The sequence below is a fragment of the Mycobacterium montefiorense genome (genome assembly GCF_025823255.1).
Taxonomy (GTDB): Bacteria; Actinomycetota; Actinomycetes; order Mycobacteriales; family Mycobacteriaceae; genus Mycobacterium; species Mycobacterium montefiorense.
This window is the reverse complement of sequence record NZ_JACKVL010000008.1, coordinates 1-56467: the sequence shown is the minus strand read 5'-3', so window position 1 is coordinate 56467 and position 56467 is coordinate 1. Positions and strand designations below refer to the sequence as shown.

At 64.5% G+C, this 56467-nt stretch carries 55 protein-coding genes, 1 tRNA gene and 3 pseudogenes (1 of these 59 cut by a window edge); 18 read left to right on the top strand and 41 right to left on the bottom strand.

The annotated features are described in order from the left end of the window. The 19 genes and pseudogenes from H7K34_RS06650 to argS form a co-directional block, all read right to left on the bottom strand. On the bottom strand, nt 1–833 hold the 5' portion of the coding sequence (locus H7K34_RS06650) for a F0F1 ATP synthase subunit gamma (protein WP_264061048.1). 88 nt of this gene lie to the left of the window's left edge; only the first 833 of its 921 coding nucleotides appear in the window; the start codon lies at nt 831–833; the stop codon falls past the left edge of the window. A 6-nt stretch (nt 834–839) separates the two neighbouring features. Beyond that, nucleotides 840–2513 (bottom strand): F0F1 ATP synthase subunit alpha, encoded by a 1674-nt coding sequence (atpA, locus tag H7K34_RS06645; RefSeq protein WP_108925177.1) that lies wholly within the window; start codon nt 2511–2513, stop codon nt 840–842. A 44-nt stretch (nt 2514–2557) separates the two neighbouring features. After that, on the bottom strand, nt 2558–3898 hold the full coding sequence (locus H7K34_RS06640; protein ID WP_264061046.1) for a F0F1 ATP synthase subunit B/delta: 1341 nt from the start codon (nt 3896–3898) through the stop codon (nt 2558–2560). A gap of 6 nt (nt 3899–3904) precedes the next feature. Further along, nucleotides 3905–4414 (bottom strand): F0F1 ATP synthase subunit B, encoded by a 510-nt coding sequence (locus H7K34_RS06635; protein ID WP_264061045.1) that lies wholly within the window; start codon nt 4412–4414, stop codon nt 3905–3907. A gap of 9 nt (nt 4415–4423) precedes the next feature. Further along, complete coding sequence (locus H7K34_RS06630) at nt 4424–4669, bottom strand: F0F1 ATP synthase subunit C (protein WP_090609504.1); 246 nt, start codon at nt 4667–4669, stop codon at nt 4424–4426. Between the two features lie 83 nt (nt 4670–4752). After that, nucleotides 4753–5511: a F0F1 ATP synthase subunit A gene (atpB, locus tag H7K34_RS06625; protein WP_108925183.1), complete on the bottom strand. Its 759-nt coding sequence runs from the start codon at nt 5509–5511 to the stop codon at nt 4753–4755. Beyond that, entirely contained in the window at nt 5504–5968 is a 465-nt protein-coding gene (locus tag H7K34_RS06620; protein WP_264061043.1) for an ATP synthase subunit I, read from the bottom strand. The genes atpB and H7K34_RS06620 overlap by 8 nt, the downstream gene beginning before the upstream one ends. Before the next feature lie 224 nt (nt 5969–6192). Continuing rightward, the gene (locus H7K34_RS06615; protein WP_264061040.1) at nt 6193–7401 is read right to left on the bottom strand and encodes a glycosyltransferase family 4 protein; all 1209 of its coding nucleotides are present in this window, start codon (nt 7399–7401) and stop codon (nt 6193–6195) included. 42 nt (nt 7402–7443) lie between these two features. Next, the gene (locus H7K34_RS06610; RefSeq protein WP_264061039.1) at nt 7444–8097 is read right to left on the bottom strand and encodes an L-threonylcarbamoyladenylate synthase; all 654 of its coding nucleotides are present in this window, start codon (nt 8095–8097) and stop codon (nt 7444–7446) included. Beyond that, a complete protein-coding gene (gene prmC, locus H7K34_RS06605) occupies nt 8094–8939 on the bottom strand; it encodes a peptide chain release factor N(5)-glutamine methyltransferase (RefSeq protein ID WP_264061038.1) in 846 nt (281 codons plus the stop codon). The genes H7K34_RS06610 and prmC overlap by 4 nt, the downstream gene beginning before the upstream one ends. Next, entirely contained in the window at nt 8936–10009 is a 1074-nt protein-coding gene (prfA, locus tag H7K34_RS06600; RefSeq protein ID WP_264061037.1) for a peptide chain release factor 1, read from the bottom strand. The genes prmC and prfA overlap by 4 nt, the downstream gene beginning before the upstream one ends. A 99-nt stretch (nt 10010–10108) precedes the next feature. After that, nucleotides 10109–10351, bottom strand: a complete 243-nt coding sequence (gene rpmE / locus H7K34_RS06595) for a 50S ribosomal protein L31 (RefSeq protein WP_108925296.1) — start codon at nt 10349–10351, stop codon at nt 10109–10111. A 184-nt stretch (nt 10352–10535) separates the two neighbouring features. Beyond that, nucleotides 10536–11544, bottom strand: a pseudogene (locus tag H7K34_RS06590) (AMP-binding enzyme). A gap of 11 nt (nt 11545–11555) precedes the next feature. After that, nucleotides 11556–13442, bottom strand: coding sequence for a transcription termination factor Rho (gene rho, locus H7K34_RS06585; protein WP_264061036.1), 1887 nt, complete (start codon nt 13440–13442; stop codon nt 11556–11558). Between the two features lie 267 nt (nt 13443–13709). Continuing rightward, a complete protein-coding gene (gene thrB, locus H7K34_RS06580) occupies nt 13710–14645 on the bottom strand; it encodes a homoserine kinase (protein ID WP_264061240.1) in 936 nt (311 codons plus the stop codon). 25 nt (nt 14646–14670) lie between these two features. Beyond that, entirely contained in the window at nt 14671–15753 is a 1083-nt protein-coding gene (gene thrC / locus H7K34_RS06575; RefSeq protein WP_264061035.1) for a threonine synthase, read from the bottom strand. Then, entirely contained in the window at nt 15750–17075 is a 1326-nt protein-coding gene (locus H7K34_RS06570) for a homoserine dehydrogenase (RefSeq protein ID WP_264061034.1), read from the bottom strand. The genes thrC and H7K34_RS06570 overlap by 4 nt, the downstream gene beginning before the upstream one ends. A 3-nt stretch (nt 17076–17078) precedes the next feature. Further along, nucleotides 17079–18473 (bottom strand): diaminopimelate decarboxylase, encoded by a 1395-nt coding sequence (gene lysA, locus H7K34_RS06565; protein WP_264061033.1) that lies wholly within the window; start codon nt 18471–18473, stop codon nt 17079–17081. Next, nucleotides 18470–20122, bottom strand: a complete 1653-nt coding sequence (argS, locus tag H7K34_RS06560) for an arginine--tRNA ligase (protein WP_264061032.1) — start codon at nt 20120–20122, stop codon at nt 18470–18472. Before argS ends, lysA begins: the two co-directional genes overlap by 4 nt. 114 nt (nt 20123–20236) lie before the next feature. Between argS and H7K34_RS06555 the strand changes: the two genes are divergently transcribed. Next, nucleotides 20237–20312, top strand: a tRNA-Arg gene (locus tag H7K34_RS06555). A 193-nt stretch (nt 20313–20505) separates the two neighbouring features. On the opposite strand, the gene H7K34_RS06550 is transcribed toward H7K34_RS06555, so the two are convergent. Further along, nucleotides 20506–20856 (bottom strand): hypothetical protein, encoded by a 351-nt coding sequence (locus tag H7K34_RS06550; RefSeq protein WP_264061031.1) that lies wholly within the window; start codon nt 20854–20856, stop codon nt 20506–20508. Here H7K34_RS06550 and H7K34_RS06545 point away from each other — a divergent pair. Then, nucleotides 20847–21530 (top strand): helix-turn-helix domain-containing protein, encoded by a 684-nt coding sequence (locus tag H7K34_RS06545; RefSeq protein WP_372510704.1) that lies wholly within the window; start codon nt 20847–20849, stop codon nt 21528–21530. The genes H7K34_RS06550 and H7K34_RS06545 overlap by 10 nt on opposite strands. 24 nt (nt 21531–21554) lie before the next feature. Here the strand turns inward: H7K34_RS06545 and H7K34_RS06540 are convergent, their stop codons facing one another. Then, nucleotides 21555–22148, bottom strand: a complete 594-nt coding sequence (locus H7K34_RS06540) for a TetR/AcrR family transcriptional regulator (RefSeq protein WP_264061029.1) — start codon at nt 22146–22148, stop codon at nt 21555–21557. A gap of 107 nt (nt 22149–22255) precedes the next feature. Here H7K34_RS06540 and H7K34_RS06535 point away from each other — a divergent pair, with 107 nt between their 5' ends. Beyond that, nucleotides 22256–22909: a transmembrane-type terpene cyclase gene (locus tag H7K34_RS06535; protein ID WP_264061028.1), complete on the top strand. Its 654-nt coding sequence runs from the start codon at nt 22256–22258 to the stop codon at nt 22907–22909. 16 nt (nt 22910–22925) lie between these two features. Here the strand turns inward: H7K34_RS06535 and H7K34_RS06530 are convergent, their stop codons facing one another. The 3 genes from H7K34_RS06530 to H7K34_RS06520 form a co-directional block, all read right to left on the bottom strand. Then, nucleotides 22926–23432 carry a hypothetical protein gene (locus H7K34_RS06530; RefSeq protein WP_264061027.1) on the bottom strand — a complete coding sequence of 169 codons (507 nt, stop codon included), beginning with the start codon at nt 23430–23432 and terminating at the stop codon, nt 22926–22928. 157 nt (nt 23433–23589) lie between these two features. Next, nucleotides 23590–24117, bottom strand: coding sequence for a DUF4232 domain-containing protein (locus tag H7K34_RS06525; RefSeq protein WP_264061026.1), 528 nt, complete (start codon nt 24115–24117; stop codon nt 23590–23592). 53 nt (nt 24118–24170) lie between these two features. After that, the gene (locus H7K34_RS06520) at nt 24171–24737 is read right to left on the bottom strand and encodes a carboxymuconolactone decarboxylase family protein (RefSeq protein WP_264061025.1); all 567 of its coding nucleotides are present in this window, start codon (nt 24735–24737) and stop codon (nt 24171–24173) included. 45 nt (nt 24738–24782) lie between these two features. Between H7K34_RS06520 and H7K34_RS06515 the strand changes: the two genes are divergently transcribed. Then, nucleotides 24783–25571: an SDR family NAD(P)-dependent oxidoreductase gene (locus tag H7K34_RS06515; protein WP_264061024.1), complete on the top strand. Its 789-nt coding sequence runs from the start codon at nt 24783–24785 to the stop codon at nt 25569–25571. 64 nt (nt 25572–25635) lie between these two features. Here the strand turns inward: H7K34_RS06515 and H7K34_RS06510 are convergent, their stop codons facing one another. Next, nucleotides 25636–26448: an SDR family NAD(P)-dependent oxidoreductase gene (locus tag H7K34_RS06510; protein ID WP_264061023.1), complete on the bottom strand. Its 813-nt coding sequence runs from the start codon at nt 26446–26448 to the stop codon at nt 25636–25638. A gap of 93 nt (nt 26449–26541) precedes the next feature. On the opposite strand from H7K34_RS06510, the gene H7K34_RS06505 reads away from it, so the two are divergent. The 3 genes from H7K34_RS06505 (at nt 26542) to H7K34_RS06495 (ending at nt 28547) form a co-directional block, all read left to right on the top strand. Then, the gene (locus tag H7K34_RS06505; protein ID WP_264061022.1) at nt 26542–27531 is read left to right on the top strand and encodes an NAD-dependent epimerase/dehydratase family protein; all 990 of its coding nucleotides are present in this window, start codon (nt 26542–26544) and stop codon (nt 27529–27531) included. Nucleotides 27532–27542: 11 nt separating this feature from the next. Continuing rightward, a complete protein-coding gene (locus H7K34_RS06500; RefSeq protein ID WP_264061021.1) occupies nt 27543–28118 on the top strand; it encodes a TetR/AcrR family transcriptional regulator in 576 nt (191 codons plus the stop codon). 108 nt (nt 28119–28226) lie between these two features. Beyond that, nucleotides 28227–28547 carry a DUF732 domain-containing protein gene (locus H7K34_RS06495; protein WP_264061020.1) on the top strand — a complete coding sequence of 107 codons (321 nt, stop codon included), beginning with the start codon at nt 28227–28229 and terminating at the stop codon, nt 28545–28547. Between the two features lie 7 nt (nt 28548–28554). On the opposite strand, the gene H7K34_RS06490 is transcribed toward H7K34_RS06495, so the two are convergent. Genes H7K34_RS06490 through H7K34_RS06480 form a run of 3 tightly spaced genes read right to left on the bottom strand, consistent with a single transcriptional unit; the run spans nt 28555 to nt 31605 of the window. Next, nucleotides 28555–29229 (bottom strand): helix-turn-helix domain-containing protein, encoded by a 675-nt coding sequence (locus H7K34_RS06490; RefSeq protein ID WP_264061019.1) that lies wholly within the window; start codon nt 29227–29229, stop codon nt 28555–28557. Nucleotides 29230–29281: 52 nt separating this feature from the next. Continuing rightward, nucleotides 29282–30055, bottom strand: coding sequence for a methyltransferase domain-containing protein (locus H7K34_RS06485; RefSeq protein ID WP_264061018.1), 774 nt, complete (start codon nt 30053–30055; stop codon nt 29282–29284). Then, a complete protein-coding gene (locus H7K34_RS06480) occupies nt 30052–31605 on the bottom strand; it encodes a GMC family oxidoreductase (protein WP_264061017.1) in 1554 nt (517 codons plus the stop codon). The genes H7K34_RS06485 and H7K34_RS06480 overlap by 4 nt, the downstream gene beginning before the upstream one ends. 259 nt (nt 31606–31864) lie before the next feature. Between H7K34_RS06480 and H7K34_RS06475 the strand changes: the two genes are divergently transcribed. Then, complete coding sequence (locus tag H7K34_RS06475; protein WP_264061016.1) at nt 31865–32314, top strand: hypothetical protein; 450 nt, start codon at nt 31865–31867, stop codon at nt 32312–32314. 35 nt (nt 32315–32349) lie between these two features. Here H7K34_RS06475 and H7K34_RS06470 read toward each other — a convergent pair whose 3' ends face one another. Continuing rightward, nucleotides 32350–32991, bottom strand: a complete 642-nt coding sequence (locus H7K34_RS06470; protein WP_264061239.1) for a DUF1345 domain-containing protein — start codon at nt 32989–32991, stop codon at nt 32350–32352. 407 nt (nt 32992–33398) lie between these two features. Here H7K34_RS06470 and H7K34_RS06465 point away from each other — a divergent pair, with 407 nt between their 5' ends. Then, entirely contained in the window at nt 33399–33671 is a 273-nt protein-coding gene (locus tag H7K34_RS06465) for a DUF732 domain-containing protein (protein ID WP_264061015.1), read from the top strand. Here H7K34_RS06465 and H7K34_RS06460 read toward each other — a convergent pair. Continuing rightward, nucleotides 33668–34180, bottom strand: a complete 513-nt coding sequence (locus tag H7K34_RS06460) for an Rv2253 family sensor-like surface protein (RefSeq protein WP_264061014.1) — start codon at nt 34178–34180, stop codon at nt 33668–33670. The genes H7K34_RS06465 and H7K34_RS06460 overlap by 4 nt on opposite strands. Before the next feature lie 77 nt (nt 34181–34257). Further along, the gene (locus H7K34_RS06455; protein ID WP_264061013.1) at nt 34258–34818 is read right to left on the bottom strand and encodes an NUDIX domain-containing protein; all 561 of its coding nucleotides are present in this window, start codon (nt 34816–34818) and stop codon (nt 34258–34260) included. A gap of 41 nt (nt 34819–34859) precedes the next feature. On the opposite strand from H7K34_RS06455, the gene H7K34_RS06450 reads away from it, so the two are divergent. After that, complete coding sequence (locus tag H7K34_RS06450; protein WP_264061012.1) at nt 34860–35231, top strand: nuclear transport factor 2 family protein; 372 nt, start codon at nt 34860–34862, stop codon at nt 35229–35231. A 34-nt stretch (nt 35232–35265) separates the two neighbouring features. On the opposite strand, the gene H7K34_RS06445 is transcribed toward H7K34_RS06450, so the two are convergent. After that, a complete protein-coding gene (locus H7K34_RS06445) occupies nt 35266–35730 on the bottom strand; it encodes an SRPBCC family protein (RefSeq protein WP_264061011.1) in 465 nt (154 codons plus the stop codon). Between the two features lie 186 nt (nt 35731–35916). Between H7K34_RS06445 and H7K34_RS06440 the strand changes: the two genes are divergently transcribed. Next, on the top strand, nt 35917–37650 hold the full coding sequence (locus H7K34_RS06440; protein ID WP_264061010.1) for an NAD-binding protein: 1734 nt from the start codon (nt 35917–35919) through the stop codon (nt 37648–37650). On the opposite strand, the gene H7K34_RS06435 is transcribed toward H7K34_RS06440, so the two are convergent. Continuing rightward, nucleotides 37647–38525 (bottom strand): LLM class flavin-dependent oxidoreductase, encoded by an 879-nt coding sequence (locus H7K34_RS06435; RefSeq protein WP_264061009.1) that lies wholly within the window; start codon nt 38523–38525, stop codon nt 37647–37649. The two genes, H7K34_RS06440 and H7K34_RS06435, sit on opposite strands and share 4 nt — an antisense overlap. Before the next feature lie 39 nt (nt 38526–38564). Between H7K34_RS06435 and H7K34_RS06430 the strand changes: the two genes are divergently transcribed. Together H7K34_RS06430 and H7K34_RS06425 are read left to right on the top strand one after the other, a co-directional pair. After that, on the top strand, nt 38565–38978 hold the full coding sequence (locus H7K34_RS06430; RefSeq protein ID WP_264061008.1) for a VOC family protein: 414 nt from the start codon (nt 38565–38567) through the stop codon (nt 38976–38978). Between the two features lie 13 nt (nt 38979–38991). Then, complete coding sequence (locus tag H7K34_RS06425; protein ID WP_108925239.1) at nt 38992–39381, top strand: VOC family protein; 390 nt, start codon at nt 38992–38994, stop codon at nt 39379–39381. A gap of 10 nt (nt 39382–39391) precedes the next feature. Here the strand turns inward: H7K34_RS06425 and H7K34_RS06420 are convergent, their stop codons facing one another. The 3 genes and pseudogenes from H7K34_RS06420 to cysD form a co-directional block, all read right to left on the bottom strand. Then, the gene (locus tag H7K34_RS06420) at nt 39392–39874 is read right to left on the bottom strand and encodes an Rrf2 family transcriptional regulator (protein ID WP_264061006.1); all 483 of its coding nucleotides are present in this window, start codon (nt 39872–39874) and stop codon (nt 39392–39394) included. A gap of 43 nt (nt 39875–39917) precedes the next feature. After that, a pseudogene (gene cysC / locus H7K34_RS06415) lies at nt 39918–41770 on the bottom strand (adenylyl-sulfate kinase). After that, nucleotides 41770–42749, bottom strand: a pseudogene (gene cysD, locus H7K34_RS06410) (sulfate adenylyltransferase subunit CysD). The pseudogenes cysC and cysD overlap by 1 nt, the downstream one beginning before the upstream one ends. A 189-nt stretch (nt 42750–42938) precedes the next feature. Between cysD and H7K34_RS06405 the strand changes: the two are divergent. Continuing rightward, nucleotides 42939–43328 carry a PaaI family thioesterase gene (locus H7K34_RS06405; RefSeq protein WP_264061238.1) on the top strand — a complete coding sequence of 130 codons (390 nt, stop codon included), beginning with the start codon at nt 42939–42941 and terminating at the stop codon, nt 43326–43328. Here H7K34_RS06405 and H7K34_RS06400 read toward each other — a convergent pair. Beyond that, on the bottom strand, nt 43325–43816 hold the full coding sequence (locus H7K34_RS06400) for a beta-class carbonic anhydrase (protein WP_264061005.1): 492 nt from the start codon (nt 43814–43816) through the stop codon (nt 43325–43327). The genes H7K34_RS06405 and H7K34_RS06400 overlap by 4 nt on opposite strands. A 168-nt stretch (nt 43817–43984) precedes the next feature. Between H7K34_RS06400 and H7K34_RS06395 the strand changes: the two genes are divergently transcribed. Genes H7K34_RS06395 through H7K34_RS06380 form a run of 4 tightly spaced genes read left to right on the top strand, consistent with a single transcriptional unit; the run spans nt 43985 to nt 49434 of the window. After that, complete coding sequence (locus tag H7K34_RS06395) at nt 43985–44962, top strand: ABC transporter permease (RefSeq protein WP_264061004.1); 978 nt, start codon at nt 43985–43987, stop codon at nt 44960–44962. After that, nucleotides 44959–45903: an ABC transporter permease gene (locus tag H7K34_RS06390; RefSeq protein ID WP_264061003.1), complete on the top strand. Its 945-nt coding sequence runs from the start codon at nt 44959–44961 to the stop codon at nt 45901–45903. The genes H7K34_RS06395 and H7K34_RS06390 overlap by 4 nt, the downstream gene beginning before the upstream one ends. After that, nucleotides 45900–47735 (top strand): dipeptide ABC transporter ATP-binding protein, encoded by a 1836-nt coding sequence (locus H7K34_RS06385; protein WP_264061002.1) that lies wholly within the window; start codon nt 45900–45902, stop codon nt 47733–47735. Before H7K34_RS06390 ends, H7K34_RS06385 begins: the two co-directional genes overlap by 4 nt. Nucleotides 47736–47760: 25 nt before the next feature. Then, nucleotides 47761–49434 (top strand): ABC transporter family substrate-binding protein, encoded by a 1674-nt coding sequence (locus tag H7K34_RS06380; RefSeq protein ID WP_264061001.1) that lies wholly within the window; start codon nt 47761–47763, stop codon nt 49432–49434. On the opposite strand, the gene H7K34_RS06375 is transcribed toward H7K34_RS06380, so the two are convergent. From H7K34_RS06375 to H7K34_RS06360, 4 genes are all read right to left on the bottom strand, one after another. After that, nucleotides 49421–50671 (bottom strand): alpha/beta hydrolase, encoded by a 1251-nt coding sequence (locus H7K34_RS06375; RefSeq protein ID WP_264061000.1) that lies wholly within the window; start codon nt 50669–50671, stop codon nt 49421–49423. The genes H7K34_RS06380 and H7K34_RS06375 overlap by 14 nt on opposite strands. Before the next feature lie 74 nt (nt 50672–50745). Continuing rightward, entirely contained in the window at nt 50746–52326 is a 1581-nt protein-coding gene (locus H7K34_RS06370; RefSeq protein WP_264060999.1) for a GMC family oxidoreductase, read from the bottom strand. A 47-nt stretch (nt 52327–52373) separates the two neighbouring features. Then, on the bottom strand, nt 52374–54995 hold the full coding sequence (locus tag H7K34_RS06365; protein WP_264060998.1) for an AAA family ATPase: 2622 nt from the start codon (nt 54993–54995) through the stop codon (nt 52374–52376). Continuing rightward, a complete protein-coding gene (locus H7K34_RS06360; protein WP_264060996.1) occupies nt 54992–56134 on the bottom strand; it encodes a metallophosphoesterase family protein in 1143 nt (380 codons plus the stop codon). The genes H7K34_RS06365 and H7K34_RS06360 overlap by 4 nt, the downstream gene beginning before the upstream one ends. Nucleotides 56135–56467 lie beyond the last annotated feature (333 nt).

Here is a 56467-nt window from a genome sequence, read left to right as displayed (position 1 = left end):
ATCAACGTCAGGGCTTTGATGAGATCGTCGGCGTTATCGGTGGCCGATTTCATCGCCCGCTGACGCGACGCCAGCTCCGATGCGGCGGACTCGAGCATCGACGCATAAACCCGCGTGGTCAGATAGCGCGGGAGTAATGCCTCGAACAGTGTTGTCGCGTCCGGCTCGAACGAATACAGGGTGCGTGGTCCGGTGTCTTCCTCGACATACTCCACGACCAAGGGAGCCATCCGATGAGCCACCGCCGTCTGCGACATCATCGACTTGAACTCCGAGTACACGATGTGCAGCTCGTCGACGCCCGCAATGTCGTCGGCCTTTTGATCGTCATCATCCCCGGCGCCCTTCATGAACGCGTCCACCAAGGTCGAACCGATCTCCGCGGCGTTGTCATAACTGGGTTGCTCGGAGAAGCCCGTCCACGACGCCGCGATGTCCCAGTTCCGGAAGGTGTAGTAGCCCTGCGCCTTTCGGCCCACCGTGTAGAGGACCGGCTCTTTTCCCTCTTCTCGAAGCTGGGTGAAAAGCTGCTCGGAGCGACGGAAGATGCCGGAGTTGTATGCGCCGCACAAACCGCGATCGGAGGACACCACCAGGACGCCGGCGCGTTTGGGTTCTGGACGCTCGACGAGCAACGGATGGTCTAGAGCGGCTTCGCCGGCCCGGGTGGTGAGCATCCGGGTGATCTCGAAGGCATAGGGCCGGGCGGATTCGAGTCGATTCTGCGCCTTGGGCAGACGCGACGTCGCGATCAACTCCTGGGCCTTGGTGATCTTCTTGATCGAGCCCGCGGAGCGGATCCGCCCGCGTAGTTCGCGAAGTGTGGCAGCCATCGTTAGCTACTTCTTGTCCTTCTTGGACTCGTTCTTGGCGTCTTTCTCCTGGGGCTCAGCCTTTTTGACCTTCACCGATTCTTTGCCGTCGTCTTCCTTGGCCTCGGCATGCTCGTCGGGCACCACCGACCCACCGCCCGTAGCCGCGAAGCCCTTCTTGAAGTGATTGATGACCTCGGTGAGCGCGTCGGCGTTTTCCTCGCTGAGCTTCTGGCTCTTGCGGATCTCTTCGAGGATCTTTTCTTCGGAGCCCCGGATGTGGTCCAGCAGTTCGGTTTCGAACCGCTTGACATCCTCGACCGGCACCGAGTCCACGTGCCCGCCGGTGCCCAGGAACATGGAAACCACTTGCTCTTCAACGGGCATCGGCTGGTTTTGCGGCTGCTTGAGCAGCTCGACCAACCGCGCGCCACGCTCTAGCTGTGCTTTCGAGGTGGCGTCCAAATCAGAAGCAAAAGCCGCGAAGGACTCCAATTCGCGGTACTGCGACAGGTCCAAACGAAGACTTCCTGCCACCTCTTTCATTGCCTTGATCTGCGCCGCACCACCGACCCGGGACACCGAGACACCAACGTTGATGGCCGGCCGCACACCCTGATTGAACAGGTCAGTCTCTAAGAAGCACTGCCCGTCGGTGATCGAGATGACGTTGGTCGGGATGTAAGCCGAGATGTCATTGGCTTTGGTCTCGATGATCGGCAAACCCGTCAGCGAACCGGCACCGAGCTCGTCGGAGAGTTTCCCGCAGCGCTCCAACAACCGCGAGTGCAGGTAGAACACGTCGCCGGGGTAGGCCTCGCGCCCGGGCGGCCGGCGCAGCAGCAGCGAGATGGCGCGGTACGCCTCGGCTTGCTTGGTCAAGTCGTCGAAAACGATCAGCACGTGTTTGCCCTGGTACATCCAGTGCTGGGCGATTGCCGAACCAGCGTACGGCGCAAGCCATTTGAAGCCTGCGGCATCTGACGCGGGCGCCGCGACAATAGTGGTGTAATCCATCGCGCCGCCCTCTTCCAGCGTGCGGCGCACGGACGCGATCGTGGTGCCCTTCTGCCCGATGGCCACGTAGACGCAGCGCACCTGCTTCTTTTCGTCGCCCGTCTCCCAGTTCTGGCGCTGGTTGAGGATGGTGTCGACGCAGACCGTGGTCTTGCCGGTCTTGCGGTCGCCGATGATCAGCTGACGCTGGCCACGCCCGATCGGTGTCATCGCGTCGATGGCCTTGATACCGGTCTGCAGCGGTTCACTCACGCTCTGCCGCTGCACCACCGAGGGCGCCTGGAGTTCCAGCGCGCGCCGCGTCTCGGCATCGATGTCGCCGCCGCCGTCGATCGGCTGGCCGAGGGGGTTGACCACCCGCCCCAGGAAAGCGTCACCGACGGGGACCGAGAGAACTTCGCTGGTGCGCTTGACCTGCTGGCCTTCTTCGATCTTTTCGAAGTCACCGAGGATCACCGCGCCGACGCTGTGCTCGTCGAGGTTGAGGGCTACACCGAGGACACCACCCGGGAACTCAAGCAGTTCCTGGGTCATCACCGACGGCAGACCCTCGACGTGCGCGATGCCGTCCCCGGCATCGATGACCGTGCCAACCTCCTCGCGGGAGGTGTCGGAGGTGAAGGAATCTACGTACTCTTCGATCGCACTCTGGATGTCATCAGCGGAGATTGTCAACTCGGCCATAGCTTTTCGTCTTCCTACTTCGGTTATTGCTGACTAGTTCGTGTTCAGTCGGGCAGTTGAGCCTCGGCCGCGGTCAGACGCGACGAGAGCGTACCGTCGATCACTTCGTCGCCCACGGAAATGAGGAGCCCACCCAGCAGCGCGGCGTCGATCTGCAGCTGCACAGCCACCGGATGTCCATAAATGCGGCTGAGCACCTCGGTGAGGCGAGTGCGCTGCGCATCGCTGAGCTCGGCCGCCGCATTCACCTGCGCTACGACTTCGTTGCGCCGTGCCACCGCCGCTTCGGCCAAGAACATCACGGCGTCGTCGGCCGACTGTCCTCTCAACAGCTCGATAGTCTGGGACAGCAATGAGTTCGTGATCCTGTTGCTACTGCCGCTTGCACTATTGAGCACGTTGCGCAGCAACCCGACTCGGCCTTCGGCCGGCACCCCGTACTCACCCAACAGGACGCTCAGGCGTGGTTGCGCCTCAAGGATCCGGGCGAACCGGAACAATTGGTCTTCGACCTCGTCGACCCGATCCTCGCGCGCGGCGACTTCCAACAGCGCTTGCCGAGCCACGTGTTCGACGGCGTCGCCCAGATCCGAGTTTGCAGACCATCGCTCCGAAACGGCCGTCCGCAACAACTCCAAAGTGGGATCGCCGACTTTGCCGGATAGCAGCCGCTCGAGCAATCTGACCCTGGGCCCGCCGTCTTCGGAAGGTTGGGTGAGATAGCGGGTGACGACTATTTGGCCGTTCAGCATTTTGACTACCGAAACCAGCTCGCCCGCAAGCTTTTCCAGTCCTTGATTGTCGAGATCCTTGGCTATGGCATCGAACCGGTCCGTGACCGTCTGCAGAGCCCGCCGACTGGCCGAGCGCATCTTCGCCCGCAGCGGGAACTTGACGTCAGCCGGGGCGGGCGCCATGGCATCGAGCTCTTCCAAGAAACGGTCGACAGTGGCCGCCTGCTGGTCCGCGTCGGCGACGTAGTTGCGCACCAATTCCTCTGCCTGGCGCACAGATTCGTGCCCGAGCTCCAGACGAAGCTGACGGGTCAGCTGTGCCCGCAACAGCTCACTCTGGCGAGCGCCCTGCGCTTTGATGCGCTGCGCATCGATCTCGGCCTGGGCCTGGAGCTGCTCGGCAATACGAACAGCGTCTGTTTTGGCCTCTTCGACGACCCGCTCAGCGTCCGCGTTGGCGGCTTCCACCGCCTTGCTGTGCGCAGTCGTCGACTCAGTCAGCCGCTCGGCGGCCTCCGCCGCGTCGTCCAACTGCTGGCGCACCGTCTTCTGCCGAGTAGCCATCAAATTGCGTACTGGCGGCACGACATAGCGCACTATCAGCAACACGATGGCCGCGAACCCAATTAACTGTCCGATAAACGTCGACATCGGTGACTACTTCGTCGCGGCCGAGGTAGTGACGTCGACGCCGAGGATCCGACTGGCCAGGGTGGCCGACATGGTCGCCACGTTGGCGCGCAGATCCAGTTCCACTGCGTCCCGCTCCCGCTTCAATTGCTCGGCAGCCTGTTGCAACGTCGCCAACACTTGCTGCTCGGCTTCGGCGCGCGCGTCGTCAACGACCTTGCGTCCTTCCGCCCGAGCGGTGTCGCGCAACGACGACGCCTCAACGCGGGCCTCCCTCATGGCATTCTCGTAATCCGCTTGAGCGGCTTCGAACTGCTCGTTCGCCTTCTTGGTGTCGCTGGTGGTCTTGGCGACCATCGCGTCGCGTTCACGCAACACCTTCATGACCGGCGGCACGACGAACGTGCCGATGACAGCCAGCACGATCAGAAAGATCGCCAGCACGAAGAAGAACGTGCCGTTGGGGACAAGGAAGTTATTGCCCCCCTCTGCTGCTAGCTGGCTGGATGCCAGAATGCCGCGGCTCGCATCACCCATCACAGCGAACTAGCCGACGGGGGTGGCGAAGACGAACAGCGCCATGAAGGCCAGGTTGATGAAGTAGGCCGCCTCAACCAGACCGACGGTGATGAAGAACGGCGTGAACAACCGGCCTTGCGCCTCGGGTTGCCGGGCAATACCCGCAACCAGCGCGTTACCGGCAATACCGTCACCGATACCGGCACCGATTGCGCCGCCGCCCATGATGATTCCACCGCCGATGAGAGCAGCGGCAGCGACTTGGGGGTCCAGGGCCATGCTTATCCTCCTTATAACTGGTAGCGGTCTACCAGGCTTCTGTAATGGTGTGTGGCTCGGGCCAATTCACGGTGTTCTCAGTCATGGTGATCCTCGAGCTCCATGGCTTGGCTGAAGTACAAGATGGTCAGAATCGAGAAGATGAACGCCTGGATCGCACCGACGAACAGGTCGAAGGATTTCCAGATCGCGTTGGGCGCCCACATGATGTAGGGCGGGAACAGCGCGATCAGCGCCACCAGGATCCCGCCGGCGAAAATGTTGCCGAAAAGTCGGAGCGACAACGAGATCGGCTTCGCGAGCTCCTCGACCAGGTTGATCGGCGCCAGGAACGCCACGTGACCCTTGAGCACCGCCAGCGGGTGTCCGACGATGCCGCGGCGCCAGATGCCGGCCACGTGGTAGCAGACGAATACGAACAGGGCCAGGGCGAGCACGTAATTGATGTCCGCGGCCGCCGAACTGAGCAATTCGGTAGTGCGCCCGGATTTGTCGGTGTACTGCAGCGGCAGCACCGACAGCCAGTTGGAAATCAGGATGAAGATGAAGATGGTGACCGCCAGTGGCAAGACAAACGGCGCGATCCGCATCCCGACAGCGCTCTCGATCTGGTCGCGCATCTGGACGGTGATGGCCTCCCAGAACAACTGAACGCCGCTGGGGACGCCGGTCGAGGTGATCTTCGCGCGTAGGAAGAAGGCCAGCGCCAGCACGATCAACGCAGCGATCCCGGTGGACAGAATCGTGTCGGTGTTGACGGTCATCCCGAGCCAGGTGGCATGGGTGTGCTCGCCGACCTCGATTGCGCCCTCGGCAAGGAACCTCGTCTCAGTCATCGCTGGTGTTCCCTCTTTCGGTTCCGTCCGATGCCGTGTCCGCCCAGTCGCCGGCGCGCAGCTTCTTCCATACCGGCAGCGCGGTCGACAACACCAACACCACCTGGAACAAGGCCAAGCCGAACACCACGCCTAAGCCGGCGGGCCGGAAAATGTAAGCAATGATCAAGCCGATGACGGTGATGATGGCCAGCCGCGTCGCTGAGTTCAGCGCCATCGTGGCCTTCATCGGATGGTCTTTCGCGGTTATCGATGCAACCGAGCGACGCACCAAAAGGGCGTTGAGCAAACCCAGCAGCAAGCCGACGCCGAAGAACGCTCCGACCATCACGTGACCGGAGAAAGCGGCGGCAGCTACCGCCACCGCGGTGATCGCAACGCTCGTGATCAAAAGCCGGAGCGGATTGAATGCAACAGAGGGAAACACCAACGGCGCGTCCTGCGCTGGTGTCGTCACTGCAGCACCTCAATCCGGATTGATGGAGCGGAAAGCTTCCGACCGACTGATCGGTGGCTCGCCGAGCGTATCGCACGTCACAGTGGAATCACTCAAGGGGTATCTCCCTTTGTCGGTCGTCGATCGGCACGGTCGGAAAACGATCCGACGGGCCGGTTGGCCGGCAACCCTAAGGATTCTTTTCGGGGTTCTACCAGCACCGTACCATATGCACGACGCTGCTACTACTCATCGTCGTAGTAGTCGTCACGACGGCGCAAGAGGGGGATCGCCGTCGCGACGGCGGCGATCACAATGGCGCCCAGCATGACCGCGCCGGTATCGCGCGGGTTGAAGAAGATCGTGCTGGCGGCGCCGAACGCAACGATGCCCACCCAGAGATAGATGAGCAGCACCACCCGCCGATGTGAATGCCCGATCTGCAGCAATCTGTGGTGCAAATGCATCTTGTCGGGGCTAAACGCGCTGCGGCCCGCACGGGTGCGCCGCACGATGGCCAGCAGCAAGTCGAGCATCGGAAAGAACATCACCGCCACCACCAGAAGAAACGGCGACAGCAGGGCAAACACGTCACGGGCGCCGTAGGCGTTCTGGGAGACCGGGCCGGCCGCGGTGGTGGATGCGGCCGCGAGCATCAAGCCGATCAGCATCGAGCCGGAGTCGCCCATGAAGATCTTGGCGCGATGGAAGTTGTGCGGCAGGAAGCCAAGACAGGCTCCGGCAAGCACGATCGAAATAACGGCCGGCGGATAAAACAGCACGTCGCCGCCGTGGTCGCGGAGCAGGCCGACCGAGAACATACAGATCGCCAGAGCCATGATGAGACCCAGCCCGGCCGCCAGCCCGTCAAGTCCATCGACGAAGTTCATCGCGTTGACGACCGACACTGTCAGCGCCAATGTCAGCAGGATCGACGAAGCCTGGTCCAACACAACGGTGCCGACGCCACCTAGCGGGATGTAGAGGACGCTCCACGCAACACCCATAGTGACCAGCACGCTGGCGGCGGTGATCTGGCCGGCGAATTTCGTCAGGGCGTCCAGGCCCCACCGGTCGTCGATGAGTCCGATCCCCATGATCACCGCCCCCGCCACCAAAACCGCGGGCATACCAGTGGAGTAGACGAATCCGCGGGTGAGCGCGGGAAGCTGGGAGGCCAAGAACACCGCGGAGAGAACACCGACAAACATGGCCAGCCCGCCCATGCGTGGTGTCGGCGTCAGGTGCACATCGCGTTCCCGCGGATAGGCGACCGCACCTAGGCGGGTGGCCAACACCCGCACCGGGCCGGTCGCAAAATAGGTGATGATCGCGGCGGTCAGTCCGACCAACGCGAGCTCGCGCAGCGGGACTCCGGCGCCGCGATCGGACAGGGCGTGCAGACCAGCGGCAAGACTTGCTACGTCGCTAGACACCACGCGACCGTACGCCATCTTCCGTCAGACCTGAATCCGCGCTTCGCGACCGGTTGGCCGCTAGGCGATCAACCGTCCAGGGTCAATTCCGAGCACTTCCGCGACTCGCTCCACACTGACCGGTCCGGCTCGCAGCAGACGCGGGGTGTCGCCGGTGAGGTCGATGATCGTCGAGGCGGCCTGCTGCTCGGAAGGCCCCGCGTCGAGGTAGACGCCGACGAGATCGCCGAGTTGGTCGCGGGCCTCGGCGGCGTTCACCGCAGGCGGACGACCAGAGACGTTGGCGCTGGACACGGCCATCGGCCCGACCTCGCGCAACAGCTCGATCGCGACCGGGTGCAGCGGCATCCGCAGCATGACGGTGCCACGGGCATCGCCGAGATCCCACTGCAGCGACGGCGCCTGCGCCACCACCAGACTTAGCGCGCCGGGCCAGAATGCGCGGATCAGTTCGCGGGCTCCGTCCGGCACCGTGTAAACCAGGCCCTCGATGGTGTGCCACGAGCCCACCAGCACGCCGACCGGCATATCGCGGCCGCGACCCTTCGCCGCCAGCAGTGCGGCCACGGCGGAGTTGTCGAAGGCGTCCGCGCCGAGGCCGTACACCGTGTCCGTCGGCATCACCACCAGCCGGCCGCCCTTGAGCGCCCCTACCGCCGAGGCGATTCCGGTCGAACGCTGTTCGGAATCAGCGCAATTGAATACCTCAGTCACACCGCACCGTCCCTCGAGGCAGTGACGAATCTTGGCCGGCCGGTAAGATCTTGGCGTCCCCGGACGTCGTCGAAAAGCCCGGTGCTGTCCAGCAATTCGACGGTCCGCGACGATGTGGTGTCATCGTGCTCGACGGCGAACAGGCCACGCGGGCGAAGCCAGCGCCCGGCAAGGCCGGCGATCGCGGGGATCACCGCCATCCCGTCCGGGCCCCCGAACACCGCGTGTGCGGGATCATGCTGGGCGACTTCGGGTTCCAGCGAGACACTGTCGGGCACGTAGGGCGGGTTGGCCACGATCAAGTCAACTCGTCCGTCCAGCCAGGGAAGCAGACCGGGTGTGGTGACGTCGGCGCGGACCAGTTCGACCGAGGTGCCCTCGACATTGTGGCGCGCATATTCCAGGGCTGCATCGGAGTCGTCAATGCCGATAACGCGCGCCGCCGGCCAGTGGCGGGCCAGCGTCACCGCCAATGCGCCGGATCCAGTACACAGGTCGACGATCACCGGCGCCGGGGACAAACGCTGGGCCGTGGCCCATTCCAAGATGGCCTCGGTCTCCGGGCGTGGGATGAAGACGCCGGGGCCGACGTGCAGCACCACGGGCCCGAATGGCGCCGTACCGGTGAGATGTTGCAACGGCACTCGCCGCGAGCGCGCGGCGATAACGTCGTGGTATCGCACCAAGAACTCGTCGTCTATCGACTCGATCAGGGTCAGCCGGCCGCGATCGGCGCCCGCGACGTGCGCAGCCAATTGCTCGGCATCGCAACGCGCAGAATCGATTCCGGCTTCGGCGAGCAACGCCGCAGCAGAGTCGATCGCGCGCCGCAGGACGGTCATGCCTGTTGTAACCGGGCCTGTTTGTCGGCGGCGCCCAATGCGTCGAACAACGCATCCAGGTCACCGTCGAGAACCTGGTCGAGATTGTGTGACTTGAAACCGATTCGGTGATCGGTGATCCGGTTCTCCGGAAAGTTGTAGGTGCGAATTCGTTCGCTGCGATCCACGGTGCGGATCTGGCTGGCCCGATCCGCCGACGCGTCGGCTTGCGCCTGCTCCTCGGCGACTGCCTGCAGCCGGGCAGCCAGCACCTGCATTGCCCGGATCTTGTTCTGCAGCTGTGATCGTTCGTTTTGGCAGGTGACCACAATTCCGGTGGGCAGGTGGGTGATCCGCACCGCCGAGTCGGTGGTGTTGACACCCTGGCCGCCTTTGCCGGACGACCGGTAGACATCGATGCGAAGATCAGTCTCGTCGATCTGCACCGCGCCGACTTCCTCGGGCTCGGGATAGACCAGGACGCCTGCGGCCGAAGTGTGTACGCGGCCTTGGGATTCCGTCACGGGCACCCGCTGCACGCGGTGTACCCCACCCTCGAACTTCAAGCGTGACCACACCCCGTCGACCGAGTCGCCCTTGCTGGCAATGGTAAGGGTGGCATCTTTGTAACCGCCCAGATCAGAGGTGGTTTCGTCCAGCACCGTCACGGTCCAGCCATGCCGCTCGGCGTAACGGATGTACATCCGGGCCAAATCGGCGGCGAACAATGCCGACTCCTCGCCGCCTTCACCGGATTTGACTTCGAGCACCACGTCGTCGGCGTCATGCGGGTCGCGCGGCGCCAGCATGTCGGTGAGTTGGGTGTCCAGTTCGGCCACCCGTTCTTCGAGTTCGACGACCTCTTCGGCGAACGACTCGTCGTCGGCCGCCAGTTCGCGTGCGGTTTCCAGATCACCGCGGGCCGACTCCAACCTGCGATGCGTGGCGACGATCGGGGCCAGGCGCGCGAATCGCCGGCCGGCTTTACGTGCCTCGTCGGGATTGCTGTGCAGTGCGGGGTCGGCCAGGCGCTGCTCCAGTTCGGCGTGTTCAGCGAGCAGCACGTCAATCGTCTGTACCGGCTGCGTCATCACACCTCCTCCCCCATCTCCGCGAGCTTATTTGCCGCAAACGCGGACCGACGCCCGGCCTGCGCAACGTCGAGCGCAGTTCGGGCGTCGGTAAGACAGCTATTTGTCGGTCGACTCAGCTTTGTCGGCTCCGGCCTTCCGCTTTCCGTACCGCTTCTCGAAGCGCGCCACACGGCCACCGCTGTCCAGGATCTTCTGCTTACCGGTGTAGAAGGGGTGGCACTGCGAGCAAACCTCGACGACGATGTTGCCGCCCTCTTTGGTGCTACGCGTCTGGAATGTATTCCCGCACCCGCAGTGCACCGTGGTCTCCGCGTAGGCGGGATGGATGTCAGCTTTCATGATGTCCTCTTCGATCGTTGTCGCCCTGGTAACCCGTAGGTATCCGGCCATTGGGCGGGAACTGAAGAACCTGACTCGGTTCCGGGCAGTCGACGCTCGATTATGCCAGGTCAACCACCTTCTCCCCAAACACCGAGATGCGCCCGCACATTCCCGGCGAGATAACCCGGCCAGCGTTCGCGCTTCAGGACAGTGTGTAGGCGCTGCTATGCGCATTGCGCGTCCACAGCACGCCACCCTCGGGCGCCGTTCCGCGGGCGGTCAGCTCCCGTTTGAGGACCTTGTTGGTCGCCGTGGTCGGCAGCCGATCGGTGAGCCAGACATAGCGTGGCCACGCCTTACCCGACAGGTCGGGCTGACCAGCCAAAAACCGCTCGAACTCCTCGGGCGTCAGCTCGGCGCCGTCCTGCAAGACGATCGCCGCCATCACCTGATCGCCGACGTGTTCGTCCGGGACCGCGTACACCGCGACCTGGCTGATCGGCGTCAATCGTTGCAGGATCCGCTCAATGGGCGCCGTCGTCATATTATCGCCGTCGACGCGCAGCCAATCCCCGCTGCGACCAGCGAAGTAGATCCACCCGTCGGCGTCTCGGTACGCCAGGTCTCCCGACCAGAACATCGCATTCCGAAGGCGCGCGTCGGTGGCCTCGGGGTCGTTGTAATAGCCGGCGAACAATCCCCCGCCGGTGGTGTTGACCAGCTCCCCGATCGCTTCTTCGGCATTGGCCAGCGCGCCATCGCTGCCGAACGCGGCGACCGGGCACTCCGTCTGGGTCTCCGGGTTGTAGATGGCCACGCCCGGGAAGCCCTTCCCGAGCGATCCGGGCGGACAGCCGGCAGGTCCAGCCCGTCCAGCAGCGTCTTGTGTGCTGGATCGGTGAGCAGGATCTGGCAGTCGGCTCGCAAATATCCCTGGCGAGCGGGGCGCCACGGCGGGTGTCGTTGATTCCGCACAGCACATACCCGCCGAGTGCGGCCGCCGCCATGGCGGTCAGCATCTCGGGGGTGTTGCCCAGCAGCGCTCCCACATGCAGCGGACGAGCCGGATCGGCGACGCCGATCACGGCGGCGGCACTTGCGCTCGCATCGGCGAGATGTTCTCGCCAGGTCCATACCCGCTCGCCGTACTTCAGCGCGGGATCGTCCTGCGCCACCCGTTCACGCAGTAGTCGCTGAAGCGTTTCCGCCACAGCTCGCGAGACTAGTCGTTATCCATATTTCCCGGTGTCGTGTTGGACACCTGGACGAGGAACTCGTAGTTGGTCTTCGTCTTGCGCAGCTGCGACATCAGCAAGTCGATGGCCTGGTGGGAATCCAGACCCGACAGCACGCGGCGCAGCTTGTGCACAATGCCGAACTCGTCTGGCGAGAGCAACAATTCGTCCTTACGAGTACCGGACGGGTTGACGTCGACCGCCGGGAAGACCCGGCGCTCCGAAATCTTGCGGTCCAGCTTGAGCTCGGCGTTACCGGTGCCCTTGAACTCCTCGAAGATGACCGTGTCACCGGTGGATCCGGTCTCGACCATCGCCGTGGCGATGATGGTCAGCGATCCGCCTTCTTCGATGTTGCGCGCCGCGCCCAGGAAACGCTTCGGCGGGTACAGCGCGGTGGAGTCGACACCACCGGACAGGATCCGGCCCGACGCGGGTGACGCGTTGTTGTAGGCGCGGCCCAGCCGGGTGATCGAGTCCAGCAGCACCACGACGTCTTTGCCCTGCTCGACGAGCCGCTTGGCGCGCTCGATCGCCAGCTCGGCGACGGACGTGTGGTCCGACGGCGGCCGGTCGAAGGTCGAGGCGATGACCTCGCCCTTGACCGAGCGCGTCATGTCGGTGACCTCTTCAGGGCGCTCGTCGACGAGCACGACCATCAGGTGGCATTCCGGGTTGTTCTGGGTGATCGCGTTGGCGATGTCCTGCAGGATCGTCGTCTTACCAGCCTTGGGCGGGGAGACGATCAGGGCACGCTGGCCCTTACCGATCGGCATGATCAGATCGATGACTCGTGTGGTCAGCCGGTCGGGAGTGGTTTCGAGACGCAGCCGCTGGTTGGGGTACAACGGTGTCAATTTTTGGAAGTCGGGACGCTTCTTGACGTCTTCGACCGGTCCACCGTTGACGCTGTCCAGGCGGACCAGCGGGTTGAACTTCTGCCGCTGGTTGGGCTGCTCGCCTTCCTTGGGCACCCGAACCGCGCCGGTCACCGCGTCACCGCGGCGCAAGCCGTTCTTGCGCACCATATTCATCGACACGTAGACGTCGTGCGGGCCGGCCAGGTAGCCGGAAGTGCGCACGACGGCGTAATTGTCGAGGACATCAAGGATGCCGGCTACCGGTTGGACGACGTCGTCCTCCCGCAATTCGGTGTCGGGACCGCCCTCGCCTGAGCGTTCACCGCGACGCCTGCGATCGCGATCGCGGAACCGGCGGCCCCGCCGGCCTTGACGCCCGTCGCCGTCGTCATCTTGCTGATTCGAGCCGCCACGATTCTGCTGGCCGCCCGAGCCTTGCTGGTCGCCGCTCTGGTCGCCGGTGTCTGATGAGCGCTCGTCCGTCTTGTTTTCCTTCTGGCCCGCGTCACGTTGGCCCGCGTCACGCTTGTCGGAGTCGCGCCTGTCACCCTCGCGAGTGGCGGTGCCGTTGCGGTTCTCCGAGCCCTCCTCATCGGCGGTCCGGGCGGTCGACCCTGCGCTACGGGAAGCGCCGCGTCGTTCCCGGCGCGGGCCACCCTCGGTGGCTGAATCCTTCTGTTCCCCTTGGGCAGTCGGTGCTTCGCCGTCAGTTTTCTGTTCGTTCTTTTCTTGGTCAGACTTGCCGCTGTCCTCGGATGGGGCGGCGCCGGCGGAAGTGCCGTTGGCTTGTCCCCTGACTTCCTTGATCGCGGCAATGAGTTCGTTCTTACGCATACCCGACGTCCCCTTGACGCCGGCTTGGTTGGCCAGCGCACGCAACTCGGGCAGCACCATGGTGGACAGGGAGCCGGTCGAGACTTTGGGTTTCACGTCTGGGGTGTCTGTGGTCACGGCGTTCGACAGCTGATTGCTGTCGGTGCTTTCGTCAGCCGTGAACAGGTCCGTATCAGTCACGGATTTCCTTTCTTCCCTCGCTGATCACGTCATACGAGGGGTTCGTTGCATTCAGCCAACTTGCCGAATGCGCCCAATCATCGACTCTGCGACGGTCGTCGCCTGGATGGGCGGAGTAAACGGCGAACCTCGTCAGCGAGAAGAATTGGTGTTATCCCAGCGGGAAGGCAGTATGTATGCAGATGCAGATCCTGCGATTGCTGGACGAAGCCGAGAATAACCCGCATCTGAGATTGAAGCAAGCAAACCCTCCGGTGAGCCTGTGGATTAACCGGCGATCGTGACGCCAGGACTCCAGCGAACTCCTTCGCCGGCTGTCATCTCGGCAATGGTAAATCCATGGGCAAAGCCATAGTCCAGCGCCTCCGACGGTAGCTCCGGCTTCGTAGTCATTGCGATGACAGACGGACCCGCCCCCGAAAGCGTCGCTGACACGTTAAGACGCCGCAGCAGCCGCAGATATTCCGCCGACGCCGGCATTGCGGGCGCGCGTTGCGGCTGGTGAAGCACATCTTCGGTAGCCGCCATCAGCAGATCGGGGCGTTTGGTCAGCGCGACCACCAGCAGTGCGGCGCGGCTGACGTTGAACCTGGCGTCCTCGTGACTGACCTGAGCGGGCAGCAGCACCCGGGTCTCCGCGGTCGACGAGCGGTCCTCGGGGATCGCGCAGAACAGCCGGATATCGGGATGCAGCCCCAGCGGGACAGCCGAGTAGTCGGGCGTGTCGCCGGTCCGGTCGATCCAGGAAACCACCGCACCACCCAGCACCGCGGCGGCAGCGTTGTCAGGATGACCCTCGAACTCCGAGGACAACTGGATCAGCTGCGCGGCGCTGAACGGGTCCGAATCTGTCTGCGCAACAAGACCATTGACCGCGGCAAGGCCGCTCACCACCGCCGCCGCGGACGAGCCGAGACCGCGAGAATGCGGGATGGCGTTGCGACAGCGCACCACCATGCCGGGAACCCTGACGCCGGCAGCCTGCAACCCACGCTCGATGGCGCGCACCACCAGATGCTCGGGACCCAGTGGTACCTGACCGGCACCCTCGCCCTCGACGTGCACAACCAGGCCGGAATCGGTTGTTTCCAAGACGATCTCGTCGTGCAGACTCAATGCCAGACCGATACTGTCGAAACCCGGGCCGAGGTTGGCGCTGGACGCCGACACCACGGCGCTGGCCACCAGCCCGGCGGGCAGCATCTGATTCACGGACAGGCCTTAACCACTACGCCAGCCCCAACTTCTCGACGACGAGTACCGGATCCACTGGCAGCGCGGACACGCTCGGCATATCTTTCAGCGCGGTGTCGGGATCCTTGAGGCCGTTGCCCGTCACCGTGCACACCACGGTCGATCCGCGCGCTACCCAACCGTCTTCGACGGATTTGAGCAGACCCGCGATGCTGGCCGCGGACGCCGGCTCGACGAACACGCCTTCAGATTCGGCCACCAGATGGTAGGCCGCCAGGATGTCCTCGTCGGTCGCGGCTAGGAAGCGTCCATTGGATTGCTCCTGAGCCGCAACGGCAGCCGACCACGACGCCGGGGAACCGATGCGGATCGCGGTGGCGATGGTTTCGGGGTTCTTGACGGGTTTGCCGTGGACCAACGGCGCCGCCCCCGCGGCCTGGGTGCCGAGCATCCGGGGCAGCTTCTCGAACAGGCCCTCCTGGTGATACTCGGTGTAGCCCTTCCAGTACGCAGTGATGTTTCCCGCGTTGCCGACCGGAAGCGAATGGACGTCCGGAGCGGTGCCCAGGGCGTCCACGATTTCGAACGCGGCCGTCTTCTGGCCCTCGATGCGCACCGGGTTGACCGAGTTAACCAACGAGATCGTCGGGAAGTCGGCGGCCATCTTGCGGGCCAGCTCCAGACAGTCGTCGAAGTTGCCATCGATCTGAATGATCTTGGCGCCGTGCATAACCGCCTGCGCGAGCTTGCCCATCGCGATCTTGCCCTGCGGTATCAGCACCGCGCAGGTGATGCCGGCGCGCGCAGCATAAGCGGCCGCGGATGCCGAAGTGTTTCCGGTCGACGCACACAACACGGCCTGTTGCCCGCGGGCCACCGCGTCAGTGACCGCCATCGTCATGCCCCGGTCTTTGAAGGAGCCGGTGGGGTTGAGGCCTTCGACCTTGAGGTGGACCGTGCAACCGGTCTGCTCGGAGAGCCGGGTCGCGGGAATCAGCGGGGTACCACCCTCGAGCAGGGTGATCGGCGGCCAGTCGTCGCCGACCGGCAACCGGTCACGGTAGGCGGCGATCAGGCCCGGCCAGGGTTTGTGGATGGCGGTGCGCGGCGTGGTCATATGCTGGTTCCTTCCAATCTCAGCACGCTTGCCACACTCTGCACGACGTCCAAATCAGCCAGCGCATCAACGGTTTCGGAGAGTGCCGCGTCGGTGGCGCTATGCGTGACCACCACGATGCGAGCCCCGACCCGACGTCCGCCTTCGTCCGCGACACCTTCCTGACGGACCTCGGCGATGCTCACCTCACGCTTGCCGAACTCGGCTGCCACCGCGGACAACACGCCGGGCTTGTCGGCGACGTTCATGCTGACGTAGTAGCGAGTGGATATGAAACCCATTGGCGCGATCGGCAATTTCGCGTACTTGGATTCTTTCGGCCCACGGCTGCCCAGCACCCGGTTGCGGGCGGCCATCACCAAGTCGCCGGTCACCGCCGATGCGGTGGGCGCACCGCCGGCGCCCTGACCATAGAACATCAGCCGGCCCGCCGCCTCGGCCTCCACCACCACGGCGTTAAACGCACCGTTGACGGTGGCCAGCGGATGCGACAGCGGGACCAACGCCGGGTAAACGCGCGCCGAAACCCGTTGCTGGCCATCGTCGCCTGCGATGCGTTCGCAGATGGACAGCAGCTTGATGTTGCAGCCCAGCGCGTGTGCGGATACGAAGTCGGCCGGGGTGATCTTGGTGATGCCTTCGCGATAGACGTCGTCGGCGGTCACCCGGGTGTGGAAGGCGATGGACGCCAGGATCGCGGCCTTGGCCGCGGCGTCGTAGCCCTCGACATCGGCGGTGGGATCGGCCTCGGCGTAGCCAAGCGCACTCGCGTCGGCCAGCGCACTTTCGTAATCGGTGCCGGTGCTGTCCATCGCGGAAAGGATGTAGTTGGTGGTGCCGTTGACGATGCCGGCCACCCGCACCACGGTGTCACCGGCCAGCGACTGGGTGAGCGGACGGATGACCGGGATCGCACCCGCGACCGCCGCCTCGAAATACAAGTCGACATGTGCATTTTCGGCTGCCTGCGCCAGCTCTTCGGTGGACGTGGCCAACAACGCCTTGTTAGCCGTCACGACGGACTTGCCGTGCTCCAGCGCACCCAGGATTGCCTTGCGCGACGGCTCGACCGGCCCCATCAACTCGACGACGATGTCGACGTCTTCCCGCGACACCAGCTCGTCGATGTTGTCGGTGAGCAGCTCGATGGGGACACCGCGATCGGCAGCGACGCGCCGGACCCCGATGCCGCGCAGCGCGAGAGGCGCGCCGACACGGGCCGCGAGATCGTCGGCGCTCTCCTCGATGATGCGGACGACTTCGCTGCCGACGTTGCCGAACCCAAGCACCGCTACGCCGACAGGCTTTTCATTACCGGACACAGTTCACCTCACTTCCAGACTCAGCAAATCGTCGACCGTCTCCCGGCGCAGCATCAGGCGTGACCGCCCATCGCGAACCGCGACCACGGCGGGCCGGCAGATCATGTTGTAACGACTCGACAGCGAATAGCAGTAGGCACCCGTCGCGGCCACCCCCAGCAGGTCGCCTGGCCCCAGGTCACCGGGTACCCAGGTGTCGCGAACGATGATATCGCCGCTCTCACAATGCTTTCCGACGATACGGGCCAGCGTTGCCGGCGCATCGCTGATCCTGGACACCAGCCGGGCGTCGTACTGCGCGTCGTAGAGCGCGGTGCGGATGTTGTCGCTCATGCCGCCGTCGACGCTCACGTAACGCCGGATTGCCGTCGCGCTGACCTCGACGTCCTTGACGGTGCCGACTTCGTACAGCGTGATGGTGCCCGGTCCGGCGATCGCCCGCCCGGGCTCCACCACCAGACGCGGTGCCGGCAGTCCCACGGCCGCGGACTCATTGCTGATGATCGTGGTCAGCTTGGCGGCCAGTTCGGCCATCGGCGGCGGGTCGTCGGAGGCCAGGTACGAGATGCCCAGGCCGCCACCGAGATCGACAGTGGAGATCTGCGCGGTTTTGTCCACCCCGAACGCGGCGACAACCTCCTGCAGCAAGCCGAGGACACGGCGCGCGGCCAGCTCGAAGCCGGCGACGTCGAAGATCTGCGAACCGATGTGGCTGTGCAGCCCGACCAGTCGCAGGTTATCGGTCGCGAACACCCGCTCCACCGCAGCCATCGCCGCGCCGCCGGCCACCGACAGGCCGAACTTCTGGTCCTCATGCGCGGTGGAGATGAACTCGTGGGTGTGTGCCTCGACCCCGACGGTGAGCCGAACGAAGACGTCCTGCACGACACCCGCCTCGCCCGCAATGGTTTCGAGACGCTCGATTTCGGTCATCGAATCCACAACCACGTGACTCACACCGGCTTTGACCGCGGTAGTCAACTCCGCGACAGATTTGTTGTTGCCGTGAAACGTGATTCGCTCCGGCGGGAAGTTGGCGTGCAGCGCAACGGCCAATTCCCCGCCGGTGCACACGTCGAGCGAGAGGCCCTCCTCGTCGATCCAGCGCGCTATCTCGGTGCACAGGAATGCCTTAGCGGCGTAGTGGACATTGGCGCCGCCGCCAAATGCCGCCGCAATCTCTTTGCAGCGCGAGCGGAAGTCGTCCTCGTCGATGACGAAGAGCGGCGTTCCGTACTGTTGGGCCAGATCAGTCACCGGGATCCCGGCGATGACAGCGATTCCGTCATCGTTGCGAACCGTGTTGCGCGGCCAGACATTCGGCGCCAACAGCAGCAACTCTTCGGGCGACTGCGGCCGGGGCGGGCTATCCGTGGTACCGGCGGGGTGGACGTTCACATTCTCTCCGGGGCGCTGACGCCGAGTATTGCCAGGCCGTTGGCGATGACCTGGCGGGTGGCCTGGCACAGCGCCAGGCGTGCGGTGTGCAGGTCGGTGGGTTGTTCGTCGCCCTGGGGCAATACCCGGCACGAGTCGTAAAACCGATGATAGTCACCAGCGAGGTCTTCCAGATAGCGGCAGATCCGATGCGGTTCCCGCAGGGATGCAGCGGTTTCGAGTACCCGGGGGAATTCTCCGATGGTGCGCAGCAGCGCACCTTCCTTCTCATGGCTGAGCAGTTCGAGGTGCCCGGTGTCGGGGATCAGGCCGAGCTCGGCGGCGTTGCGGGCCAGCGCCGAGAGCCGAGCATGCGCGTATTGCACGTAATAGACCGGGTTTTCGTTCGATGCCGAGGACCACAGCGCGAGATCGATGTCCATGGCGGTGTCCACCGAGGAGCGGGTCAGGCTGTACCGTGCGGCGTCGACGCCAAGCGCGTCCACCAGGTCGTCGAGCGTGATCACGGCGCCGGCGCGCTTGCTCATCCGCACCGGCTGGCCGTCGCGGACCAAGTTGACCATCTGTCCGATCAGCACCTCGACGGTCGCCGGGTCGTCGCCGAAGGCGGCGGCCGCGGCTTTGAGTCTGGCGATGTAGCCGTGGTGGTCGGCACCGAGCATGTAGATGCACAGGCCGAAACCGCGTTGCCGCTTGTCCAGGTAGTAGGCGAGGTCGCCGGCGATGTAGGCGGGTTTGCCGTCGCTCTTGATCACGACGCGGTCCTTGTCGTCGCCAAAAGCGCTGGTGCGCAACCAGCTTGCGCCGTCTTTCTCGTAGATGTTGCCGGACTCGCGAAGCCTGGCAACGGCTTCGTCGACCCGGCCGCTGGTGTGCATCGACTCTTCGTGCGTGTAGACGTCGAAGTCGGTGCCGAACTCGTGCAGCGATGCCTTGATGTGGGTGAACATCAGATCGACGCCGATTTCGCGGAAGGTCTCGTGCATCTCGGCTTCGGGCAGGCTCAGCGCGTCGGGCGCCTTCGCCAGCACCTGCGCGGCGATGTCGTTGATGTAGGTGCCGGCGTAGCCGTCCTCCGGGGTGGGTTCGCCCTTGGCCGCGGCGATCAGAGAGTTGGCGAACCGGTCGATCTGCGCGCCGTGGTCGTTGAAATAGTATTCGCGGACCACGTCGGCACCCTGTGTCGAGAGCAACCGGCCCAGGGCATCGCCGACGGCGGCCCAGCGGGTCCCGCCGATGTGGATCGGTCCGGTGGGGTTGGCGGAAACGAATTCCAGGTTGACCTTACGGCCGGCCAGCTCCTCGCAGTGACCGAAGCGGCCGCCGGCGTCGATGACATCGTTGACGACCTTGGCTTGGGCCGAGGACTCGAGGCGCAAGTTGATGAAGCCCGGCCCGGCGACTTCCGCCGACGCCACACCGTCGGCACCGGCCAGTGCCTCGGCCAGCCATCCGGCCAGTTCACGCGGGTTGGTGCCGACCTTCTTGCCCAGCTGCATCGCCAGATTGCTCGCGTAATCGCCGTGCTCGGGGTTACGGGGGCGCTCGACGGTGACCGTCGCCGGTAGCGCAGACACGTCGAGGCCATGCTCGGCAAGCACCGCGGATGCGGTGGTTTTGAGCAGCTCAGCCAGGTCAGCGGGGGTCACGAGCGTCCATCCTATTGGTTGGCGCGCCTACGCCCCGAATCCATTGCGGTGACGACGCAGCCACCTCGATGCGTTAGTCTGTCGGGGCCCAATGGCGCAGTACCAATATCGTGCGCCCCCGTAGCTCAGGGGATAGAGCGTCTGCCTCCGGAGCAGAAGGCCGCAGGTTCGAATCCTGCCGGGGGCACCACCGTTTACGCAGGTCAAGCCGGTTCAGGCTGCCGAGCTAAGTTGCCGGGCCGCACTCTTGCAGTGAGATGCACGGCCCTCAAGCTGACGTTTGGCGTGCGATATCGCTGTCATCGCCGGATGTCAGCAAGTGACACAACTCATCTGGTTTCGACCAGAACGGGGAATGTCCGGCGTCGAACTCGACCACCTCGTCACAGAACTGCCCGGCCGCCTGGCGGGCCCATTCCGGGTTGAGTGTGCAGTCCGCAGTGCACACCACATAGCGACTGCGTGAGTCTTTCGTCGGGCAGCGGGATCGGCTCGGAGAACAGTCTGGTGGCACGCTCTGTGGTCAGCCGCGGCAGGACAGTGCTCCTGACATCATCGGGCGCGCAATCGTGGTAAAAGAATTCCTCGGCGATCGCCGGGGTCAACGTCGTCCCGCCGAACTCGTCTCGCGACATCCCAGCAAAGGCTTGGCCCCACGCGTCCAGCAACATGCGCTCGCCATCGGCGATCCGTTCGAGGACGCTGACAGCGCGCCGCGGAAGGAATGCGGCCACCAACACAAGTTCACGCAGCGCCAACCGGCGCGCGACGGCCCTCGACAGTGCTGCGGCTCAACGTCATTGACAATGATCCGGATCGATTTGTCCAGGTATGCGCCAGTCTGAAGTTCGACGAGACGACCGCGGCGTTGCTGCTGGACTACGTTCCGAGTCGCGCCAGGATCGCGGCCGGCAGCGACGGCGCCGAGGCGTTGCGACCGGCCCTGCAGATGCTCGAACGTGAGACCCGCGACAACGCAGCCGGGACGACCGTGATGCGGAATGTGTTGACGCAGATCCTGATCGTGCAGGTGGTTCGGACGTTGCTCGACTGCACCGAAACTGATGGCTGGCTGCGCGCCATGCGCGATCCCAACCTGGGCCCGGCGCTGGCGGCGATGCATGTGACCCCCGGCCGGAACTGGAACGTCGCCGAACTCGCCGCCGCCGCTAACATGTCCCGGAGCTCGTTTGCTCAGCGATTTACCGACGGCGTCGGGGTATCACCGCTGGCGTACCTGTCGGCTCTGCGCATGCGTGCGGCGTCTCGGCTGCTGCGGTCCACCGCACGCACCGTTAGTTCGGTGGCGGCCGAAATCGGATATTCCTCGGAAGGCGCATTCACCCACGCGTTCAAGAGATTTAGCGGGCTCACCCCGAGTGCATATCGACGCGCGGAGACGAAATAGCAGCAACACCAAGGCTTCCGATGATTAAGCGGCAATCGAGGTGATCATGAAGTCGATGCCGGCAAGCGCCTCTGCGCGGGCGGCGTCGACATCGAGCGCGTTTGCGACGAACAGGGCCGCCTCATTTGTTGCGGCGATGATCAGCCGAGCGGTCATCCGGGTCGAGGGCAGCGGTCGCACCTCTTTTGTCGCGATGCCGCGCTGAAGCAGTCGATCCAGAACGTCGAGGGTGTAGCGATCGTCAATCTGGTGCCACCGGGTAAAGCCAAGCACCGATAACGCGTCGGTCAGCACGACCTGCCGGATGTAAGGGTCGGTGCACCAATCCAATAGGTTCCGTACCGACATCCGCATGATCGCCAGGGGCGAGGTTATCCCGGCACTCCACTCTCTGGCCCTGCGGACGCCGTCCTCCTCGAAGTCGGTGAGCAGCGCCTCGAGCACCGCGGCCTTGTCCGAAAAGTGGTGATAGAAGGCCCCCTTGCTGGATCCGGCGCGATCCAGGATCGCGTCGATGCTGCACCGGTGATAGCCGTGCTCGGTGAACAATTCGCGGGCGGACGCCACGATGGCCGCGCGGGTCGCGGCACGGCGATCGGCCTGGGTTCGTCTCGTCATCGGCCGACGCACCGGTGTTCAGAACTGAGTCGTCGATTTGACCACGCCACATGTTACAGACTACTAGTCTGTATGTTGACCACGGCGGAATGAGGTCTCCGAAGTCCATGATCGAGATATTCGGGCTTGCCAGCGGGATCTTCTGGATCATCACCTACGCATGCGTGATACGGCAGGGCCTGCTCGACCGCGCATCCGCGATGCCCTTTCTCGCGTTGGCAATGAACATCACCTGGGAGTTCCTGTTCACGTTCGTCTATCCGTCGGTCGGCGGAGTGATGCAGGAGGTGATCAACCTGATCTGGTTCGCCGCCGATATCGCGATCCTGGCGGTCTTCTTGAAGTACTGGCGCTCCGACTACCCGAAAAGCCTTCCCGAGGTCTACTTCTGGCCCGCCTTCGTCGTCACTTTTGTCATGGTGGCCCCAATGATGATCGCCACGGTGTCGGTGTTCGGACGCGAAAGCGGCTCGGTTTATACGGCGTTCGTCGACAACCTGGTCATGTCGGCGCTGTTCTTGAGCATGCTCATTCGTCGCGGTGATCGGCGCGGCCAGAGCATGTGGATAGCCTGGGGTAAGCTGCTGGGCACGTTGACCGCTTCCATCTCCCAGTACCTCTACACCCCGGGAAATGTTCTCTGGCTGGTGATCTACGTTGAGATTCTGGTTCTCGACGTGCTCTATGTGGTCTTGTTGTCGAAAGCGCCGCGGTATCAGCGCGATGAGGCGCGCGTCGACCCGACGACCGCTTCGATCTAACTCGTCGTCTATCGCCTCACAGCCGTTGGATCGAGATCCGTGCGTTGACGTGCCAGGCCGAGCCGTTCGCGTTGACCTGCAGATAGAGGCCCTTCACCTCATTACCAACCTGGTGCTCGACGACGAGGTTGGCCTTGTCCTTGACCCTCACGAAGGTCTCCATGAAGCTCGGCAGCGCGTTGGCGTCGCTTCCGGTGCCGATAGACAGCGCCTTGGCGTTGCTGGCGTTGAGCACGTCGATGGTGGGAACGACATCCGGCGCCAGGGCATCCTCGAGATATCGCAGCCGCGCATAGCCGGCCGGTGGCGCCAATAACGTCGGGATGATGGCCGTGTTGGCCACATCGTAGGAGTTGACGAGCGACATGGCGGTGACGTGATACAGACCAGCCCGCAGCGTCACAACGCCGGTCCGGTCGTCGAGGCTGATGTTCTCGCCTTCCTGGACTTCCTTTTTGTTGAAAACGCGGGCGTTCCAGCCGGCAACCATCGGCTTGTTCGACAGCGAGTATTCCGCGTACACGGCGTAATCGGCCGCGGACGCGTCGGGACTTCGACTACACGCTGCGACGGCGATGCTTGCGATCAGCGCGATGGTTGCGACAAGCGGTGCGATTGAACGAGACCTGATCATCGATGATGAGCCCATTGCATCCGAAACCTAGATCCGACAACGGGATTCACGCGTACGGTTGCAGCGGCCCGACGCGGCCACCCGGGTGGGTTCCGTCGCCCTGTCGTAGCACGGTGAGGCCGTCGGCAATCCAGGGAGTCTGTAGCGCTGTGGTGGAGTCCGGCGGAGTCACCACAATGGTAGTAGGCGGCCAGGCCGGCTCCCAGCCGCCGGGGCCTATCTTCGGCAGGAAGGCCACCAGGCTGGCGGCCGATGCTCCTGGCGCGAGAACGACGGCCTGCACATCGCCGCTCTGTCTCGGCAGGCTGTAGGTAGGGCCTAACGTCGGGTCGTCGGGGCCGACGAGGTCCACGCCGGGATAGCCCTGCAGGGTGCAGGTCTGCTGGGAGACATTCGTCAAAATCACGTAAAAGTGCAGATAGATTTGTTGGCCGGGCGAAATCGGTGGACTGGCGGCCAGATTCAGCGAATCGGCCCCGCACCATGGCGTGGCTGCCGCTGTCGTATTCGCCGCCGCCGGTACAGCGAATGCCGACACAAGGGCCAGGGCGGCCGCCGATGTTGCGAGTTTCACCGAGTTCGCCTCCCTACCTTCATATGTCGAGGCCAGTGCGAGAACCCTAGCCCTTACACCGGCTTTGTGCTGTCGACCTGATCCTGGCCGTACGTGATGACGGGGGCGGAGTCGCCGTAGACATCGAGGGTGTGGATGAAGCGGTGCAATCCCATCACGCCCGCGCAGGTGAAACCGAGCTCGATGATCTGCGCGGCGGTGAATTGCTCAGCCAACCGCTGGTAGAACTCGTCGTCCATGGCGTGGTGATCAGCGGAGAGCAGATCGAGGAACTCGACGGCCATCTGCTCTTGCGGCGTCAGCGCGCCGTGGCCCGGCGCCAGCAGGCATGCGACGTCGTCGTCGGTGATCGAATCATGCTTGCGCGACTGGCTACAGGGTTCGCACTCGCCGAGTTGGGCGCTGCGGATACGCAGTAACTCGAGGATCCGGCCGCCGAGCAGAGTGCCGGCACCGAGGTGGGTCCTGGCCATGTTCACTTGCTCCAGCTGTGCGCTGCGATAGGCGAAGATCTGCAACGGCACCGGCGTCGCGTAGAGCCCGGCGGCCACGCCGGCATCGACGATTTCGCGGGAGTGCGAGCTGAGTTCTTCCATCGGGATCGGTGCAATACGCGGCATTAATTCAGGCTATCTTTTTTACGCGGTAGTCAAAAGGAGAAATCAATGTCCAGACTTGCCGGAAAGGTCGCGATAGTTACCGGAGGTGCCGGCGGGATTGGTGCGGCGACGGCGAACGAATTAGCCCGCGAAGGCGCGGCCGTTGCCGTCGTCGACATCGACGAGGCGAAGGCCAACGAGGTCGCCGACGAGATTCGGCAAACCGGTGCCCACGCCATCGCGCTGGGCGGCGATCTCGCTGAGGAAGAGGTGGCGAGGTCGGTGGTGCAGGCCACGGTGGCGGAGTTCGGCCGGCTCCATGTTCTGCACAACAACGCCGCGCTGACCGCCAGCAGCTTCCTGTCTCGCGACACCACGGTCACCGAGATGCCCATGGACGTATGGCAGCGGTCGTTGCAGGTCAACCTCGGAAGTCAGCTGCTGATGTGCAAATACGGCGTTCCCGAGATGCGGGAAAGTGGCGGGGGCTCGATCGTCAATATGTCGTCGGGCGCGGCCCTGTCCGGCGACCGGACCCGGCTGGCCTACGGCGTCTCGAAAGCCGGGGTGCACGCCCTGACGATGTACGTGGCCACCAGCGAGGGAAAGCAAGGCGTTCGAGCGAACACCGTCGTGCCCGGCTTGATCCTCACCGACGCCGTGTGCGCACACCTGTCCCCCGAAATCCTCGACGGCCTGGGCCTCGCCACGTTGACGCCGTATGTCGGACAGCCAAAAGACGTCGCAGAACTCGTCGTTTTTCTGGCGTCGGAGCAGTCCCGCTACATCACCGGACAAATGATTTCGATCGACGGCGGAATGTCGGCGCACGTGGCGATCAATACGGGCGATTAATTGCAGCCATTATCGGCACAGAGCGCTATTCAGCGAATGTGAACTAAAGAATTTCTTCCTCGCCCTATGTAGTTGTCGGCCCGAGCGCGTATGCGCCGGTCTCCGGGTGGTGATACCAGCCGCTGGCGGCATGAGTGCCACCGTCGACGTGGATCGTTTGGCCGGTGACGTAGCTGGACATGTCGGATGCGAGAAACACTGCCGCGCCTGCCATTTCGTCGACATGGCCGGCGCGCCCCATCGGAACGGTGAGTCCGAATCGCTGCTCGGAACCCGGTGGCGCAATCGCCTGGATGCCTTCGGTCAGAGTGATGTCGGGGGCCAGCGCGTTGACCCGGATGCCGTGTGGGGCAAGTTCGAGCGCGGCGGTCTTGGTGTAGTTGATGACGCCCGCCTTGGCCGCCGCATAGGTCGCATAACCGGGCGCGGCGCGCACGCCCTCGATCGAGGTGACGCTGATGATGCTGCCGGGCAGTTTCTGCTCGACGAGGTTGCGGGCCACCCGCTGCGTACACAGGTAAACGTGGCGCAGGTTGGACTTGTACAGGGCGTCCCAGCCGTTTTCGGTGGTCTCGAGGATCCCCGACCAGAAGACTCCGCCGGCATTGTTGACCAGGATCGTCACCGGCCCGAGCTCACTGGAGGTCTGCGCCAGTGCGGTATCCACCGCGGCGCTGTCCCGGACGTCGACGGGGATGCCGAGAGCACCGATCTCGTCTGCGGCCGACGCGCACGTTTCGGGGATGCGCTCCCAGATCGCCACCCGCGCGCCGAAGGCCTTCAGCCCTGCCGCGATGCCCCGGCCGATGCCTGCGCCACCGCCGGTGACCACCGCGACGCGATCGGTCAGCAACACGCTTGAGGGATCGAGTGTCATGCGGTTGACTATAGAACCTTCCTACTTCGAGGTTTACAGTTCTCACTAATTATGTTCGATATGTAACGTGCAGCAAGCCCAAGGGAGGCCGCGATGGCCAGCACGATCTTCGTCACCGGCGCGACCGGCCAGACCGGCGGCAACGTCTGCGAGCAACTGATTGCGCGGGGCGACCACGTCCGCGCCCTGGTTCGCAATCCCGATGAAGCCACCGCGCTGGCCGGGATCGGCGTCGAATTGGTCAAGGGCGACATCAGCGACGCCGACGATGTGGCACACGCGGCCAAGGGTGCCGAGGCGGCGATCCACTGTGCGGCATTGCTCGGCGGCGCGAGTCAGGACCTCGCGGACTTCAAGGCGGTCAACACGGTCGGCACCACCAACGTCCTGGATGCGGCCAAAGCCCATGGCATGCGTCGGGTCGTTGCCCTGAGCACCGCCACCTTCCTCGACTTGAGCACCGGCCTCGACTTCGAAGATGCGCCCATTCTGCAAAACCCGCCCAACGACCCCTACACCGTCACCAAGCTCGCCGCTTTCCTGGAAGCCCACCGGCGCGCGGCCGCGGGAGACGACGTGCTGACCTGCCACCCCGGCGCGATCTACGGTCCCGGCCTGGTCGTCGAACGCGCGTTGCACCGCACCAGTTTCAATCGGGTGCTGTTGGCAGGCATGCGCGGAAAGATCAAGCGCTATTTGGCTTTTCCGGTGACCTGGGTCGCCGGAGCGGACGTCGCGAAGGGCTCGATCGCCGCATTGGACCAGGGGGCGGCCGGTGAGCGCTACCTGTTGGTCGGCCGGCCCGAAGACACCTTCAGTACCGCCGGCGGCATCAACCGCGCCTGCGAGATCGCCGAAATCGAGCACCGTGTCCAGGATCTCGACTACCGCACCGACCCCGAGGCGCTGACTGCCGAATTCGGGCCTACCTTGATGGCCATCGCGAAGGCCGCGGCGGGCAGCGCGCGCAGGACCAGAACCAAAGATAACCTGACCACCCGGCGCCTTGGCTATGCGCCCATGTCCTTTGACGACGGACTGCGGCTGCTGATCTCGTGGCTACGCAACCTCGGCAAGTTGTAGGGGCCGCCACGGTGCCGCTCGCCGAATCGCGTAAATCCGGCTCAGATCATGGGGATCTGGCCGATCGAATCCTGGACGCGGCCCAGCGGCTGGTGTTCCGGACCGGCGCACGCAAGATGTCGCTGTCGGACGTGGCGACCCTGGCCGGGGTGTCACGGCCCACCATCTACCGCTACTTCGTGTCCAAAGAAGACCTGATCGACGCGATGGGAAAACGCGAACGCCGGCGCTTCAGCACCGCGATGGAGGACGCGACGTCCGGAGTCGTCGGCGTCGCACGATTGGAGGCGGCGGTCGACGCGGTCGCGAGCTTCCTCGAGGCTCAGCCGCCGGGGCGGCTGCTCGACCTCGAGCCGGGCTTCGCGCACGACCAGATGGCCGCGGCGCTGCCCATGCTTGCCGAAGGGCTGGTCGAGGTTCTGCAGCGTTGTGCCCGCGAGGGGGCGCTGGCCGCAGCCGTGGATCCCCGCGACCTTGCCGGCGCCATCGCGCGGACCGCCTTGAGCCACTACATATTTCCCGAGACCGATCGCGCCGCGGCTCGCCAGCAGATCCGGGCTGCCGCCGGTCTTTCCCGCCGCGGCTGAGCACCGGGCTCGAATCCTGCCCGGGACCCAGTTTTCGCTGTGCCTTCATACGCGCGCCGCTTTGGCATCGCACACTGAGCTATGTCCTCATCTCGCTGGCTGGCCCGCATGACCGTCCCCGCAATGGTGGGTGCCGCCCTGGTCGTGAGCCCTCCCGTTGCGACTGCCGATCCCGTCAATGACGCGTACCTCGCTCAACTGCGCGCCGCCGGCCTCAGCTGGGCGCCCGGACACGACGCCGCCATGATCGGGATGGCGCAGCTCATCTGCGACGACCTCGGCTGGGGCTGGACGCCAGACCAGATTGCCCGGGACGTGCACGCCAACCTGGACCCACGGGGCATTGCGGTCGGCGACGTCGGATCCATGGTCGGCATCGCGCACGCGACCTATTGCCCTAACCAGAGGTGCTGGGCGCCCCACTGCTGAGCATTCGTTACGCCAGCTGGCTTTCCCATCGACTGACATCCTCGAGGATCAGCGACGCCATCTTGTCCAACGGACGTTTGAGCGATTCCACCGCCCGGTGATCGGGCAGAGCCAGCCCGAGGACCGCGATGTCACCCGACGGGAGCACGAACGGCATAGCGATACAGCAGCATTCCGGATGCACCACTCGATGCTCAGCGCAGAGTCGCCCGGTTTCAAGCGCTTCCCACATCGCCGACGCCGGATGTCGCGGCGCCATGGTTTGTTCGACAGCAGTCATTACCTGTGTCGTGAGGCGTCCGCACGTACTGGCCAAGGGTCGCAGCGTGTCCGCCGACTGCAGACACAGACTCAACGTCGCCCCCGTTGCGCGTGTCATGGCGTAAAGCCGCTGCCGGGCGATGCTGCTCAGATCGCGGTCTCGGCGGTCGAGATCGTGGAATCCCACGGCGAGCACCCATTTGCGCTCGCGCCGCTCGACGATGTTCTCCCGGGCCATTTGCTCCAGCAGCCGATGCGCCGTCGTCTTGGGAATACCGACCGCGGCTGCGAGCCTGCTGACTCCGACCGGCCCTTGCATCCGCCCCAAGACACGCAGCATCGCGAACGCGCTGCGCACCAGCCTGCCTTCTCCGGCCCCGTCATCTGTTGCGGCACTCTCGTCAGTGACGTGCAATCCCACGCAGCACACAACACGTGGACTCCACGTCCGATTCCAAATCCGACTCCTGCGGTCAGGCGCGGCGGCCGATTCCGGCCATCACGATCGGGGTGAAGATGCGCATGCTCTGGTCGGCGAACCGGGCAGCGGTCGCATCCGCATCAGCGACAGTCAATGCTCCCGTCGCGACGACCTGCTCCCGGATGTTCTCGAACGAAAGCTTGAAGAATTCGAAGCCCGGCGACTGCGCGTCGATGATTCGGGTGCGGCCTTCGCCCCGAACATCGGTCAAACCGGCTTCAGCGAGCTCGTTTACCACTCGACGCCCGAACGTTCGGTCGAAGCCGGCCAGCTCCATTACTCCGAAGAACGCGCGCACGGTCGCGTCGAGGTACGGCTGATCACCCAAGCTGTAGCAACTGAACTCGTAGTCCTCGATGACTATCCAGCCGCCCGGGCGCAGCACCCCGACGAGTTTACGAAGAATGCTCCTGCGATCCGCGAGGTGCTCGAGCACGAGTCGTGCATGCACAAAGTCGAACCCACCCGGAGGGAGGTCGTCGCTTCGAATGTCCAGGCGCCGGACGTCGACGGAACCCGACGCGAGGTGCTCGATGAATCGCGTATCGATGTCGACCGCGGTAACCGCCGCGCCACGTCCGACCATCCATTCGACTAAGGAGCCCCCTCCGGCACCGACTTCGAGACATCGCGACCCGACGCCAAGTCCGAGCTCATCCAGCAGCGACTCGCTACCCGGGTCCCACAAGGCTTCGATGGCGGCGAGTCGAGCACGCTCCGCAGCGTATTCGCCACCGTACAGGTAATCGCGCGGTTGTTGTGTCATAGCAGATCACCACCGCAAGAAGCGATTTCGTAGTCACCGCCGAAGTAGATCAGATCCGCACCGCGCTCGGCGATCGCGTACACGGTCGCCGCCGGGTTGTTCGATGGGATCGACGGCATGACGGAGGCATCAACCACACGAAGGCCATCGACCCCGTGTACCCGCAGTTGCGCGTCGACGACGCTTTCGGCCGTGCTGCCCATCGCGCATGTCCCCACCAGATGGAAGTACGAGGCAGCGGATCGCTGAATGTAGCGCCGAAGCTCAACGTCTCCTTCAACTTCGGACCCCGGCGCGATCTCCTCGGCCCCCCACACGTCGAGTGCCCTCGCAGTGCCGATCTCGCGGGCCAGCCGCAGCCCCTCGATCATGGTTTTCATATCTCGTTGATCGCCAAAATAATTCGGGTCGATCACGGGAACGGCGTCCAGTCCGCTCCCGGCGAGCTTGACGCTGCCGCGGCTAAACGGCCGCATCACAGCCACTCCGAGGACGTAACCGCCAAGGTCTCCGAGTCCCGGAACATCGGCTGAGTCGACGCCGAAGATCTGGATATCCGGTGTGCCGCCGCTTGATTCGCCACAGATCAATCCGAGAAGCTCACCGTGGTTGTTTCGTCCCGGCGGGACGGTCCGGGCAGCCCGGTATACCAGTGGAACAATGGGGTGGTCGTGCAGATTCGAGCCGACTCCCGGAAGATCCAGCAGGACCTTGACGCCGGCCGATCGAAGGACGCACGACGAGCCAATACCCGAAACCATCAACAAATGCGGCGAGCCAATAGCCCCCGCGGCGAGAATGACCTCGCCGGCCTCGGCAGTCGTGCATCGACCATTCTCCGCGACGTGCTGAACGCCCGTGCATCGACCGCCCGCTATCAGCAGTCGACGAACCGTGGTGTTGGCAAGGAACGTGAGGTTGGGCCTATCCAGAGCCGGCGTCAGATACGCATCGGCCGCGCTCTGCCGCCGTCCGTCCACGATGTTGAGATCGGTGAACCCGAAGCCGACCTCCAGGCCACCACTGATATCGGTGGCATGACGGTAGCCACGCTCGATTGCCGCGTCCAGACAGGCCACCAGAACCGGATTCGGCGGATCAGCGGGAGCGACGAACAGCGGACCGTGGCGGCCACGCAGCATGCCGTCCCGGTTGGCCGCTGTCTCGCTGCGCTTGAAATATGGCAGCAGGACATCGAAATTCCAAGTGTGCGAGCCATTCTCACCCCAGTCGGCATAGCTGTCACGGTGACCTCGAGCGAATACCATCGCGTTGATGGCAGACGATCCACCGATGCCTCGCCCACGCGCCAGTGGCAAAGTCCTGCCACTGTTGGATTGCACGCTGGTGACGTCGCCCCAAGTGGCCTCGCTCTCAGTCAGGCTGGGCCATGCCGGCGGACTCGCACTGGCCGCCGGCGGCGTCGAATCGCCTGCCTCCATGAGCAACACGCTGATGTTCTCGTCTTCGGTGAGCCGGGCCGCCAGAACCGATCCGGCTGTGCCCGCACCGACGACGATGAAGTCGTACTTCGAGCCTTGCGCTGACATAGACATCCCTCCGAGACGCGCTGATGCATCTAGGAATAGGCGACGAGGCCCCGGCGTCCCAACCGCCCGTTTCGCCTGACGGAACAACGCCATGCGCTACACGGCAGCCGGCTCGGACGCTGGCCAATTTCATAGAAATTTTCGGGTCCATTCGCCGCTCTGTCTTTCAATTCAATATGCGTCCAGGTGCGACCGGGAAATCCGCTCGAGTTAGCGGATACGTTCATCTCACGTGGCCAGCGGCCAAGGGAGACAAGACATGAGGCCCAACAAGATGAGGATCAGTACGGCCATCGGGGCGACGCTATTTATTGCCGCCGTGGCAATGCTGCCGGCGCCAAACGCCTCGGGAGAGCCAGTGGCGACGGCCGACGACGCGAAGATGAACGGGGTCTACCACTACGCGGACGAGGACGGCGATACCGGAACCTGGACGATCAACACCACCTGTAAGCAGGTCTGCGTCGCGCACGTTTGGACTGCGCCGGGCCAAGGATTCAACGCCCCGCTGATCGACGGCCAATACACCGTTACTCGCACCATCCCGGAGGCCGCGATATGCAGCAACGATCTCAGCCAGCATCCGGTGACGGTTAACCAGACGTGGGACCCGCTGACACTCACCGGGGTTGCTCTCTTCTTGGACAGCAGCGCGCCCTGTGGTCTCAGCGACCCGCACGATACCTTTACTCTCACGAAAATCAGCTAGCACCAACGGCATCGAGGCGAGACGCTCGGCGTCGATCACACCTTGGAGCTCAGCCCCGCAATCAAATTGATCGTTACCGCCAGAACAACCGCGCCCAACAAGTAAGAAATCATTGCGTGTCGCAAGACCGTTCCTCTGATGGACGTCAAGTTGATCTCGGTGTCTGATACCTGGTAGGTCATGCCGACGGTGAAGGCGACATAGGCGAAGTCCCGGAACCGCGGCGGCTCCGGGTCATGGAAGTCGATACCGCCCGGATCGCCGGAATAGTAAAGCCGCGCGTAGTGCACGGTGAACAGCGTGTGCACGGCGAACCACGATGCCGCAACGGTCAGAATGCCGACGATGGCGGCTTGGATGGCCTCGGCACCGGAGCGCGACCCGGCGGCCACCACATATCCGACACCGCCCAGACTTGCCACGCTCGCTGACAGAATCACCGCGTCGGCGAGCCAACGCGTGGGGTCTTCGCGAGTGGCCCAGATGCAGGTTTGATCAGCATCCATGCCGCGCAGGATGAGCTGAGTCCACACCACATACACTCCGGCGGCGGTGATCCAACCAACGACCGCGAAGCGCCCACCGTTGGCATGAGCCACCGCGATCGCGACGACCACCCCGAGAACCACGACAACGAATATCCGAACCGCGGCGGTGTCGCGGAACAACTTCACCATGGACGTCACAGTTCCGACCTAACCACCCGGTCGCGTTGTCGGATAGCGACACTCGGGGGAAATTCCGAAATGACATGATTGCAGCAGGTCACTATTTCACGAGTATCCAAGCAAGGCACCTTTTTACGTCGCAACCTGGTCATTTGCCAAACGCCGCGGCGACTTTCGATCAATCCCCCGGTCTGCTTTGCCGCCCGATGGCCCCGCGCACACCCCTTCCGGCGATGTATCCGTTAGGAGCAGAAGGATCTCGGGTCCAGGGACTCACCGGCGAGGGCGGCGCAAAGACTTTGCCGGCTTCGTCAATTCGGCGCGCAGGCCCGCTTCACGGACCGCATAATGATGCCGTTGTACCGCCCCTCCCAGATAAGGAGCCGAACGTGATTTCTGCTCGTAAACTGTGCTTATTGAGCGTCCCCGCTATTGCTGCAGTCTCGTTGACCGTGGGCACCGGGGTCGCGGTGGCCGACGACGACGGGTACCTAGCGCAGATTAAGAAGATCGGCCTCACCGGGGACAGCACCGCGCTGATTCAGCTCGGGCATCTGATCTGCGCCGACCGCGCCAACGGCGATACCCCAGACCAGCTGGCCCAGGTGGTGCAGAAGCAAAACCCGGGGATCAGCCTCAGCGACGCGACCGGCGTGGTGAGCGCCGCCGAGTCGAACTATTGCCCCTAAGTCGCAGATAACGCCGCCACCGGCATCTCCACGGTTCCGCGACACGGGCCGCTGGTGATGTCGGTGTGCCAGGTGCCGCGCAGCGTCCCGTCCGGCTGCGGCGTGTAGAACGCCCACGACTGCGCCGGAGCCCAGACCTTCGGCACGCCTTCCCCCATGTAGCAATCCCACTGAAAGTCGAAGTGCTCCACCCACCTTGCTCCGTCCCAGACGTAGCGAGACGGCTGGGGCAACGTCGGGTTCTTGGGGACGGGTCCATTCGTGGCCGTCGCGACGCAGTTGCCCGACGAACACGACGTGACGAAGACGTAGTCAGCACTGAACGTGGGTTCGGCTTGACCGGCCGCCACGCTAGTACCCGTCTTGTTCACGGCGTATCTCACCAGCGAGTACTTGCCATTCCACACCGGGTTGGCCGCGTGTACCGAGACCGCAGGCGTGCCCAGCGTCGTGAACACGCCGAGCACCACCGCCAGGGCGCACCTCCAACGCGAACACACCGTGCCCATGGTGCGGATTCGACGACGCGATGCGATATCGGTGCGGACACGATCGCGCCCTAACGGGCTCAGGCCGACTGAAAAAGTCAACGTCCGTCCAGCAGGAACAAGCCGTAGGCCGCAACCGACTGCGAGTCGACAATCACCCCGGAGCGGATCATCTGCTCGACGTCTTCGCGCGAGAACCACTCGCTGCACATGTCCTGCTCCTCGTGCTCGCGCTGTGTTTCTCCCTCGGATATCCCGGTGGCCAGGAACACCCAGCCGCGCTGACTCGTCATTCCGGGAGCGACATCGAGCAGACCGAGCGCTTCGAACGACGTCGCGCTCAATCCGGTTTCCTCGCGGAGTTCACGCGCGGCCAGCTCGGCGGGATCGGCGTCGGCCAAATCGGGTGCCGTGCCCTGCGGAAACTCCCAGCGTCGCGCGCCGACCGGATAACGGAACTGTTCAACCAACCGGAACCGGCGGCCGTCGTAGGGCATCACCAGCGCGTACGTCGGCTTGTCCACCACGGCGTAGATACCGGGGCTGCCGTCCGGACGGCGGATGTCGTCCTCCCGGAAGATCAGCCACGGGTTTCGATAGATCTCGCGCGACGCGAGGCGTTCGATGAAGGGCACGTCGCCCAGTATGAATGCGACCATCCCGACGCGACGGCCGTGGCGAACAGGTAGCGTCCGAAGCCATGCCTTCCCAAGAAGCCATCACCCAGACGGTCAGTAGCTATCTCGCGCACGTTGCCAACGGCGCCACCGATGAGATTGTGAACCTCTACACCGCCGACGCCACGATCGAAGATCCGGCCGGATCGGAGGTGCGGCGCGGCCAGGACGCGGTGCGCGAGTTCTACACGGCGTTCCAAGATGCCAAGAAAGAGACCGAACTTGCCGAACTACGCGTCGGCGGCAACGAGGCGGCGTTCTTCTGGCATCTGACACTCGACGCCGGCGACACTCGCACTCGTATCTCACCCATCTCGTTGATGACGTTCGACGACGACGCGAAGATCACGTCGATGCGGGCATTCTGGTCACCGTCCGACGTTCGCGTCCTGTAGCGCAAAACCGTTGCGGCCGAGGGGAATATGAACGCTATGCCCTTTCGGCAGCATCCCTGATGCGCCGCAGCGTCTCCTCGATGCCCCGGTTGACCTGACGTCCGCGCGGGATCGCCGCTTCGGCCAGTCTGCTGGGCACTGAGCACCACAGGAACTGGAAAGATTCGGTGAGCAACGTTCCCGACGGCAACGGCTGCAATGCGTAGCGCCAGCGGGTTTCCTCGCGACCGGCGCCGTCGTTGACGGTCGTGAAGGCGAATTCACGGCCACGGTCGGCGGTATCGATCACAACGGTTCTTTTCCACCGCAACGGGCCGAGCCGGTTGTACCCGCGAAAACGTGCACCCGGCGCCGCCGCCGTTGCGCCGTCCAACCACTCGCACCGGTAGCACTCCGGGCTCCACTCCCCCATCCGGCTGAGGTCCACGATCAGGTCGTACACCCGCTCGGGAGGCGCCGCGATGGCGATGCTGTGCTGACCGTTTCTGGCTGTGGGCATGACCAGAGTATCCCACCTGCGCGCCCGCAAGCCGAAGCCATGACTCTGCTTGCCGCACATCGGTGTTGACTCCGGCATCAAGGCGACAAGCGACCGTCGCATCGACCATCCGCGCGTTTCGCTGGCAGAAATCGGCACAGTAGCCGATAGTCATAACAACGCGATGCGACGGGAGGTGGGGTGTGCATGCACGGCCACATCATCGTCAGCGGTGACGACGCACTCGCGACGACGATAGCCGAGGAGCTGGAAAACGCCGGCGCAACCATCGCCAAGCTCGTCGATGACAATGTCGCCGACACCAAGGACGATCTCGTCGAGGCTGGGATTGCTCGCGCGGCCGCCGTGGTCTGCGCCGGCGATGACGACGCGATAAATCTCGAAATCGCGCTGCTGGCAAGGAAAGCCAATCCCAATGTGCGTGTGGTGGCCCGGCTGGCCAATGATGTACTGCGCGAAGCGGTTGCCGACGATAACGGTCCCGGCGCCATCCTCGATGTCGCCGAATTGGCGGCACCGTCGGTCGTCGAGGCTGCTCTGGCGCACACCGCGCACCCCTTCGAAGCGGCCGGCATCAAATTTCTGGTGGCCGGTGCCGAAGCGCCCTATGACGCCACGCTGCGCGAGATCTACGCAGACCTGGCGCCGGTGGCGGTGGTCCACGGCAAGGACTCGCCCACGCCCGGGTTGCTCGAGACCTGCCCGGGTCGCGACCTGAAGGTTCGCGCCGGCGACTGGACCACGATGATCGGCACCGTCGAAGAGCTGGCGGCGCGCGGCATCAAGGGCCCGAGGCCGAACACGACACGCATCCGTCAGCGCCGGCTACGGCGCGCCCTTGACGTCGCGCGCGGCCTGCGCAACGACGTCAACCCGATGTTCATGCGCGCGGTCGCAGCGGTGCTGACCGTGCTGATCGGCTCGACGGTGTTGTTGCGCTACTGCTACCAGCCGCACGCGAAAATGACCTGGGTCGACGCGTTGTACTTCAGCACCGAGACGATCGCGACGGTGGGCTACGGCGACTTCAGCTTCCTGTCACAGCCCACCTGGCTGCGACTGTTCAGCATCATGTTGATGTTCGGCGGGCTGACCACCACCGCTGTCCTGGTCGCGTTCATCGCCGACCTGCTGATCTCGCGGCGCTTCGCTCACACGGCCGGCCGCCGGCGCGCGCGCCACCTGCGCAATCACGTCGTCGTCGTCGGGCTGGGCTCGTTCGGCAGCCGCGTCAGCGCCGACCTGACCGCCGCCGGATACGACGTGGCGGTGATCGAGCTAGACGAGAACAATCGCTTCCTGTCGACGGCCGCCGAACTCCGGGTGCCGGTGATCTTCGGGGATGCGACGCTGCGCCAAACGCTGGAAGCGGCCCGTGTCGACACCGCGCGTGCGGTGGCGGTGCTGACCCGCGATGACATGGTCAACATCGAGACCGGGATCGTGCTGCGCGAGATGTTGGGGCCGCGGGTCATGCCCAAGGTCATCCGGCCCGACATGCCGATCGTGCTGCGCATCTACGACCGTGCGCTGGGCGCCGCGGTGGCCGAGCGGTTCGGTTTCGACACCGTCCGTTCGACCGTCTCACTGGCCGCCCCGTGGTTCGTCGGCGCCGCGATGGGCCTGCAGGTGCTGGGGACATTTTCCGTCGGGCAGCGCTACTTCATGGTGGGCGGTATGCACGTGGCAGCGCGCAGCGAGCTCGACGGCCTGCGGATGTTCGAACTGTCCACGCAAACCCGCGTTATCGCGATCACCCGAGAAGACGCCCCGGTGCAGCTACACCCGCGTCGCGACGCCCGGCTGCGTGCCGGCGACACCGTCTACCTTGTCGGTCCCTACCGCGAATTGGTGGCGACGCTGCAAAAGGGCCGACCGCCGCAGCAACCGGATATCGGTCGCGAACGCCTCGGAGCTTAGAACCACGCGGCGACGTCCGCGGCACGGCGCACCTGGTCGATGTCGGAACTGGTCGGAATGAGCTGAACCTCGTCGGTGCCGATCTCTTCGAATTTGCGCAACACCGCCGCCAACTCGTCCTCGTTGCCGGCCCAGCCGGTCGTCGGGGCCATCGCGTCGACGTACTGCGCAGGTATCCAGTTCATGTAGCGCAGCAGATGACGATGGACCTGGGCTCGGGACTGCTCGGGTGCGCCAAAGGCGAACCAGAACGACGTCACCAGATGGGGTTTGGGCTTGCCGGCTTGCGCCCACGCCGCCCGCGCGACGTCGAAAAGCTCATTCTGCTTGTCGACGTCCAGGTCCAAGGTGGTGCCGGCCAGCCCGTCGGCCCAGGCGGCCGCGCTGCGGATGGTCTTCGGCCCGATGCTGCCGACGAACAGCGGCGGACCACCGGGCTGAACCGGGCCGGGTCCGACCGGGAGCACCGACTCGGTGATCTTTTCGCCGGCCCACACCCGCTTCATCACCGCGACCCGCTCGGCCATGTCACGCATCGTCTGCGTCGACGGGTCGGCGCCCACCGCGTGGTAGTCCTCATGTCTGCCGCCCACGCCGATGCCGACCGTCAGCCGCCCGCCGGACAGCATGTCCCCGGTCGCCAAGCCCTTCGCCAACATGGTCGGATCGTGCAGCTGCGGCACGATCACCGTCGTCATCAGCCGGACCCGTTTGGTCCAGGCGGCGAGCGCACCGAGCAACGTGAGGTTATCCGGGTTTTCGAACGCGATGCGCTCGCCCCAGCACAGCGACGAGAACGGCCCCTCGTCGATCTCACGCGCCCAGGACTCCAGCACCATGGCATCCAAATCCGGCTCCATCACGGGCATTGTCATTGCTATCCGCACGACGGCGATTCTGGCATGCTCGGGTGAGTGCCCTTCACGAGTACGTCCATCGCACACGTCCGCCTGACGGTCACCGATATCGAGCGGTCGCGACAGTTCTACGAGAGCGTGTTCGAGTGGCCAGTGCTGCTGGAAGTTCCAGAGAACGCCAGCAAGGCAACCCGCAGCCAGTTGGGCTTTCTGTTCGGCGGCGTCATCTATGACCTCGGCGGCACGCTGCTGGGGCTGCGGCCGGCCGCCACGGACCGCTTCCACGAAGACCGCTGCGGTCTTGACCACATCGCGTTCCGGCTCGCCAGTCTGGACGAATTAGATGCCGCGGCAGCACATCTCGACGAACTAGGGGTTGAGCACGAGCCGGTGAAAGACATTGGGCCGTCCTACATTCTTGAGTTCCGCGACCCCGACAACATCGCCTTGGAACTGACCGCGCCCAAGTAAGCTGGAAAGAACTATGTCCATCAATTTCAACCACACCATCGTCGCGGCACGCGACAAACGCGAGTCCGCGGAGTTTCTCGCCGAGCTCTTCGACCTGCCCGCCCCGTTGCCGTTTGGCAACTTCATGGTTGTCGCACTCGAGCACGGCGTGAACCTCGATTTCGCGAACGCCCCCGAGGGCGAAGAGATCCGGCGGCAGCACTACGCATTCCTGGTCTCCGAGCCGGAGTTCGACACCATCTACGGCAAGATCCAATCGCGTGGCCTGGCGCATTGGGCCGATCCTCGCCAAAGCCGTCCCGGCGAGATCAACCACCACCACGGAGGCCGCGGGGTCTACTTCCTGGATCCCTCCGGGCATGCCATGGAGATTCTGACTCAGCCCTACGGATCAGCCGGCTGAGCGCCGCGGACTAGTCGGCGTGCGAAGCGCCGTGCCGGACGCTCTCCTGGCTGCGATAGTCGTCGGCGAGCTTCGCGACGTGCTTGGGCAGCGTGCCGGACGCGACATCCGCCAGCGTCGTCTCCTCCAGGACCGCGCGCATGCTGGCCCGCAACGCACGCCATACGTCGGCCAGCGGAGCCGTGGGTCCCGAGTACGGCAAATCGCCGAGGCCGATGTCCCGGACGCTGGCCAGCGGCCCGTCGATGCAACGCAGCACGTCGGCAATGCTGATCTCGCTACCCGGACGAGCCAGCTCATAGCCCCCGTCGCGGCCGCGGTGGCTGCGCACCAGGCGGTCGGTACGCAGGTTGGTGAGGATATCGACGAGAAACTGCGGCGGTATGCCCTGCGCCTGGGCCAAGTCGTCGGTCTTGACCAACGTGCCGCTGCCCACGGTGGCGAGCTGAATCATCGCCCGCACCGCGTACTCCGCCTTTGCTGACATCCGCACCCTGAGAATTGTGCCACCCGCACGGGTGCCCGGGTCTGCGCGCCTAGCTGCGCAACTCCAGCAAGTCGATCACGCTCTGCGCCATTTCCTCGAGCGAACGGTCCGGGATCAGTCGCAGATCCGGTTTCTTCGGCCGCTGGTACGGACTGTCGATACCGGTGAAATGCGTGATTTCACCCGCGCGGGCTTTGGCATAGAGCCCCTTGGGATCACGCGCCTCGCACTCGGAGAGCGGGGTATCGCAGAACACCTCGAAGAACTCAAATCCGGCGTCGGCGTGAACTTTACGAGCCATCTCACGATGCTCGGACAGCGGGCTGATCGCAGGCACCAGCACGGTCTGGCCGGAATCGGCGAGCAGCGTTGCGACATGGGCCAACCGGCGCAGGTTCTCCGCACGGTCGGCCATGGAAAAGCCAAGGTCGGCGTTCAGGCCGTGCCGCAGGTTGTCGCCGTCGAGAACGTAAGCAGGAATGCCCTTTTCGAGCAGCTTCTGCTCGATCAGCATGGCCACCGACGATTTGCCCGCACCCGACAGTCCGGTCAGCCACACCGTCCGGCCCCGGGCCACCCGGTCTTCGGCGGTGACCAACGACTCGTGCCGCACGGTGTTCGGGCTTGCCTTCTGCGCCGCGACATCGCGCAACACCATGCCCGCCGCCACGGTGCCGTTGGTGTTCGGGTCGATCAGGATGAATGAACCAGTGCTGGCGTTGCGGGTGTACTCGTCGAGCAGCAACGGCACCTGGTGCGCAGCGTAATACGGCCAAGTTCGTTGAGCTTCAACGCCGTAGCACTCTTGTCACGATGCAGGGTATTGACATCGAGCCGGTAATCCAGCGCCGTGACCCGCGCACGCGTGGTTCGGGTGGTGTGCTTGATGACGTAGTCGCGGCCCGGCTCGAGCGAAGCGCCATCGGCCATCCAACACACGGTCGCGTCGAATTCCTGCGCGACCCTGGGCTGGTTGTTGGTGCGGGCGATCGTGTCGCCACGCGAAATATCGATGTCGTCGGCCAGGCTCACCGACACGGCCATTGGTGGAAATGCCTCTTCCACAGGACCATTCGGGCCTTCGATCGCGCTGATCTTGCTGGTCTTGCCGACCGGCAGCACCACCACCTCGTCGCCTGGGCGCATCACTCCACTGGCCACCGTTCCGGCGTAGCTGCGGTGGTCTCGATGCTCATGGGTCTGCGGCCGGATCACGTACTGCACCGGGAACCGCACGTCGACCAGGTTGCGGTCACCGGCGATGTACACCTCTTCGAGATGCGACAGCAACGCCGGACCCTCATACCAGGGTGTCTTATCTGATTTGGTCACCACATTGTCGCCGTGCAACGCGGAAAGCGGGATAGTCGCCACATCCTGCACGTCCAAACGCGCGGCGAAAGCGTGGAACTCGTCCTTGATCGCTTCGAATTTCGCCCTGTCCCAGTCGATCAGGTCCATCTTGTTGACCGCCAGCACGATGTGCTGGATGCCCAACAGCGATGCCAGGAAGGCGTGCCGGCGAGACTGCTCGAGCAGGCCCTGCCGGGCATCGACGAGCACGATCACCAGTGCGGCGGTCGACGCGCCGGTCACCATGTTGCGGGTGTACTGGATGTGGCCCGGGGTGTCGGCGATGATGAATTTCCGCCTGGGCGTGGCGAAGTAGCGTTAAGCGACATCGATGGTGATGCCCTGTTCGCGTTCGGCCCGCAGGCCGTCGGTGACCAATGCGAGGTCGGTGTATTCGTGGCCGGCTTCCTTGGACGTCTTTTCGACCGCCGCCCACTGGTCTTCCATCACGGCCTTGGAGTCGTACAGCAGCCGCCCGATCAGGGTGGACTTGCCGTCGTCGACCGAGCCGGCAGTTGCGATGCGGAGCAGTGTGGTTGGTGCAGCCATCAGAAGTAACCCTGCCGTTTCCGGTCTTCCATTCCAGCCTCTGAGATGCGATCGTCCGCCCTAGTAGCCCCGCGCTCGGTCAGCCGGGACACCGCGGTTTCGGCAATGACCTCCGACACGGTGCCGGCTTCGGATTCGACGCACCCGGTGCAGGTGACGTCGCCGACCGTGCGGAACCGCACCGTCTTCTCCACCACCTGCTCGTCGGCGCGCGGCTGCATGTGCCGGTGCACGGCCAGCAGCATCCCGTCGCGTTCGAAAACCTTGCGCCGGTGGGCGTAATAGATCGGGGGCAACTTGATCTTCTCGGCGCCGATGTAGGACCAGATGTCGAACTCGGTCCAGTTCGACAGCGGGAACACCCGGATGTGCTCGCCCTTGTGGTGCCGGCCGTTGTAGAGGTTCCACAGCTCGGGCCGTTGCGCCTTGGGGTCCCACTGGCCGAATTCGTCGCGGAAGCTGAACACCCGCTCCTTGGCGCGCGCCTTCTCCTCGTCGCGCCGGGCCCCGCCGAACGCGGCGTCGAACTTGTTCTCCCGGATTGCGCGCAGCAGCGTCACGGTCTGTATCGGGTTGCGCGACGGGATGGTCTCCACGACTCGTCCGGCGTCGATGTCTTCCTGCACCGAGGCCACCACCAAGCGCACCCCGAACTCCTCGACGAGCTCGTCGCGGGTCGAGATCACCTCGTCGAAGTTGTGACCGGTGTCGACGTGCATGACCGGGAACGGCAGCCGCCCGGGGCGGAACGCCTTCAGCGCCAGGTAAAGCATCACGATGGAGTCCTTGCCGCCCGAAAACAGCAGCACCGGCCGCTCAAACTCCGCGGCAACCTCCCGGATGATGTGGATGGCTTCGGCCTCCAACGAGCGCAGATGGCTCAATTCGTACTGGCCGGCCGACGGCCCCACCGTTACGTCACTGGTCATGACTTCCTTGCCCAAACCGTATATCCGATAAAGTTGGTAGAACTGACCATGTTTACGGTCATTGCCGTCTATAGAACCAGTCCCTTCCGGCGGTGTCAATGGGCGGCAGCTCTGGTGGCGCGCAAGCCGACTACCGGGCACATCACGCCAGGTTGCGGTGCAGGCCCTTCCGCCGCGGCCGGCCCGTGCGAAAGCATGAGCAGATGACTACCCCTTCCGCGCCCACCAGCGGCCGCGACGTGATCGCGCAGTTTCTCCCCCAGTCGCCGTTCGTCGCCAAGCTGGGCATCGTCGCCGATCAGCTCAGCGACGAAGAAGTGCGGCTGTGGCTGCCGTGGGATCCCTCCAACGTCACCGTCGGCGACATGGTGCACGGCGGTGCCATCGCCACGCTCGCCGATCTCACCGTGATGGCAGCGGCGTGGTGCGGTGCCGAAGCACCGCCGGATCTGCGGGGTGTCACGGTGTCGATGACTCTGGACTTCATGGCGCCGGCCCGGGCCACCGACGTGATCGGGGTGGGTCGCGTGCTGCGGCGCGGCCGATCGCTGACCAACTGCGAGGCCGAGATCGTCGACCCGGAGGGCAGGCTGCTCGCCAAAGCCCTCGCTACCTACAAGGTGGGCTAGAGGGCGATCTCTTCCAGCTTGCCGGAGCCCACATCGAAGATGAAGCCGCGCAACGACACATGCTTGGTGACGAACGGGCTGTTTTCGATCCGCCGCAGCGACTGCCGGACGTCCTCGGCAAGATCCGGGAAAGCCTCGGCCGCCCACGGCGGTTTCACACCCGTCTCTTCTTGAATAGTCCGCTTGAAGTCGTCGTCGGTGAAGGTGAGCATCCCGCAGTCGCTGTGGTGAATCAGGATGACCTCTTGAGTTCCCAGCAACCGCTGACTGATCGCCAGTGAACGAACGACGTCGTCGGTGATCACCCCGCCGGCGTTGCGGATGACGTGTGCCTCGCCCTCGTTGAGACCGAGCAGGCGGTAGACGTCGAGCCGGGCATCCATACAGGCGACCACCGCCACGTGTTTGCTCGGCGGCATCGGCAGTGGTCCTTCGAACGCGCTTGCGTAACCGACATTGTGGGCCAGGTAGTCGTCGGTAACCGTCATGCCAGTCTCCTCGGGTATTTGCTACGCGGATGCCTGCCGCGACGGATCTTAACAACTGATAACGCGGATTTCACCGGTGAAAATCAGCGAGAACGCAAGCTTGGACGCGACGCCGTTCCCGGTATCTCGCTAACCTGTCCCAATGCGATGCAGGCGGGCCCACCTGGCATGATTCGGTACCTTGCCCGGCGGTTCCTCAATTACGTCGTCCTGCTGGTGCTGGCGTCCTTCTTGACTTTCCTGCTGACCTCGCAGACGTTTCATCCGCTCGACAGCTTTGTGCAGCGCCACCCGGTGCCTCCTCCGGAGGCCATTCACGCCAAAGCCGTTGCGCTGGGCTTGGACAAGCCGGTGGTCATCCGGTACGCCAACTGGATTTCCGGTGTGCTGCACGGTGACTTCGGAGTGACGGTGAGTGGTCACCCGGTTTCCCAGGAGCTGTGGCGCCGGGTCGGGGTGAGCCTGCGACTGGTGGTGACCGGTTCGGTGCTGGGCACGCTGATTGGCGTCATTGTGGGTGCCTGGGGCGCGGTCCGGCAGTACCAGCTCAGCGATCGGGTGATCACCGTGCTGTCGCTGATCGTCTTGAGCATCCCGTCTTTCGTGCTGGCGAGCCTGCTCATATTGGGTGCGTTGCACATCAACATGCTCGCGGGTGTGGGGATCTTCCAGTACACCGGGGAGACCTCGCCGCTGCCGCCTACTGGAACCGTCGACGAGTTGATCGAACGCCTGCAACACATCGTGCTGCCCACCCTCACCCTGGCCCTGGGCGCGATCGCGGGTTTCAGCCGCTACCAACGCAATGCGATGCTCGACGTGCTCGGCGAGGACTTCATCCGGACCGCGCGGGCCAAGGGCCTGACCCGTCGGCGCGCGCTGTTCAAACACGGATTGCGCACCGCGCTGATTCCGATGGCCACCTTGTTCGCCTACGGCGTCAGCGGCCTGGTTGTCGGCGCGGTGTTCGTCGAGAAGATCTTCGGCTGGCACGGCATGGGCGAGTGGGTGGTGTCCGGAATCGCAACCCAGGACGCGAACGTCGTCGCGGCGATCACGCTGTTCTCCGGCGCGGCCGTTCTGCTGGCGGGACTGTTGTCCGACATCATCTACGCGGCGCTGGATCCCAGGGTGCGGGTTTCATGACCCAGCAGGCGCAGAGCTCGGCGGGACGGTCTGGCATCCACCCGGTCGCCACGTTCACGTCGCGCCGAAACCTGTTGATCCGCCGCTTCCTTCGCAACAAGCCGGCGGCGGTGGCACTGATTCTGCTGGTGCTGTCATTCGTCGGCTGCTACGCGTTACCGCCGCTACTGCCGTACAACGGCACCGATCTGGATCTGCACGCGCTGCTGCAGCCGCCGTCGCTGCGACACTGGTTCGGCACCAACGCGCTCGGCCAGGACCTGCTGGCCCGAACCCTGTGCGGCATGCAGAAGTCGTTACTCATCGGCTTTTGCGTGGCACTGATCTCGACCACCATCGCCGCCACCGTCGGTTCGATTGCGGGCTATTTCGGAGGCTGGCGCGATCGGGCGCTGATGTGGCTGGTGGACCTGCTGCTGGTGGTGCCCAGTTTCCTGCTGATTGCCATCGTCACCCCGCGCACCAAACAATCGAACAGCATTCTGTGGCTCATCGTGCTCCTCGCCGCGTTCGGCTGGATGGTCAGCTCACGGATGGTGCGCGGCTTGACGATGAGCCTGCGAGAACGTGAATTCGTCCGCGCGGCAAGGTATATGGGAGTATCGAGCCGACGGGTGATCGTGCATCACATCGTCCCGAATGTCGCCTCGATCCTGATCATCGACGCAACGCTCAACGTAGGTTTCGCGATCCTGGCCGAAACGGGGCTGAGCTTCTTGGGATTCGGCATTCAGCCGCCAGACGTTTCGCTGGGCACGCTGATCGCCGAAGGCACTCCTTCGGTAACCACATTCCCGTGGGTCTTCATGTTCCCGGGAGCCGCGCTGGTTTTGATTGTGTTGTGCGCCAATCTCGCCGGCGACGGACTGCGCGACGCCGTCGATCCGAGCGCGAAACCGTCACGGCGCAACAAGCGGAAACCAGTTGGGCGGCCACAATGACGGCCCTGTTGGAGGTGACCGACCTCAGCGTTACCTTCGACACCGGGGATTCACGGGTACCCGCGGTGCGGGGGGCGACCTACCATGTCGATCCGGGCGAAGTGCTCGCCATCGTCGGCGAATCGGGCTCCGGCAAAAGCACCGCCGCCATGGCGATGGTCGGGCTGCTGCCCGAATACGGTGAGGTGTCGGGTTCGGTGCGGCTGCAAGGCCAGGAGCTACTCGGGCTGCCCGACCAGGCGATGTCTCGGATCCGCGGAAAGACGATCGGCACCGTGTTCCAGGACCCGATGTCGGCACTGACTCCCGTCTACACCGTCGGGGACCAGATAGCCGAAGCCATCAGGGTTCACCACGATGACGTCAGCCGGGCAGCTGCCCGCAAGCGAGCCGCGGAATTGCTCGATCTGGTCGGCATCGCGCAGCCGGACCGCCGGGCAAAAGCGTTCCCACACGAGCTATCCGGCGGCGAACGCCAGCGGGTGGTGATCGCGATCGCGATCGCCAACGATCCGGACCTGCTGATCTGCGACGAGCCCACCACTGCACTGGACGTCACCGTGCAGGCCCAAATTCTCGACGTCCTGCGGACTGCACGCGATGTCACCGGTGCGGGCGTGTTGATCATCACGCACGACCTGGGGGTGGTCTCGGAGTTCGCCGACCGGGCAATGGTCATGTATGCCGGGCGCGAGGTCGAGATCGCGACCGTTGATGATCTGTACCAGGACCGCCGGATGCCTTACACGGTCGGGTTGCTAGGTTCGGCGCCGCGGCTGGACGCCCCGCAGGGCACTCGACTGATTCCGATTCCGGGTGCGCCGCCCAACCTGTCGACGCTTGTCCCGGACGCCTGCCCCTTCGCCCCCCGCTGCCCGCTGGTGATCGACGAATGTCGTTCGGCTGAACCAGCTCTGATCACCATTCAGGAAAACCACCGGGCCGCCTGCATCCGTACCGACGACGTCGCGGGCCGCACTGCCGCCGACATCTTCGACGTGACAACTGCGCCGCCAGCCATCGATAGTGCGGCCGACGGCGGCGCGACGGTGCTGCGGGTCGTCGACCTGAGCAAGACCTACCCGCTCACCAAGGGCCTGGTCTTCCGCCGGCGGGTGGGTGAGGTACGCGCGGTCGACGGCGTCAGCTTCACCCTGGAACAGGGTCGCACGCTGGCGATCGTCGGAGAATCTGGCTCTGGGAAATCGACTACCCTGCAACAGATCCTGGAGCTGATCGCACCACAAAGGGGTTCCATCGAAGTGCTCGGCGAAGACGTCGCCGGGTTGAGCCGGGAGCGAAGGCACGCGCTGCGACGCGACATTCAGGTCGTATTCCAAGACCCGGTGGCATCCCTGGACCCCAGGCTGCCCGTTTCCGAAGTCATAGCCGAACCATTGCAGGCAAACGGATTTCGCAAGGGGGACACGGATGCACGAGTAGCGGAGCTGCTCGACATCGTCGGTTTGCGGCACGGCGACGCAACGCGCTACCCCGCCGAGTTCTCCGGTGGACAAAAGCAGCGCATCGGCATCGCGCGGGCGCTGGCGTTGCAGCCCAAGATCATGGCGCTAGACGAGCCGGTGTCGGCGCTGGATGTCTCGATCCAAGCCGGAATCATCAACCTGCTTCTCGACCTGCAAGAACGGTTCAGCCTGTCGTATCTGTTTGTCTCACATGATCTTTCCGTAGTGAAACACCTGGCGCATCAGGTGGTGGTGCTGTACCGGGGTGCCATAGTCGAGCAGGGCGACGGCGACGAGGTCTTCACCAACCCACAGCACGAATACACCCGGCGCCTGCTAGACGCCGTTCCGCGAGCGCATCGGTGATGCCACAACCGGTTAGCATCGTCGGGTGACGCACGCACCGAGGGCCCGCAAGCTCGCAGCGCTGCTGCTGGCGCCCGTGTTGGTGGTCACCGGGTGTTCGAGTGGATACCAAGACCTGCCGGAGACTCGGGCCGCGCAGGTCGGAGCCAGCAGCGACATGAACCCGCACGACCCTGCGACGCTGCGTGACGGCGGCAACCTGAGACTGCCGCTGACGGCCTTCCCGGACAACTTCAATGAGTTGAACATCGATGGCAATACCTCCGATACCGCCGCGGTGCTGGGGTCCACGCTGCCGGGTGCGTTCATGACCCAGGCCAATGGCACGCTGAACCTCAATACCGACTACTTCACCGGTGCCGAGCTGACCGGGACCAACCCCCAAACCGTCACGTACACAATCAATCCGAAGGCCACCTGGAGCGACGGCACGCCGATCACGTGGGAAGACCTCAAGTCGGAAGTTGACGCCTGCAATGGCCGCGACAAGCGGTACTTGATCGCCAGCCGGGCCGGGTTCGAACGCGTGAAATCGGTGACCAGAGGTGTCGACGACCGGCAAGCAGTGGTCACCTTCTCTGATCCGTACGCCGAATGGCGGGGGATGTTCGCCGGCGGGATACAACCCCGGAGCATGACAGCCAACCCGGAGGTCTTCAACAAGGGCCAGCTCGAGGCTCCCGGCCCGTCGGCCGGGCCGTTCATCGTATCCACGATTGACCGGACCGCACAGCGCATCGTGTTGACCCGCAACACGAGGTGGTGGGGCCGCAAGCCGCGGCTGGATTCGATCACCTTTCTGGTGCTCGACGTCTCCGCTGTCATCCCGGCGCTGCAGAACAAGGCAATCGATGCCGCCGGCATCGCCACACTCGACGATATGGTCACCGCCCAACGGACGCCTGGCATCGTGATTCGGCGTGCGCCGACCCCCACCTGGTTCCACTTCACCTTCAATGGCGCCGAGGGTTCCATCATGGCCGACGAACGGCTGCGCCTGGCGGTGTGTCAGGGTATCGATCGCCAAGCCATCGTCGATGTCGTGCAGCACGGCCTGACCACTCATCCGACGCCGTTGAACAATCATATCTACGTGGCCGGGCAGGTCGGCTATCAAAATAACAGCGCACCAGGCGATTACAACCCGGATAGAGCCCGTGCGGCCTTGGATGCCATGGGATGGAAGCTCAACGGGGCGGTGCGGGAGAAGGACGGCAAGCAGCTCGTCGTTCGCGACGTGCTCTTCGACGCGGCGTCCAACCGGCAGATTGCCATGGTGGCGCAGAACAGCCTGGCGCAAATCGGTGTGAAGCTGGTGCTCGACCTTAAGGCCGGCAGCGGCTTTTTCAGCCAGTACATCGGAGTCGGCGACTTTGATATCGCTCAATTCGGTTGGGAAGGGAATGCTTTCCCGTTGTCCGCGCTTCCCCAGATTTACACCTCGGATGGCGACAGCAATTTCGGCCGGATCGGCAATGCCGCGATCGATGCGAAGATCGCCGAGACCCTCTCGGAGCTCGATCAGGACAAGGCGCGTGTACTGGCCAACCAGGTTGACTCGATGATCTGGCAAGAAGCCTTCAACCTGCCACTGTTCCAGTCACCCGGAAACCGGGCGGTACGAGATGATTTGGCGAACTACGGCGCACCCGGACTGGCCGATGTGGACTACACCGCAATCGGGTTCATGCAGATCTGAGCCGCCGCCACAGCGGTGGCATCGCGGGTAGCGCACCCTCCGCGATAGCGGCCACCCCCACCGCCTTCCAGAGCAGGCGCAGCGCGGGACGGGCGGGCAGCGAGTCCAGCGCCCATCCCCGACCCGCAAGCGTGTCCGATTCCCCGCGGCACACCGCCACTGCGATGGTCAGTGCGGCAGCCTCACGAAAATCCACCGCGCTGTGCGCCGTCGTCGGCAACTCTAAGAGCAGCGCGTTGGGCACCAGCGATGCCACGCGCTCGGCCACCGCCCGTGGTGTCACCAGATCGCGCCCGCCGGAGATCACCACCGTGGGCCAACTGAATTTGGGCATCTCGGCGATCAGGTCGTACGGTTCGGCCTCGAAAGCGGCCGTTTCACTCATGATTTCGCGCATTGCCATCGCGGGATCCAGTGGCAAGCCGTCGGGTTCGGCGGCATAGTCGAGTTCGCGGAACGCGATGCGGCTGACCAAATCGATTTCGTGACGAAATGCCACATTCAGACTGACGACGGCGGACATACGGGATAGCGCCCACCACACCGTCTTTCGACCGCTGAGCAACAGGTCCAGCTCGCGATCCAGCAGCGGGGCCCCGCCGTATGCGTAAATAGTCGTCGCGATCTCCCCCGCCGATCCGGACATCAGCCCGTCGTCGATCAGCTTGCGGACCTTGGGCGCCAACGCGGCGGTTTCCGGAGTCCTGCCGTCGACCAGCAAGGCGCGGACGGCGTCGCGTACGACCGCGATGTCGTGCCTCGACAACACGGGCGAATCGAGAATCATCGCCTGCACCCGGCCGGGGTGGCGGACGCCGAGGCCGGCCGCGATATAGCTGCCGTACGACGTGCCATAGATGACGGCGGAGTCCACATGGGCGTCGTCGAGCACCGCGGCTATGTCGTCGACCACCTGATCGACCGTGATCGCTTCGGGCGGCAGGTCGGCGCCGGCGTCGTCATGACGCGACATGCCGACCCCGCGGTGCTCGATCATGATGACGTCCAGGCCAGCGATGGCCGCTCGGCGCCGCAACCCCTTGTAGACCTGCAGCGATGCCACCCCCGGGCCTCCCGGGATGATAACCAGTGGGTGGGCGGACTTGCGGCCGGTGCGTACGTAGTAGAGATCGAACTCTTCGGCGCTGCCTGGGGATATCGGTCTGCGCACCGGCCGGACGCCGGGCATTCCCGCAAGCCTTTCGTGCACCCGGCGCCGTTTCGCATTCATCGTCATCGGTGCCCATTCTGCCTAGCTCGCTCGCGATCAGCAGCGCGGCAGTGCAGCAGGCGGCACCGATGGCTGCCACGTCAGTCGCTGATCAGGTCGGCGGCCTTCTCCCCGATCAGCACCGACGGAGCGTGGGTGTGGCCACGAATGGTGCTGGGCATCACCGATGCGTCCGCGACCCGAAGCCCGTCGACGCCTCGCACCCGCAGCTGCGGATCCACCACGCTGGCCTCGTCACTGCCCATCCGGCAGGTGCCCAGCGGGTGATAGAGGGTGTGCGAGCAGGTTTCCAGCGCCAGCTCGAGGGTGGCTTCGTTCAGCTCGGTGCAATCGCGTGGTCGCGCGATCGGACCGAGCAGACTATTCAAAGCGGGAACCTGGGCAATCCGGGCACATATCCGCAGCCCTGCCATCATCGCGGCGCGGTCGACACCACCGGGATCGGACAGGTAACGCGGTTCGATGACCGGCTTAGCGTGCGGGTCGGCCGACCGCAGCGTGATCTGGCCGCGACTTTCCGGTGCCACCAAGATCGGTCCGAACACCACCCCATGGCTCTCGGGCTCACCGAGTGCCTCGTCGTAATAGGGTGCCGGCGCGAAGATCAGCTCGAGATCAGGAAGGTCGAGTTCTGGTCGGCTGCGTACGAACCCGTACGCCTCACCGACATTCGAGGTCAGCATGCCGCGGCGTCGCAACAGGTAATTGATCAGCTGTTTCGGCTTTTGCGCCGCGAACAAGCTGTCACCGTAGACGTCGAAACCCAACGGCGTCGCGAGGTGGTCGATCAGATTCTGCCCCACTTCATGTGAGTGGTAGACGGTGTCGATACCGTGCTCGGCGAGGTGGTCGCGATCGCCGATACCGGACAGCATCAACAGCTGGGGGCTATTGATCGCACCGCCGCAGAGCACCACCTCGCGGCGCGCATGGGCGATGCAAAGCTGGCCGTCGCGCTCGAATTCGACACCGATTGCCCGGGTTCCGTCGATGAGGACTCGAGTAACGGTGGCCCCGGTGAGCACGGTGAGGTTCTTGCTGCTCATCGCCGGTTTCAGATAGGCATCGGCACTGCTGCACCGAACGCCGCGGTACTGGGTGACGACACTCTCGCAAAAGCCTTCCGGTCGTGGGGAATTCGGCTGCGCGGCGGGAAGTCCGCAATCGCGCGCCGCGGCTAGCCACGCCGCCGTCAGGGAGCGAGGGCTACGCTGCCGGGAGATGTGTACCGGACCGGTCACCCCGCTGTCGTCCCCGCTTACGAAATGCCAGGCATCGGTAACGTTTTCGATGCGACGGAAGTATCCGAGCATCTCGGTGAAAGACCATTGCGAGCCGGCTCGCACCGCCCACTCGTCGTAGTCGGCCTGGAATCCACGCACCCACATCATCGCGTTAATCGACGATGAACCGCCGAGCGTCTTGCCTCGGGGCCAGTAGATTTCGCGGCCGCCCAGTTCGACCTGCGGTTCGGTCAGATAGTCCCAGTCGACCTCGCTGCGGAATAGCTTCGAAAAGCCCGCGGGGACTCGAATAAACCGGTCCTTGTCGAGCGGGCCCGCTTCGAGCGCGAGCACCGAATGTGATGCGCTGAGTCGACCCGCTACGACAGAGCCGCTCGAGCCGGTACCGACCACCAGGTAATCGCACTGAATGTCCATGTTGCACCCCGTTTCGGGGTGAGCGTAAGACGGAACGACCCGGTGTCCTACACGTTGAGATCGATACGATGCGCACCCTTCACGCCGTCGTAACGATCGGGACTGCAGGTCAACACGATCACCTGCCCGTGGGCACCGACGGTGTCGAACACCTCGCCCATCTTGGCCAGCCGGTCGGGGTCGGTGAACCCCAGCGCATCGTCGACCACTACTGGAACGACGTCCTCCTTAGCGACCAGGGCGGCACCGGCCAACCGCGCCAGGATGCCGAGTTGCTCCTTGGCCCCACCCGACAGCGAGTCGTGGGGCACTGTGATGCCATCCAGGGTTCGGCTCCGGATACACAAGTCGGTGTCGATATCGACCTCGAAACTGGGTCCGAACACCGGGCGACCGAGTCGCTGCAATTCCGTGCGATAGGGCTCGACATAGCCGAGCCGGGTGGTGTCGCGATGGCGGGACATCACCGACCGCAGCAGCTCCGCCGCGCGGGCCCGGCTGCCGATCCGGGTGTGCTGGCTGGTGGCGTGCTCGCGCTCGGTCTCCGCGGCGTCGAGCTTGCCCTGGCGGCCCTCGCTGCCGAAAACCGAGAGTTCGATGGTGAGCTCACGCAACGTGCGGGCGGCATCTTCATAGCGGCCGCCCAGCGTCTTGGCTGCGTCGCTGGCCGCGGCCAATTCGGCGGTTACCGTGTCCGGTGCCGCGGCGGCCAGCTCTTCGCTCAACTCCGCGGCTCGGCGCTGCGCGGTTGCCGCGGCCCGCTGTCCGGCGTCCGCCGACGAGGCCAGGTCCTGGTCACTGACTGAGGCGCGTTCCTGGGCCAGCTGGTCGGTGGCCCGACCAAGTTCCGCGCGTTGGGTTGTCGCTTCGTTCACTAAAAGCGTTGCCCGGGTGGATGTTTCGGCGAGCCGTGCGTCGGCGACAGACGAGTCCTGGCGACGGGCTTCGCATGCGGTTTCCGCGGCCAGGCGAGCGGCCTGCGCGGCATCGAGTTCGGCACGTGCGGCGGCGATATCGGCGGCGAAGAGATCGGGCTCGTCCGGTTGGCCGGCACGCAGCTTCTCAAGCCGATCCCGGAGCTGGCCGGCGTCTTCGTCGCCGCATAGCCCGGACAGCGTCGCGACCAACTGGTCACGACTGCTTTGCAATTCGCGGCGATGCTGGTCGGCTGATCTGGCTGCGGCAAGGTCGGCGACATCGCCGCTAGCCAGTGCGACAGTCAGTTCTTGTTGTGCCGCATCATATTTCGACTGCACGTCGAGCGCCGTCGCGCCGGGAGTAATCCGCGCGGTGAGCACACCGGGGACTTCGATCTCGGTGGTACCGGTGGCCGTCGCCGACCAGCTCTGGCCGGCCGGCAATGACACCCGCTGGCCCCCGACCGACAGTTCGATGTCGGCTGCGGCGGTGAGCTCGAGAGCCGCCGAGATCAACGTCAGCTGGTCGCCAGCGCGATCGACCGCGGCGGAGGCGCTTTCGATTCGCCGGAGCAACTCCTCGGTGAGGACGACATTGGAAAGCTCCGCGGCGACCCGGTCACGATCGCGCCCGATGGCATCGATCTTGGCCAAACGAGTGCTGAGCCGGTCGATCTCCTCACGGTCGGCGAGTTGGTCGACCGTGCGGCGGGCGGTTTCGACGCGGCGCTGCAGGTCGGTCAGAACCTGGGTGGCCTCGCCCATCGCGGTACCGGCACCCTCGGCCGCGGCCTGCGCAGCCGTCTGCGCAATCGCGGCTTGCCGCGCTTGCGCCTCGACAGCCGCGACAGCCGCGGTGCGCGTCTCGATCTCGGCGACCAGTCGCGACCGGCCATTGTGGGCTGCGTCCGCGGCGGTGCTGGTCGCTGCGGCGGCGGTCGCGACCAGCGCGGCTTCCCGCGCTTGGCGAGTGAGTTCGGCGGCCTTGTCGGCGGCGGCTTGCGCGACGGCCAATCGCGGACCGGCCGCCAACCGCAGTTGCGAGAGCTCCGCCACTTGCTCGGTCAGCACCGCATGGCGACGCACCCTGTCGTCGACCTCTGCGACCGCCGCCGTGCACTCCGTGACGCGAGCGTCGGCGTGGGACAGCCGCGTGATGGCCGCGGCCCATTCTCCGGTGGGGCGTCCGGTGGGGGTGAAGTAGCGCGCGTATTCGGCGTCGATCCGGTCGATGAGCAACGGCTCGTTGCCGGACAGCGCAGCCTCGTCACCGGCCGCGACATCCAGTGCACGCGAAAGCGCGTCGCAGCCCGACAGATCCACCGCGGCCGTCGATGTGGACTGCAGCACCCGCTGTGCGTGCCACAGGTCGTTGTCGACAGTCTCGGCGAGCATCGAGCGGACCCGCTCGTGGGCCTCATCACCGGTCAGCTGCTCACGGCGCGGCGCCAGTACCGTCAATTCCGTTTCGCACTTTTTGTGAAATCGCTTGCGGTAGATGAAACGGTAAGTGCCGCTGCTGATTTCCGCGGTTACCTCGGACCCGACGTCGCTGTTGGTGGGCTTGACCTGCTTGACTTCCTTCTTCGTCGAGCGGTCCCTGGATTCCAACAGCAAGTCCAGCGCCTCGATCATCGACGACTTGCCAATCTCGTTGGCACCGCTCACTACGACCACGCCGCTGTCGGGAAAATCGATCTCGCGGTGCGCGATTCCGCGGTAGTTGGTCAGAACCAATCGGTGCAGCTTCATGCGGCGCCCCGATCGGTGAGCCGCAGTAGCAGCGCCAGCGCGGCCTGGGCGTCGCAGGCCGAGTCGGTGTCGTCCCCACGCGCCGTGGCGACCAACTCTTCAACTGCCACGGCGGCGAATCCCCCGATGCCGAGGTCGGTGAACTCGCCGTCGGCGGGCACGACCACGAGGTCGGTGTGGCGTTCCCATTGGCCCAGCCATGCGAACAGCCGCGCGTATCGGTCCAGGCAGCCGTCCAGCGCGGCGCGGTCGGTGACCGTCAACGAGCCGGTCAGGGCCAGCCGCACCACGGTGCGATCCTTCTCGGGCATCAGATCGAGATTCATGTCGAGGTCGGCGATGTCGCAGCTGGTGTCGACCTGACGATGCAGGGTGACAAACCGCCAGTGACCCACGTGCCGGGGCGTCACCGACACCGCATTGGTTTCGTCGATGTCGACGACCAGCACATGACCCGGATTGGATTCGATGTCATCGAAATTCGTCACTTCCGGAGATCCGGAGTACCACACCCGGCCACCGTCGCCGACCTCGGTAAGCGAATGCTTGTCCCCCAGTGCCGCATAATGGACCGCACCACGGGCCAGCGCCTCTTCGAGGCGGGCCAACCGAATCAGCGACGGCTTCTCGCGATCGGGGTCGAGCACGTCGACGCCGCCATGGGCGACGAGCACCCGGGTGACCGATCCGGCGTCGAGGCCGTCGAGAACGTCGGCGACCAAGTCGGTGGTCGGAGCCTTGGACCGCCATGGCGCAGCAACGATCTCAAGGCCCGGCCGAACCTGATGGACGCCGGCACGATCCAGCACTACGACATTCTCCGGGCATTCAGCGGTGAACAAGGCGCTGGTGTACACCGATGACGCATCGAGGGGATCGTGGTTGCCGGGCAGCAGGTAGACCGGAATTCCGATGGCGCGCATGGCTTCCAGGGACTGGCCGATCACCTGCGGGGCAAGCTGATTGTGTTCGAAGACGTCGCCGGCGACCACCACGAACTCGGCGTCCACCTCGGCCGCCAGGGCGCCCAGACCGGCAACCGCGTCGCGTCGCGCGGCCGCATACCGCGGCTGAGCATCCCCGGCCAGGAAGTGCCGAGTCATGCCCAGCTGCCAGTCGGCGGTATGCAGGAATCGCATCCCGGCGCCCCCTTCGGAAATGGCGTGGCTATCAAGGCACCGCGAATTCTAGGGCAGCTGACCGACAACTTCTGGGACGCGCACCGGCATGCCCCGGCGCAGTATCGGAGGTCGCGCGCGACCAGGGCTTTTTGCCCGCCGCCGAGCGACAAATCACCATCAGTGCACACTCACGAAAATCGCGAAACCTCGTGTGTCACTTTGATTTCTTGGCGGGGTGTTTTGTCGGTGGGTCGGTCTAGTTTCGTCAGTATGAGTTGCGGTGTCATGGTCGACGGGGAGACGCTTTCGGCGGCCTTCGATGTGCTCGACACTGCGCTGGAAACCGTCCTG

Coding starts and splice junctions, on each gene's coding strand:
- atpA (WP_108925177.1), bottom strand. CDS start 2,513: ATGGCCGAGTTGACAATCTCCGCTGATGACATCCAGAGTGCGATCGAA.
- H7K34_RS06640 (WP_264061046.1), bottom strand. CDS start 3,898: ATGTCGACGTTTATCGGACAGTTAATTGGGTTCGCGGCCATCGTGTTG.
- H7K34_RS06635 (WP_264061045.1), bottom strand. CDS start 4,414: ATGGGTGATGCGAGCCGCGGCATTCTGGCATCCAGCCAGCTAGCAGCA.
- atpB (WP_108925183.1), bottom strand. CDS start 5,511: ATGACTGAGACGAGGTTCCTTGCCGAGGGCGCAATCGAGGTCGGCGAG.
- H7K34_RS06615 (WP_264061040.1), bottom strand. CDS start 7,401: ATGGCGTACGGTCGCGTGGTGTCTAGCGACGTAGCAAGTCTTGCCGCT.
- prmC (WP_264061038.1), bottom strand. CDS start 8,939: ATGACCGTCCTGCGGCGCGCGATCGACTCTGCTGCGGCGTTGCTCGCC.
- prfA (WP_264061037.1), bottom strand. CDS start 10,009: ATGACGCAGCCGGTACAGACGATTGACGTGCTGCTCGCTGAACACGCC.
- rpmE (WP_108925296.1), bottom strand. CDS start 10,351: ATGAAAGCTGACATCCATCCCGCCTACGCGGAGACCACGGTGCACTGC.
- thrB (WP_264061240.1), bottom strand. CDS start 14,645: ATGCTGCCCGCCGGGCTGGTGGCCAGCGCCGTGGTGTCGGCGTCCAGC.
- thrC (WP_264061035.1), bottom strand. CDS start 15,753: ATGACCACGCCGCGCACCGCCATCCACAAACCCTGGCCGGGCCTGATC.
- H7K34_RS06545 (WP_372510704.1), top strand. CDS start 20,847: ATGCGGCCACCAACACAAGTTCACGCAGCGCCAACCGGCGCGCGACGG.
- H7K34_RS06540 (WP_264061029.1), bottom strand. CDS start 22,148: ATGACGAGACGAACCCAGGCCGATCGCCGTGCCGCGACCCGCGCGGCC.
- H7K34_RS06535 (WP_264061028.1), top strand. CDS start 22,256: ATGATCGAGATATTCGGGCTTGCCAGCGGGATCTTCTGGATCATCACC.
- H7K34_RS06520 (WP_264061025.1), bottom strand. CDS start 24,737: ATGCCGCGTATTGCACCGATCCCGATGGAAGAACTCAGCTCGCACTCC.
- H7K34_RS06515 (WP_264061024.1), top strand. CDS start 24,783: ATGTCCAGACTTGCCGGAAAGGTCGCGATAGTTACCGGAGGTGCCGGC.
- H7K34_RS06510 (WP_264061023.1), bottom strand. CDS start 26,448: ATGACACTCGATCCCTCAAGCGTGTTGCTGACCGATCGCGTCGCGGTG.
- H7K34_RS06505 (WP_264061022.1), top strand. CDS start 26,542: ATGGCCAGCACGATCTTCGTCACCGGCGCGACCGGCCAGACCGGCGGC.
- H7K34_RS06495 (WP_264061020.1), top strand. CDS start 28,227: ATGACCGTCCCCGCAATGGTGGGTGCCGCCCTGGTCGTGAGCCCTCCC.
- H7K34_RS06485 (WP_264061018.1), bottom strand. CDS start 30,055: ATGACACAACAACCGCGCGATTACCTGTACGGTGGCGAATACGCTGCG.
- H7K34_RS06480 (WP_264061017.1), bottom strand. CDS start 31,605: ATGTCAGCGCAAGGCTCGAAGTACGACTTCATCGTCGTCGGTGCGGGC.
- H7K34_RS06475 (WP_264061016.1), top strand. CDS start 31,865: ATGAGGCCCAACAAGATGAGGATCAGTACGGCCATCGGGGCGACGCTA.
- H7K34_RS06470 (WP_264061239.1), bottom strand. CDS start 32,991: ATGGTGAAGTTGTTCCGCGACACCGCCGCGGTTCGGATATTCGTTGTC.
- H7K34_RS06460 (WP_264061014.1), bottom strand. CDS start 34,180: ATGGGCACGGTGTGTTCGCGTTGGAGGTGCGCCCTGGCGGTGGTGCTC.
- H7K34_RS06455 (WP_264061013.1), bottom strand. CDS start 34,818: ATGGTCGCATTCATACTGGGCGACGTGCCCTTCATCGAACGCCTCGCG.
- H7K34_RS06450 (WP_264061012.1), top strand. CDS start 34,860: ATGCCTTCCCAAGAAGCCATCACCCAGACGGTCAGTAGCTATCTCGCG.
- H7K34_RS06445 (WP_264061011.1), bottom strand. CDS start 35,730: ATGCCCACAGCCAGAAACGGTCAGCACAGCATCGCCATCGCGGCGCCT.
- H7K34_RS06440 (WP_264061010.1), top strand. CDS start 35,917: ATGCACGGCCACATCATCGTCAGCGGTGACGACGCACTCGCGACGACG.
- H7K34_RS06435 (WP_264061009.1), bottom strand. CDS start 38,525: ATGACAATGCCCGTGATGGAGCCGGATTTGGATGCCATGGTGCTGGAG.
- H7K34_RS06425 (WP_108925239.1), top strand. CDS start 38,992: ATGTCCATCAATTTCAACCACACCATCGTCGCGGCACGCGACAAACGC.
- H7K34_RS06400 (WP_264061005.1), bottom strand. CDS start 43,816: ATGACGGTTACCGACGACTACCTGGCCCACAATGTCGGTTACGCAAGC.
- H7K34_RS06395 (WP_264061004.1), top strand. CDS start 43,985: ATGATTCGGTACCTTGCCCGGCGGTTCCTCAATTACGTCGTCCTGCTG.
- H7K34_RS06390 (WP_264061003.1), top strand. CDS start 44,959: ATGACCCAGCAGGCGCAGAGCTCGGCGGGACGGTCTGGCATCCACCCG.
- H7K34_RS06385 (WP_264061002.1), top strand. CDS start 45,900: ATGACGGCCCTGTTGGAGGTGACCGACCTCAGCGTTACCTTCGACACC.
- H7K34_RS06375 (WP_264061000.1), bottom strand. CDS start 50,671: ATGACGATGAATGCGAAACGGCGCCGGGTGCACGAAAGGCTTGCGGGA.
- H7K34_RS06370 (WP_264060999.1), bottom strand. CDS start 52,326: ATGGACATTCAGTGCGATTACCTGGTGGTCGGTACCGGCTCGAGCGGC.
- H7K34_RS06365 (WP_264060998.1), bottom strand. CDS start 54,995: ATGAAGCTGCACCGATTGGTTCTGACCAACTACCGCGGAATCGCGCAC.
- H7K34_RS06360 (WP_264060996.1), bottom strand. CDS start 56,134: ATGCGATTCCTGCATACCGCCGACTGGCAGCTGGGCATGACTCGGCAC.